This is a genomic window from Streptomyces spinosisporus, assembly GCF_022698145.1.
Lineage (GTDB): Bacteria > Actinomycetota > Actinomycetes > Streptomycetales > Streptomycetaceae > Streptomyces > Streptomyces spinosisporus.
The window spans coordinates 1-55,193 of sequence record NZ_JALDAX010000030.1 but is presented as its reverse complement, the minus strand read 5'-3'; the positions used below and the strand labels follow the sequence as shown (position 1 = coordinate 55,193).

At 70.8% G+C, this 55,193-nt stretch carries 56 protein-coding genes, 2 pseudogenes and 1 riboswitch (1 of these 59 running past the window's edge); of the genes and pseudogenes, 34 read left to right on the top strand and 24 right to left on the bottom strand.

Annotation, left to right across the window (positions count from 1 at the left end):
* On the top strand, positions 1-411 hold the 3' portion of the coding sequence (locus MQN93_RS41630; protein ID WP_078516587.1) for a DNA polymerase IV. Its footprint begins 951 nt before the window's first position; 411 of the gene's 1,362 nt are visible here — the last part of the coding sequence; its start codon lies beyond the left edge, outside the window; its stop codon occupies positions 409-411.
* Between the two features lie 52 nt (positions 412-463).
* Here the strand turns inward: MQN93_RS41630 and MQN93_RS41625 are convergent, their stop codons facing one another.
* Positions 464-871: a PRC-barrel domain-containing protein gene (locus MQN93_RS41625; protein ID WP_242713584.1), complete on the bottom strand. Its 408-nt coding sequence runs from the start codon at positions 869-871 to the stop codon at positions 464-466.
* A gap of 113 nt (positions 872-984) precedes the next feature.
* A riboswitch (glycine riboswitch) is annotated at positions 985-1,080 on the top strand.
* Between the two features lie 175 nt (positions 1,081-1,255).
* Here MQN93_RS41625 and gcvP point away from each other — a divergent pair.
* Complete coding sequence (gene gcvP, locus MQN93_RS41620) at positions 1,256-4,141, top strand: aminomethyl-transferring glycine dehydrogenase (RefSeq protein ID WP_242713583.1); 2,886 nt, start codon at positions 1,256-1,258, stop codon at positions 4,139-4,141.
* A gap of 69 nt (positions 4,142-4,210) precedes the next feature.
* Here gcvP and MQN93_RS41615 read toward each other — a convergent pair whose 3' ends face one another.
* The 3 genes from MQN93_RS41615 to MQN93_RS41605 form a co-directional block, all read right to left on the bottom strand.
* Complete coding sequence (locus tag MQN93_RS41615; RefSeq protein WP_037781590.1) at positions 4,211-4,606, bottom strand: TOBE domain-containing protein; 396 nt, start codon at positions 4,604-4,606, stop codon at positions 4,211-4,213.
* Between the two features lie 159 nt (positions 4,607-4,765).
* Positions 4,766-5,284, bottom strand: coding sequence for a hypothetical protein (locus MQN93_RS41610; protein WP_242713582.1), 519 nt, complete (start codon positions 5,282-5,284; stop codon positions 4,766-4,768).
* Between the two features lie 119 nt (positions 5,285-5,403).
* The gene (locus MQN93_RS41605) at positions 5,404-7,356 is read right to left on the bottom strand and encodes an APC family permease (protein WP_016434107.1); all 1,953 of its coding nucleotides are present in this window, start codon (positions 7,354-7,356) and stop codon (positions 5,404-5,406) included.
* A gap of 551 nt (positions 7,357-7,907) precedes the next feature.
* On the opposite strand from MQN93_RS41605, the gene kdpF reads away from it, so the two are divergent.
* The 5 genes and pseudogenes from kdpF to MQN93_RS41580 all read left to right on the top strand — a co-directional run.
* On the top strand, positions 7,908-7,997 hold the full coding sequence (kdpF, locus tag MQN93_RS41600; protein ID WP_016434100.1) for a K(+)-transporting ATPase subunit F: 90 nt from the start codon (positions 7,908-7,910) through the stop codon (positions 7,995-7,997).
* Between the two features lie 7 nt (positions 7,998-8,004).
* On the top strand, positions 8,005-9,669 hold the full coding sequence (gene kdpA, locus MQN93_RS41595; RefSeq protein WP_242713581.1) for a potassium-transporting ATPase subunit KdpA: 1,665 nt from the start codon (positions 8,005-8,007) through the stop codon (positions 9,667-9,669).
* A complete protein-coding gene (gene kdpB / locus MQN93_RS41590; protein WP_242713580.1) occupies positions 9,666-11,813 on the top strand; it encodes a potassium-transporting ATPase subunit KdpB in 2,148 nt (715 codons plus the stop codon). Before kdpA ends, kdpB begins: the two co-directional genes overlap by 4 nt.
* Before the next feature lie 5 nt (positions 11,814-11,818).
* Positions 11,819-12,487 (top strand): potassium-transporting ATPase subunit C, encoded by a 669-nt coding sequence (locus MQN93_RS41585; RefSeq protein ID WP_242713579.1) that lies wholly within the window; start codon positions 11,819-11,821, stop codon positions 12,485-12,487.
* Positions 12,488-12,571: 84 nt separating this feature from the next.
* A pseudogene (locus MQN93_RS41580) lies at positions 12,572-13,014 on the top strand (response regulator transcription factor); the annotation flags it as partial.
* 29 nt (positions 13,015-13,043) lie between these two features.
* Here MQN93_RS41580 and MQN93_RS41575 read toward each other — a convergent pair.
* On the bottom strand, positions 13,044-13,607 hold the full coding sequence (locus MQN93_RS41575; protein WP_242713578.1) for a universal stress protein: 564 nt from the start codon (positions 13,605-13,607) through the stop codon (positions 13,044-13,046).
* Between the two features lie 403 nt (positions 13,608-14,010).
* On the opposite strand from MQN93_RS41575, the gene MQN93_RS41570 reads away from it, so the two are divergent.
* The 6 genes from MQN93_RS41570 (at position 14,011) to MQN93_RS41545 (ending at position 20,152) form a co-directional block, all read left to right on the top strand.
* Positions 14,011-14,346, top strand: coding sequence for an SAV_915 family protein (locus tag MQN93_RS41570; protein WP_242713577.1), 336 nt, complete (start codon positions 14,011-14,013; stop codon positions 14,344-14,346).
* 16 nt (positions 14,347-14,362) lie between these two features.
* On the top strand, positions 14,363-15,694 hold the full coding sequence (gene lysA / locus MQN93_RS41565) for a diaminopimelate decarboxylase (RefSeq protein ID WP_242713576.1): 1,332 nt from the start codon (positions 14,363-14,365) through the stop codon (positions 15,692-15,694).
* A 217-nt stretch (positions 15,695-15,911) separates the two neighbouring features.
* The gene (locus MQN93_RS41560) at positions 15,912-17,207 is read left to right on the top strand and encodes an extracellular solute-binding protein (protein WP_242713592.1); all 1,296 of its coding nucleotides are present in this window, start codon (positions 15,912-15,914) and stop codon (positions 17,205-17,207) included.
* Between the two features lie 6 nt (positions 17,208-17,213).
* Positions 17,214-18,212, top strand: coding sequence for a carbohydrate ABC transporter permease (locus MQN93_RS41555; RefSeq protein WP_242713575.1), 999 nt, complete (start codon positions 17,214-17,216; stop codon positions 18,210-18,212).
* A gap of 53 nt (positions 18,213-18,265) precedes the next feature.
* Positions 18,266-19,030 (top strand): carbohydrate ABC transporter permease, encoded by a 765-nt coding sequence (locus tag MQN93_RS41550; protein ID WP_242713591.1) that lies wholly within the window; start codon positions 18,266-18,268, stop codon positions 19,028-19,030.
* Positions 19,031-19,081: 51 nt separating this feature from the next.
* Positions 19,082-20,152, top strand: a complete 1,071-nt coding sequence (locus MQN93_RS41545) for an endo-1,4-beta-xylanase (RefSeq protein ID WP_242713574.1) — start codon at positions 19,082-19,084, stop codon at positions 20,150-20,152.
* Between the two features lie 220 nt (positions 20,153-20,372).
* Here MQN93_RS41545 and MQN93_RS41540 read toward each other — a convergent pair whose 3' ends face one another.
* From MQN93_RS41540 to MQN93_RS41530, 3 genes are all read right to left on the bottom strand, one after another.
* A complete protein-coding gene (locus MQN93_RS41540; RefSeq protein ID WP_016434088.1) occupies positions 20,373-20,579 on the bottom strand; it encodes a DUF5999 family protein in 207 nt (68 codons plus the stop codon).
* A 386-nt stretch (positions 20,580-20,965) separates the two neighbouring features.
* Positions 20,966-21,550 carry a hypothetical protein gene (locus MQN93_RS41535; protein ID WP_242713573.1) on the bottom strand — a complete coding sequence of 195 codons (585 nt, stop codon included), beginning with the start codon at positions 21,548-21,550 and terminating at the stop codon, positions 20,966-20,968.
* Between the two features lie 227 nt (positions 21,551-21,777).
* A complete protein-coding gene (locus MQN93_RS41530) occupies positions 21,778-21,954 on the bottom strand; it encodes a hypothetical protein (protein ID WP_016434086.1) in 177 nt (58 codons plus the stop codon).
* Between the two features lie 152 nt (positions 21,955-22,106).
* On the opposite strand from MQN93_RS41530, the gene MQN93_RS41525 reads away from it, so the two are divergent.
* On the top strand, positions 22,107-23,624 hold the full coding sequence (locus MQN93_RS41525; protein WP_242713572.1) for a glutamate-cysteine ligase family protein: 1,518 nt from the start codon (positions 22,107-22,109) through the stop codon (positions 23,622-23,624).
* Positions 23,625-23,675: 51 nt separating this feature from the next.
* On the opposite strand, the gene MQN93_RS41520 is transcribed toward MQN93_RS41525, so the two are convergent.
* Positions 23,676-25,439, bottom strand: coding sequence for a substrate-binding and VWA domain-containing protein (locus MQN93_RS41520; protein ID WP_242713571.1), 1,764 nt, complete (start codon positions 25,437-25,439; stop codon positions 23,676-23,678).
* Between the two features lie 187 nt (positions 25,440-25,626).
* On the opposite strand from MQN93_RS41520, the gene MQN93_RS41515 reads away from it, so the two are divergent.
* Complete coding sequence (locus MQN93_RS41515; protein ID WP_016434083.1) at positions 25,627-26,427, top strand: CPBP family intramembrane glutamic endopeptidase; 801 nt, start codon at positions 25,627-25,629, stop codon at positions 26,425-26,427.
* A gap of 7 nt (positions 26,428-26,434) precedes the next feature.
* Here MQN93_RS41515 and MQN93_RS41510 read toward each other — a convergent pair whose 3' ends face one another.
* Positions 26,435-27,244 carry a PhzF family phenazine biosynthesis protein gene (locus MQN93_RS41510; RefSeq protein WP_242713570.1) on the bottom strand — a complete coding sequence of 270 codons (810 nt, stop codon included), beginning with the start codon at positions 27,242-27,244 and terminating at the stop codon, positions 26,435-26,437.
* A gap of 209 nt (positions 27,245-27,453) precedes the next feature.
* Here MQN93_RS41510 and MQN93_RS41505 point away from each other — a divergent pair, with 209 nt between their 5' ends.
* The 3 genes from MQN93_RS41505 to MQN93_RS41495 all read left to right on the top strand — a co-directional run bounded on the left by MQN93_RS41505 (position 27,454) and on the right by MQN93_RS41495 (position 30,659).
* Complete coding sequence (locus MQN93_RS41505) at positions 27,454-28,239, top strand: cyclase family protein (protein ID WP_016434081.1); 786 nt, start codon at positions 27,454-27,456, stop codon at positions 28,237-28,239.
* The gene (locus MQN93_RS41500) at positions 28,236-29,876 is read left to right on the top strand and encodes a thiamine pyrophosphate-binding protein (protein WP_242713569.1); all 1,641 of its coding nucleotides are present in this window, start codon (positions 28,236-28,238) and stop codon (positions 29,874-29,876) included. Before MQN93_RS41505 ends, MQN93_RS41500 begins: the two co-directional genes overlap by 4 nt.
* 141 nt (positions 29,877-30,017) lie before the next feature.
* Positions 30,018-30,659, top strand: coding sequence for a PadR family transcriptional regulator (locus MQN93_RS41495; protein WP_242713568.1), 642 nt, complete (start codon positions 30,018-30,020; stop codon positions 30,657-30,659).
* A gap of 93 nt (positions 30,660-30,752) precedes the next feature.
* Here MQN93_RS41495 and MQN93_RS41490 read toward each other — a convergent pair whose 3' ends face one another.
* A complete protein-coding gene (locus tag MQN93_RS41490) occupies positions 30,753-31,181 on the bottom strand; it encodes a type II toxin-antitoxin system Rv0910 family toxin (protein WP_242713567.1) in 429 nt (142 codons plus the stop codon).
* A gap of 130 nt (positions 31,182-31,311) precedes the next feature.
* Positions 31,312-31,515, bottom strand: coding sequence for a hypothetical protein (locus tag MQN93_RS41485; RefSeq protein ID WP_242713566.1), 204 nt, complete (start codon positions 31,513-31,515; stop codon positions 31,312-31,314).
* 190 nt (positions 31,516-31,705) lie between these two features.
* On the opposite strand from MQN93_RS41485, the gene MQN93_RS41480 reads away from it, so the two are divergent.
* From MQN93_RS41480 to MQN93_RS41470, 3 genes are all read left to right on the top strand, one after another.
* Entirely contained in the window at positions 31,706-32,248 is a 543-nt protein-coding gene (locus MQN93_RS41480; protein ID WP_242713565.1) for a Clp protease N-terminal domain-containing protein, read from the top strand.
* Positions 32,249-32,294: 46 nt separating this feature from the next.
* Positions 32,295-33,308: an EamA family transporter gene (locus tag MQN93_RS41475; RefSeq protein WP_242713564.1), complete on the top strand. Its 1,014-nt coding sequence runs from the start codon at positions 32,295-32,297 to the stop codon at positions 33,306-33,308.
* Positions 33,309-33,475: 167 nt separating this feature from the next.
* The gene (locus MQN93_RS41470) at positions 33,476-34,420 is read left to right on the top strand and encodes a DMT family transporter (RefSeq protein WP_242713563.1); all 945 of its coding nucleotides are present in this window, start codon (positions 33,476-33,478) and stop codon (positions 34,418-34,420) included.
* Positions 34,421-34,462: 42 nt separating this feature from the next.
* Here MQN93_RS41470 and MQN93_RS41465 read toward each other — a convergent pair whose 3' ends face one another.
* Both MQN93_RS41465 and MQN93_RS41460 read right to left on the bottom strand, forming a co-directional pair.
* Positions 34,463-35,395, bottom strand: a complete 933-nt coding sequence (locus tag MQN93_RS41465; protein WP_242713562.1) for a hypothetical protein — start codon at positions 35,393-35,395, stop codon at positions 34,463-34,465.
* 70 nt (positions 35,396-35,465) lie between these two features.
* Positions 35,466-36,149 carry a pyridoxamine 5'-phosphate oxidase family protein gene (locus MQN93_RS41460; protein ID WP_242713590.1) on the bottom strand — a complete coding sequence of 228 codons (684 nt, stop codon included), beginning with the start codon at positions 36,147-36,149 and terminating at the stop codon, positions 35,466-35,468.
* A 52-nt stretch (positions 36,150-36,201) separates the two neighbouring features.
* Between MQN93_RS41460 and MQN93_RS41455 the strand changes: the two genes are divergently transcribed.
* Entirely contained in the window at positions 36,202-37,533 is a 1,332-nt protein-coding gene (locus MQN93_RS41455; protein WP_242713561.1) for an aminotransferase class I/II-fold pyridoxal phosphate-dependent enzyme, read from the top strand.
* A 53-nt stretch (positions 37,534-37,586) separates the two neighbouring features.
* Here the strand turns inward: MQN93_RS41455 and MQN93_RS41450 are convergent, their stop codons facing one another.
* Complete coding sequence (locus MQN93_RS41450) at positions 37,587-38,543, bottom strand: DMT family transporter (RefSeq protein WP_372504535.1); 957 nt, start codon at positions 38,541-38,543, stop codon at positions 37,587-37,589.
* A 50-nt stretch (positions 38,544-38,593) separates the two neighbouring features.
* Between MQN93_RS41450 and MQN93_RS41445 the strand changes: the two genes are divergently transcribed.
* Entirely contained in the window at positions 38,594-39,496 is a 903-nt protein-coding gene (locus MQN93_RS41445) for a LysR family transcriptional regulator (RefSeq protein ID WP_016434068.1), read from the top strand.
* 1 nt (position 39,497) lies between these two features.
* Here the strand turns inward: MQN93_RS41445 and MQN93_RS41440 are convergent, their stop codons facing one another.
* Entirely contained in the window at positions 39,498-39,965 is a 468-nt protein-coding gene (locus MQN93_RS41440; protein WP_016434067.1) for a pyridoxamine 5'-phosphate oxidase family protein, read from the bottom strand.
* A 157-nt stretch (positions 39,966-40,122) separates the two neighbouring features.
* On the opposite strand from MQN93_RS41440, the gene MQN93_RS41435 reads away from it, so the two are divergent.
* Positions 40,123-40,770: a cysteine hydrolase family protein gene (locus tag MQN93_RS41435; protein WP_016434066.1), complete on the top strand. Its 648-nt coding sequence runs from the start codon at positions 40,123-40,125 to the stop codon at positions 40,768-40,770.
* On the opposite strand, the gene MQN93_RS41430 is transcribed toward MQN93_RS41435, so the two are convergent.
* Positions 40,757-41,254, bottom strand: a complete 498-nt coding sequence (locus MQN93_RS41430; RefSeq protein ID WP_016434065.1) for a Rieske (2Fe-2S) protein — start codon at positions 41,252-41,254, stop codon at positions 40,757-40,759. The two genes, MQN93_RS41435 and MQN93_RS41430, sit on opposite strands and share 14 nt — an antisense overlap.
* Positions 41,255-41,445: 191 nt before the next feature.
* On the opposite strand from MQN93_RS41430, the gene MQN93_RS41425 reads away from it, so the two are divergent.
* The 7 genes from MQN93_RS41425 to MQN93_RS41395 all read left to right on the top strand — a co-directional run bounded on the left by MQN93_RS41425 (position 41,446) and on the right by MQN93_RS41395 (position 47,601).
* Positions 41,446-42,210: a HipA family kinase gene (locus MQN93_RS41425; RefSeq protein ID WP_242713559.1), complete on the top strand. Its 765-nt coding sequence runs from the start codon at positions 41,446-41,448 to the stop codon at positions 42,208-42,210.
* The gene (locus MQN93_RS41420) at positions 42,207-42,656 is read left to right on the top strand and encodes a DUF3037 domain-containing protein (RefSeq protein WP_016434063.1); all 450 of its coding nucleotides are present in this window, start codon (positions 42,207-42,209) and stop codon (positions 42,654-42,656) included. Before MQN93_RS41425 ends, MQN93_RS41420 begins: the two co-directional genes overlap by 4 nt.
* Before the next feature lie 158 nt (positions 42,657-42,814).
* Positions 42,815-43,576: a 3-oxoacyl-ACP reductase FabG gene (fabG, locus tag MQN93_RS41415; protein ID WP_016434062.1), complete on the top strand. Its 762-nt coding sequence runs from the start codon at positions 42,815-42,817 to the stop codon at positions 43,574-43,576.
* Between the two features lie 14 nt (positions 43,577-43,590).
* On the top strand, positions 43,591-44,352 hold the full coding sequence (locus MQN93_RS41410; protein WP_016434061.1) for an SDR family oxidoreductase: 762 nt from the start codon (positions 43,591-43,593) through the stop codon (positions 44,350-44,352).
* Positions 44,353-44,564: 212 nt separating this feature from the next.
* Complete coding sequence (locus tag MQN93_RS41405; RefSeq protein WP_242713558.1) at positions 44,565-46,148, top strand: ABC transporter substrate-binding protein; 1,584 nt, start codon at positions 44,565-44,567, stop codon at positions 46,146-46,148.
* An 89-nt stretch (positions 46,149-46,237) separates the two neighbouring features.
* Complete coding sequence (locus tag MQN93_RS41400) at positions 46,238-46,921, top strand: uracil-DNA glycosylase (RefSeq protein ID WP_016434059.1); 684 nt, start codon at positions 46,238-46,240, stop codon at positions 46,919-46,921.
* Positions 46,922-47,079: 158 nt separating this feature from the next.
* Positions 47,080-47,601: a hypothetical protein gene (locus MQN93_RS41395; protein WP_016434058.1), complete on the top strand. Its 522-nt coding sequence runs from the start codon at positions 47,080-47,082 to the stop codon at positions 47,599-47,601.
* A gap of 38 nt (positions 47,602-47,639) precedes the next feature.
* On the opposite strand, the gene MQN93_RS41390 is transcribed toward MQN93_RS41395, so the two are convergent.
* The 3 genes from MQN93_RS41390 to MQN93_RS41380 form a co-directional block, all read right to left on the bottom strand.
* Positions 47,640-48,098, bottom strand: a complete 459-nt coding sequence (locus tag MQN93_RS41390) for a hypothetical protein (protein ID WP_372504534.1) — start codon at positions 48,096-48,098, stop codon at positions 47,640-47,642.
* A 112-nt stretch (positions 48,099-48,210) separates the two neighbouring features.
* Positions 48,211-48,732: a DinB family protein gene (locus tag MQN93_RS41385; RefSeq protein WP_016434057.1), complete on the bottom strand. Its 522-nt coding sequence runs from the start codon at positions 48,730-48,732 to the stop codon at positions 48,211-48,213.
* A 58-nt stretch (positions 48,733-48,790) separates the two neighbouring features.
* A complete protein-coding gene (locus MQN93_RS41380; RefSeq protein ID WP_242713557.1) occupies positions 48,791-49,393 on the bottom strand; it encodes a TetR/AcrR family transcriptional regulator in 603 nt (200 codons plus the stop codon).
* 128 nt (positions 49,394-49,521) lie between these two features.
* On the opposite strand from MQN93_RS41380, the gene MQN93_RS41375 reads away from it, so the two are divergent.
* Entirely contained in the window at positions 49,522-50,706 is a 1,185-nt protein-coding gene (locus tag MQN93_RS41375) for an FAD-dependent monooxygenase (protein WP_242713556.1), read from the top strand.
* 13 nt (positions 50,707-50,719) lie between these two features.
* Entirely contained in the window at positions 50,720-51,625 is a 906-nt protein-coding gene (locus MQN93_RS41370) for a Gfo/Idh/MocA family protein (RefSeq protein ID WP_242713555.1), read from the top strand.
* Here MQN93_RS41370 and lnt read toward each other — a convergent pair.
* Both lnt and MQN93_RS41360 read right to left on the bottom strand, forming a co-directional pair.
* Positions 51,549-53,123, bottom strand: coding sequence for an apolipoprotein N-acyltransferase (lnt, locus tag MQN93_RS41365; RefSeq protein ID WP_242713554.1), 1,575 nt, complete (start codon positions 53,121-53,123; stop codon positions 51,549-51,551). The two genes, MQN93_RS41370 and lnt, sit on opposite strands and share 77 nt — an antisense overlap.
* 71 nt (positions 53,124-53,194) lie before the next feature.
* Positions 53,195-53,680 carry a nuclear transport factor 2 family protein gene (locus MQN93_RS41360; RefSeq protein ID WP_037781572.1) on the bottom strand — a complete coding sequence of 162 codons (486 nt, stop codon included), beginning with the start codon at positions 53,678-53,680 and terminating at the stop codon, positions 53,195-53,197.
* A 129-nt stretch (positions 53,681-53,809) separates the two neighbouring features.
* Between MQN93_RS41360 and MQN93_RS41355 the strand changes: the two genes are divergently transcribed.
* The gene (locus MQN93_RS41355; protein ID WP_242713553.1) at positions 53,810-54,790 is read left to right on the top strand and encodes an LLM class flavin-dependent oxidoreductase; all 981 of its coding nucleotides are present in this window, start codon (positions 53,810-53,812) and stop codon (positions 54,788-54,790) included.
* On the opposite strand, the gene MQN93_RS41350 is transcribed toward MQN93_RS41355, so the two are convergent.
* Together MQN93_RS41350 and MQN93_RS41345 are read right to left on the bottom strand one after the other, a co-directional pair.
* Positions 54,774-54,959 (bottom strand): hypothetical protein, encoded by a 186-nt coding sequence (locus MQN93_RS41350; RefSeq protein WP_242713552.1) that lies wholly within the window; start codon positions 54,957-54,959, stop codon positions 54,774-54,776. The genes MQN93_RS41355 and MQN93_RS41350 overlap by 17 nt on opposite strands.
* A gap of 134 nt (positions 54,960-55,093) precedes the next feature.
* Positions 55,094-55,193: pseudogene (locus MQN93_RS41345) on the bottom strand (undecaprenyl-diphosphatase); the annotation flags it as partial.

Sequence of the window (55,193 nt, the reverse complement as noted above, 5' to 3'; positions counted from 1 at the left end):
CGCGAGGCCGCGGCCCGGCTGCTGGACACGGTGGACACCACGGGCGGGGTACGGCTGCTGGGCGTCGGGGTCAGCGGTCTCGCCGACTACACCCAGGAGGATCTGTTCGCGCAGGCCGCGGGGGAGCAGGCGGCCGTGCCGGTGGAGGAGCCGTCGCAGGAGACCGCGGAGGTGCCGCAGGAGCCGGTCGAGCGGCGCTGGCCCGCGGGGCACGATGTGCGGCACGCGGAGTTCGGGCACGGGTGGGTGCAGGGCAGCGGCCTGGGCCGGGTCACCGTGCGGTTCGAGACGCCGGACTCGGAGCCGGGGCGGGTGCGGACCTTCCGGACCGACGACGGCGACCTGGAACGGGCGGATCCGTTGCCGCTGGTGGCGCAGGGACCGGGCGCATCCGTGGCCGGGGTGTCCTAGGCGGCTGGGGTGTCCTGGTTGTCGGACGGAGCGGCCCTGACAGGGGACAGGGTCAGGCGTCGGCCGAGGTGTCCTGGGCGTCGGCGTCCTTGGTGTCCTCGGCGTCCGCGAGCTTGCCGAAGGAGCGGTCCGGCATGGGGCCGCTCGCGCCGATGTCGAGGCCGTAGTGGTGATAGAGCTGGAGTTCCTGTTCGGGGGAGAGATGGCGGCCGACACCGAAGTCCGGGGCGTCCTTGATCAGGGTGCGGTCGAAGGGGACGTGCAGGGTGCCCTCGACGAGCTCGCTGGGCGCCAGGGGGACGAAGGCGTCCCGGGAGAACAGGCCGGTGCGTATGGCCGCCCACTCGGGCACGCCGGTCGCGTCGTCGAGATAGACCTCGTCGACGGTGCCGAGCTTGGTGCCGTTGCGGTCGAACGCCCTGCGGCCGATCAGGTTGCGCGGATCGATGTCGGTCTGCACGGTCCCTCCACTTGGTCGCAACTCATCCGTAAGCACTACAAAAGAGCACAACGGGCGAGGCGGCCACTCGAAAATACGCGCATTGCACTCGCTGGTAGGCTGACAGCGGCTGCTGACCCCGTGCGGGAGAGTCCTCCAGACACCATCGGAGGCGCCGAAGGAGCAAATCCTCCCCGGAATCTCTCAGGCACACGTACCGCGCGGACGAGGTCACTCTGGAAAGCAGGGCGGGTGTCGACGGCTTCCGCTCTCACCGACGGTGAAAACCGGGAGCTTTCGGGCGACCCGGTGAAGCTCTCAGGTTGAGATGACAGAGGGGGAGGCCGTCCGGGTACCCGTGCCGTGGTGCCCCTCGAAGGTCGTGTCGACCAGGAGGCCTCCGCAATGACCCCGCATCGCATTCCGCTCACCGAGCTGGAGAAGGGCATTCCCTTCGAACAGCGTCATATCGGCCCCGACCACGAGGCCCGGGCCAAGATGCTCGCGCAGGTCGGCTACGGCTCGCTGGACGAGCTCACGGCCGCCGCCGTCCCGGACGTGATCAAGAACGCGGACTCGCTGGAGCTGCCGGGCGCGCGCACCGAGGCCGAGGTGCTGGCCGAGCTGCGCACGCTCGCCGAGCGCAACGAGGTGCTCGACTCCATGATCGGGCTCGGGTACTACGGCACCTTCACTCCGCCGGTCATCCTGCGCAATGTCATGGAGAACCCGGCCTGGTACACGGCGTACACGCCCTACCAGCCGGAGATCTCGCAGGGCCGGCTCGAGGCGCTGCTGAACTTCCAGACGATGGTCGCCGACCTCACCGGGCTGCCCACCTCCGGTGCCTCGCTGCTCGACGAGGGCACGGCCGCCGCGGAGGCCGTGGCGCTGTCGCGGCGCATGGGCAGGAACAAGAAGGGCCTGTTCCTGGTCGACGCGGATGTGCTGCCGCAGACCATCGCCGTGATCCAGACCCGTGCCGAGCCGGCCGGCGTCGAGGTCGTCGTCGCCGACCTTGCCGACGGCATCCCGGCCGAGGTCGCGGAGCGTGAGATCAACGGAGTGCTGCTGCAGTACCCCGGCGCGTCCGGTGCCGTACGCGACATCAAGCCGCTGATCGACCAGGCGCACGAGCTCGGCGCGCTCGTCACCGTCGCCGCCGACCTGCTCGCGCTGACCCTGCTGAAGTCGCCCGGCGAGCTCGGCGCGGACATCGCCGTCGGCACGACCCAGCGCTTCGGCGTGCCGATGGGCTTCGGCGGGCCGCACGCCGGCTACATGGCCGTGCACGAGAAGTTCGCGCGCAGCCTGCCCGGGCGGCTCGTGGGTGTGTCCGTGGACGCCGACGGACACAAGGCCTACCGGCTCGCGCTGCAGACCCGTGAGCAGCACATCCGGCGCGAGAAGGCCACCAGCAACATCTGCACCGCGCAGGTGCTGCTCGCCGTGATGGCCGGAATGTACGCCGTCTACCACGGGCCCGACGGCCTGCGGGCGATCGCCCAGCGCACCCACCGCTACGCCACGATCCTCGCGGAGGGCCTGCGGGCCGCCGGCGTCGAGGTCGAGCACGGCTCCTACTTCGACACGCTCACCGTGCGCGTGCCGGGCCGCGGCGCGGAGATCGTCGCCGCCGCGCGGAAGAACGGCGTCAACCTCCGCCTCGTCGACACCGACCGTGTCTCGATCGCCTGCGACGAGACGACCAAGCGGGCCCAACTGGCCGCCGTGTGGAACGCGTTCGGCATCGAGGCCGACATCGAGGCGCTGGACGCGGCCGCCGGGGAGGCGCTCCCGCAGGACCTGCTGCGCAACGACGCCGTCCTCACCCACCCCGTCTTCCACCAGCACCGCTCCGAGACCGCGATGCTGCGCTACCTGCGCCGGCTCGCCGACCGGGACTACGCGCTCGACCGCGGCATGATCCCGCTGGGCTCCTGCACCATGAAGCTCAACGCGACCACGGAGATGGAGCCGGTCACCTGGCCCGAGTTCGGGCAGCTGCACCCCTTCGCGCCCGCCGAGCAGGCGGACGGCTACCTCACGCTCATCCGCGAGCTGGAGGAGCGTCTCGCCGAGGTCACCGGGTACGACAAGGTCTCGCTGCAGCCCAATGCCGGGTCGCAGGGCGAGCTGGCCGGACTGCTCGCGGTGCGCGGCTATCACCGTGCCAACGGCGACGAGCAGCGCACGGTCTGCCTGATCCCCTCCTCCGCGCACGGGACCAACGCCGCGAGCGCCGTGATGGCCGGCATGAAGGTGGTCGTCGTGAAGACCGCCGGGGACGGTGAGATCGACGTCGAGGACCTGCGGGCGAAGATCGAGCAGTACCGCGACGAGCTGGCCGTGCTGATGATCACGTACCCCTCGACCCATGGTGTGTTCGAGGAGCATGTCGCCGACATCTGCGCGCAGGTCCACGAGGCCGGCGGGCAGGTGTACGTCGACGGCGCCAACCTCAACGCCCTTGTGGGGCTGGCCAAGCCGGGGCACTTCGGCGGCGACGTCTCGCACCTCAACCTGCACAAGACGTTCTGCATCCCGCACGGCGGCGGCGGTCCGGGCGTCGGTCCGGTCGGCGTACGGGCGCACCTGGCGCCGTATCTGCCGAACCACCCGATGCAGCCCGCGGCCGGTCCCGAGACCGGTGTCGGACCGATCTCGGCCGCCCCGTGGGGCAGCGCGGGCATCCTGCCGATCTCGTGGGCGTACGTCCGGCTCATGGGCGGCGAGGGGCTGAAGCGGGCCACGCAGGTGGCCGTGCTGTCCGCCAACTACATCGCCAAGCGGCTGGAGCCGCACTACCCCGTGCTCTACGCCGGACCCGGCGGGCTGGTCGCGCACGAGTGCATCATCGACCTGCGCCCGCTGACCAAGGCGACCGGCGTGAGCGTCGACGACGTCGCCAAGCGGCTGATCGACTACGGCTTCCACGCGCCGACGATGTCGTTCCCGGTGGCCGGCACGCTGATGATCGAGCCGACCGAGTCGGAGGACCTGACCGAGCTGGACCGGTTCTGCGAGGCGATGATCGCCATTCGGGCGGAGATCGAGAAGGTCGGGGCGGGGGAGTGGCCGGCCGACGACAACCCGCTGCGGGGTGCCCCGCACACGGCTGCCGCGCTGGGCGGTGAGTGGGAGCACGCGTACTCGCGCGAGGAGGCCGTGTTCCCGGCCGGGGTCTCGGCCGCCGACAAGTACTGGCCGCCGGTGCGCCGGATCGACCAGGCCTACGGCGACCGCAACCTGGTCTGCTCCTGCCCGCCGTTGGACGCGTACGAGGACTGACGTCCGCGTATCGGGATGGTGTGAAGGGCCCCGCTTCGGCGGGGTCCTTCTGCGTCGGGCTCTCGGAGGTCAGGCGCGGTCGATGTGTACGTTGGTCGACTTGACGCGGGCGGTGGCCTCCATGCCGACCTCCAGGCCCAGTTCCTCGACGGCCTCGCGGGTCAGCAGGGAGACCAGGCGGTGCGGGCCCGCCTGGATCTCGACCTGGGCCGCGACGTCGCCGAGCTTGATCGCGGTGACGATGCCGGGGAACGCGTTGCGGACCGAGGTGTAGGACGTGTCCTCCTCGGCGCCGCCCGCCTTGGCGAGTTCGACGGAGAACGCGGCCAGATCCCGGCCATCGATGAGCCGGCGGCCGCCCTCGTCGCGATGGGTCGCCACCCGTCCGGCGTCCGCCCAGCGGCGCGCGGTGTCCGGACTCACGCCGAGCAGCCGCGCTGCCTGACCGATCGTGTAGCTCTGCATGCGGTCACCATAGGGCCGGTGATGGGGCAGGGTGGACCGGGGGCGGGGTGTCGGCGTCGAGGCGATGTTCGCGTGATTCCGCGTCATGTCCGCCTGGTGAGTGCGTGTGTCGGGACAGGCCCGATGCCCTGAGTTCAGGACAGGCCCGATGTTCTGAGATCAGGACAGGCCCGATGCTCTGAGTACCGCCTCGGCGGTTTCGTCGTCGATGTGGTGGCCGAGGCGGTGCAGGACGTCCGCGCCGTGGCGGAGGGTGCCGTGGTCGAGGGAGCGGCGGACGCCGGTGTCCAGTTCGTGCCAGAGGAGGGGGTTGGCGGTCAGGACGCGGGGGTCGAGTTCCAGGCGGTGGCCGTGGGTGTCCTGCAGTACGAGGTGTGAGGAGGCGCCGTCGTACTGCCGGACCGAGACCAGGGCGTCGGTGTGGACGGTGCTGCTGTGCAGTGGGCCACGTACCGTCAACCTGCCGGAATCCGCGGTGACGTGGGGCGGGAGGAGGACGGTGAAGACCATGGACGACAGCGCCAGCCACAGCAGACCGCGCGCCGGGGTCAGGGTCCCGGCGTTCCAGTCGACCAGGGTCGTCATGGCGAGGAAGACGACGGCGCAGCAGGCGGCCAGTCGGGCACTGCCACGCCAGTGGCGGTCGACGGCCGGGCGCCGGGGTGTGCTCCGGTCCATGAGGGGACCGTAGGGGTGGTGGGGCGCCGGTGCGGCTGTCGCTGACGGGGTTCTGACGGCGTGACGCCGGGTCTTGACGCCGCTCTGATGCGGACGCCGCTTCGATGTGGGCCGCCGGTTCAGCCGGTGTGGACGCGCGGCCTGCGGTCGCGGTCGGGCTCCGCCTCGCGCAGCACCTCGCGGGTGACCGGGGCGACCTCGCCCTGGCCGAAGAGGAAGAAGCGCAGGAAGTTGGCGAAGGGGCTGCCCTCGGTCCACTCGAAGTAGATGTGCGGGGTGCAGCCCGTGACGTCGCGGACGTGGAGGAGCAGCGCTGCCAGGGCGTTCGGGATGGAGGAGGACTCGAGGGTCAGGATCCGGTAGCGGTTGTGCAGGACCTCGCCGCGCACGGTCAGGCCCGCCTCGAACTCGGACGGGTCGAGGACCGTGACCTCGACGAAGACGAAGTCCTCGCCGGGCAGGTCGTTGTCGGTCTGGATCTGCTCGATCTTCTCGCGGTACTCGGCCTTGTCCCGCTGGTCCGGCTCGTTGGCGATGAACCGGATCTTCCGGCTCGCCATGTCCCTGATGAAACGATCCGCCATCGGGTCCAGGGACACGCTGGTCACACGCAGCTCGAAGGCGCGGGCCAGCCGGGACAGCAGGGAGACCAGGATGATGCCGGCGATGAAGCAGGCACCGATCTTGACGCCGTCGGGGCGCTCGATGACGTTGACGACGGTCGTGTAGAGGAACACCGCCGAGATCACGCCGAAGGCGATGGTCCAGCCGCGCTGGCCTGCCTTGTGGGCGGCGATGGTCACCGCGATCGCGGCGGAGCTGATCAGCACCAGCACGCCGGTGGCGTACGCGCCGCCCTGCGCGTCGACGTTCGCGTCGAAGATCCAGGTGACCAGGAAGGCGATCAGGATGAAGACGATGACCATGGGGCGCACGGCCCGCGCCCAGTGCGGGGCCATGCCGTAGCGCGGGAGATAGCGCGGCATGAGGTTGAGCAGGCCGGCCATCGCGGAGGCGCCGGCGAACCACAGGATGGCGATCGTCGAGATGTCGTAGACCGTGCCGAAGCCGCTGCCCAGGTAGTGGTGGGCCAGGTAGGCGAGCGCACGGCCGTTGGCCTCGCCGCCGGTCTCGAACTCCTTCTCCGGGATCAGAAGTGTGGTGATGAAACTGGTCGTGATCAGGAAGGCGCTCATGATGATGGCGGCCGTGGTGAGCAGCTTCTTGGTGTCCCGGATCCGGCCCGTGGGCCGCTCCTCGGTGTCGTCCGGGTCGCCCTTGACGTGCGGCATGACGGCGACGCCGGTCTCGAAGCCGGAGAGGCCCAGGGCGAGTTTGGGGAAGACGACCAGGGCGACACCGATCATCGCGAAGGCGTTGCCGTGCTCGGCGGTCAGGCCGCTGGACCAGTCGGTGACCACGTGCCCGGCGGTGGCGACGTGCCACAGGCCGACGATCACGACCACCACGTTCAGGCTGAGGTAGACGCCCACCAGGGCGAACGCGACACCGATGGCCTCCAGGAAGCCCTTGAGGAAGACCGCGCCGAGCAGGGCCACCAGGAGCAGGGTGATCAGCATCTGCTTGTCGTGCAGGGCGCTGTTCAGGTGCGGGTTCTCGACCAGGTGGGTCGAGGCGTCCGCCGCCGAGAGCGTGATGGTGATCAGGAAGTCGGTGGCGGCGAAGCCGAGCAGGGTCAGGACGAAGAGCTTGCCCTTCCAGAACGTCAGCAGCCGCTCCAGCATCGCGATCGAGCCCTGCCCGTGCGGACTCTCCTCGGCCACGCGCCGGTACACCGGGAGGGCGCCCGCGAGGGTGACGATCACCAGCACGATGGTCGCCACGGGTGACAGCAGCCCCGCCGCCAAGGCCGCGATGCCCGGCTGGTAACCCAGGGTCGAGAAGTAGTCGACACCGGTGAGGCACATGACCCGGTACCAGGGCTGACCCTTGTGCTCCGGGTCCGACTCGGCCGGCTGTTCCTGCTTGGCGTGGCCCTTGCCCATGTCGGACAGGCCTTCCAGCATCCACGCGCGCAATCGGCTGGGTGGGGGGTGCTCGGTCGTGGCCATCGGCGTGCTCCTGATGTGCGGCTCAGCGTGGTGTCGGGCCATCACGCGGACGGCGGCACCAGCGTAAGCGGAGCGTGACGCCTGGGCCCACGGATCATGGGCCCTTGGGCGTCAAGCTTCCGTTAAGAGTGGCCTGGTCGGCGTAGGCCGCACATCAAGGAGCGGGCGCTGAGTCACACAGGCCGGTGGATCCGCTGTACGGGGGAGGGCGGCTCCGGCGACCGGAGGCGAGCACTCAGCGTCATGACGTACGGCGTCTGCCCCTGATCCGGCTCGCCTGCGAGCACCGCACGCTGCTGTCTGGCGTGACCCGAATCACCCGCCGACCTGCGGTGATCGCCCTTCCGTAAGAGTTCCGTCAAAGGCGCGCAGTGTGCCGTATGGGACCCGTCAACGGCGCTCGATTCCGGCCACGAAGGCTGTTTCCTCGAACCGTCCCCGTCCGATCGAACCTCACTCCAGGAGCTCACGATGGCCGATCTGGCCTTCGTCGTCACCACGATCGCGTGTTTCGTTCTGGTGGCCCTCGTCGCCAAGGGGGTGACCAAGCTGTGACCGCCGAGAACATCGTCGGCCTCGTCGTGGCCGTCGCCCTGCTGGGTTATCTCGTCCTCGCCCTGATCTTCCCGGAGAGGTTCTGAGACAGACATGGGTCCCGTACTCGCAGGCGTCCTCCAGCTGCTCGCCCTCATAGGCGCGCTGGCGGTCGTCCACATCCCGCTCGGCAACTACATGGCCGGGGTCTACTCCTCCGACAAGCACTGGCGTGTCGAGAAGTGGATCTACAAGGGCATCGGTGCCGACCCCGACACGGAGATGCGCTGGCCCGCGTATCTGCGTGGCGTCCTGGCCTTCTCCGTCGTCGGCGTCCTCTTCCTCTACCTGCTGCAGCGGATCCAGGGCGTCCTGCCCGGTTCGCTCGGCTTCTCCTCGATCGACCCGGACCAGGCGTTCAACACCGCCGTTTCCTTCGTGACCAACACCAACTGGCAGTCGTACTACGGCGAACAGACCATGGGCCATGTCGTGCAGACCGCCGGTCTGGCCGTCCAGAACTTCGTCTCGGCCGCCGTCGGCATCGCCGTCGCGGTGGCGCTGGTGCGCGGCTTCGCGCGGTCGCGCACCGGTGAACTCGGCAACTTCTGGTCCGACCTGGTGCGCGGTGTCATCCGCATCCTGGTACCGATGGCCGCGATCGCCGCGGTGGTCCTGGTCGCCTGCGGCGCCATCCAGAACTTCTCCGGCATCCACGAGGTCGGCCAGTTCATGGGCGGCTCGCAGCAGTGGAACGGCGGCGCAGTCGCCTCCCAGGAGGCCATCAAGGAGCTGGGCACCAACGGCGGCGGCTACTTCAACGCCAACAGCGCCCACCCGTTCGAGAACCCCACGCCGTTCACGAACCTCTTCGAGATCTTCCTGATCCTGGTCATCCCGTTCTCGCTGACCCGCACCTTCGGCGTCATGGTGGGCTCGGCCAAGCAGGGCTACGCGATCCTCGCGACCATGGCCACCATCTGGGTCGGCTTCGTCTCGCTGATGATGTGGACCGAGTTCACCCACCACGGCCCGGCCTTCGAACTCGCCCGTGGTGCCATGGAGGGCAAGGAGGTCCGCTTCGGCGTCGGTGCCTCGTCGATCTTCGCGACGTCGACCACGCTCACCTCGACCGGCGCGGTGGACTCCTTCCACTCCTCCTTCACCGGCCTCGGCGGCGGCATCACCATGCTCGGCATGATGCTGGGCGAGATCGCGCCGGGTGGTACCGGCTCCGGTCTCTACGGCATGCTGATCATGGCGGTCATCGCGGTGTTCATCGCCGGTCTGATGGTCGGACGTACACCCGAGTACCTGGGCAAGAAGATCGGCTCACGCGAGATCAAGCTGGCGGCCTGCTACATCCTGATCACGCCGGCACTGGTGCTGGTCTTCACGGCCTTCGCCATGGCGCTGCCCACTCCGGCGAACTCGATGACGAACTCCGGGGCGCACGGCTTCTCCGAGATCCTCTACGCCTATACGTCGGGGGCCAACAACAACGGCTCGGCGTTCGCCGGACTGAACGCGGACACGCAGTGGTTCAACAGCACGATCGGTCTGGCGATGCTGTTCGGCCGCTTCCTGCCGATGGTGTTCGTCCTGGCGCTGGCGGGTTCGCTCGGCGAGCAGAAGCCGGTCCCGGCCACCGCGGGCACCCTGCGCACCGAGAAGCCGCTGTTCACCGGTCTGCTGGTGGGCGCCATCCTGATCATCACCGGTCTGACGTACTTCCCGGCGCTCGCGCTGGGCCCGCTGGCCGAGGGGCTGGCGTCATGACCACCCGTACCGAGAACCAAGAGGACTCGATGTCCACAGCCACTCCGACCCGGGCGCCGCACAGCGACGTACCCACCGGGCACAAGCCCGCCGAAGGACGTGTCGGCGCCGGCCTCTTCGACCCCAGGCAGCTGCTCACGTCGCTGCCGGACGCCTTCCGCAAGCTGGACCCGCGGGTGATGGTCAAGTCCCCCGTGATGTTCGTGGTGTGGGTCGGCTCCCTCCTGACCACCGTCTTCTCCTTCAAGGACCCGGGCGACTGGTTCGGCTGGGCGATCAGCGCCTGGCTGTGGCTGACCGTGATCTTCGCCAACCTGGCGGAGGCCGTCGCCGAGGGCCGTGGCAAGGCGCAGGCCGACACCCTGCGCAAGGCCAAGACCGACACGGTGGCGCGCCGGCTCGTGGACGACCGTCTCGTGGACGACCGTGAGGAGCGGGTGCCCGGCACGGAGCTGAGGATCGGTGACCTGGTCGTCTGCGAGGCCGGCGACATCATCCCCGGTGACGGTGACGTCATCGAGGGCGTCGCCTCCGTCGACGAGTCGGCGATCACCGGTGAGTCGGCCCCGGTCATCCGTGAGTCCGGCGGCGACCGCTCGGCCGTCACCGGCGGCACGAAGGTCCTCTCCGACCGCATCGTCATCAAGATCACGACAAGGCCCGGGGAGACCTTCATCGACCGGATGATCAACCTGGTCGAGGGCGCGGCCCGGCAGAAGACGCCGAACGAGATCGCGCTGAACATCCTGCTGGCCTCGCTGACGATCGTCTTCCTGCTCGCCGTGGCCACCCTGCCGCCGCTCGCGGACTACGCGGGCACGCACCTGACGATGGTCGTGCTGGTCGCACTCCTGGTCTGTCTGATTCCGACCACGATCGGCGCCCTGCTCTCCGCGATCGGCATCGCGGGCATGGACCGGCTCGTCCAGCGCAACGTCCTGGCCATGTCGGGCCGTGCGGTCGAGGCCGCCGGCGACGTCTCCACGCTGCTCCTCGACAAGACCGGCACCATCACCCTCGGCAACCGTCAGGCAGCCGAGTTCGTGCCGGTGAGCGGCACCACCGAGGCCGAGGTCGCGGACGCAGCCCAACTCTCGTCGCTGGCCGACGAGACACCCGAGGGCCGCTCCATCGTCGTCCTGGCGAAGGAGAAGTACGGGCTGCGCGAGCGTCACCAAGGAGAGCTCGCGGGCGCCGACTGGATCGCCTTCACCGCCCAGACCCGTATGTCGGGCGTGGACGTCGACGGGCGCAGGATCCGCAAGGGCGCGGCCGGTTCGGTCATCGCCTGGGTCCAGAACGAGGGCGGCACGGTCGCCGAGGACGCGGACGGCATGGCCGACCGCATCTCCGAGGCCGGCGGTACGCCGCTGCTGGTCGCCGTCAAGGACGGCCGCGGTGCCCGCGTGCTGGGGGTCATCCACCTCAAGGACGTCGTCAAGGACGGCATGCGCGAGCGGTTCGACGAGCTGCGCCGCATGGGCATCAAGACGGTCATGATCACGGGCGACAACCCGCTGACCGCCAAGGCGATCGCCGAGGAGGCGGGCGTCGACGACTTCCTCGCCGAGGCCACGCCCGAGGACAAGATGGCGCTCATCAAGCGGGAGCAGGCGGGCGGCAAGCTCGTCGCCATGACCGGTGACGGCACCAACGACGCACCCGCGCTGGCCCAGGCGGACGTCGGGGTCGCGATGAACACCGGCACGTCGGCCGCCAAGGAGGCCGGCAACATGGTCGACCTCGACTCCAACCCGACCAAGCTCATCGAGATCGTCGAGATCGGCAAGCAACTCCTCATCACCCGGGGCGCGTTGACCACGTTCTCCATCGCCAACGACGTCGCGAAGTACTTCGCGATCATCCCGGCGCTGTTCGCGGCCGTCTACCCGGGCCTCGACAAGCTCAACATCATGGACCTGTCCTCACCCGACTCCGCGATCCTGTCCGCGGTCGTCTTCAACGCGCTGATCATCGTCGCGCTGGTGCCGCTGTCCCTCAGGGGTGTGCAGTACCGGCCGGTCAGTGCGGACAAGTTGCTGCGGCGCAACCTCACGATCTACGGCCTCGGCGGGCTGGTCGCGCCGTTCGTCGGCATCAAGCTCATCGACCTGCTCATCTCCCTCATCCCCGGAATCGGCTGATCGCCATGAACAACTCCGTGACCAACACCGCCCGGTTGCTCGGGGCGGGCCTGCGTGCCCTCCTCGTGCTGACCCTGGTGACGGGCGTCATCTACCCGCTGGTCCTCACCGGCATCGCCCAGGGGCTGTTCACCGGCAAGGCGAACGGTTCCGAGATCAAGGCGGACGGCAGGGTCGTCGGCTCCTCGCTGATCGGCCAGGCGTACAACCTGCCGTTGAAGAAGGGGCAGGAGACGCCGGCACCCGACCTGAAGTGGTTCCAGGGACGGCCGCAGAACGGCCTCGGCACCAACAGCGTCAACACGCAGTACAAGCTGATCCTGTCCGGCGCCACCAACCGTTCCGGCGACAACGCCGACCTGATCAAGTGGGTCAAGGACGCGAAGGCCGCCGTCGTCAAGGACAACTCGGTGCCCGGCTACACGGTCAGGGCGTCCCAGGTGCCCGCCGACGCGGTCACGTCCTCCGGCTCCGGCCTGGACCCGGACATCTCTCCCCAGTACGCCGAGATCCAGGTGCATCGGGTCGCCGAACGCAACGGTCTGTCCGTCGCGCAGGTGAACCGGCTCGTCCAGGACCACACCGAGAGCCGCACGCTCGGCTTCATCGGTGAGCCCCGGGTGAACGTCCTCGAACTCAACATGGCGCTCAAGGCCCTCGTGGCCAAGGGCTGATGGCGTTACGTGAACCCGGCGTGAGCCGGCCACCGGAGCCGTCCGGCCGGCCGGCTCACACGGCTGTGAGGAGGGGCTACACCCATGACCAGGGTGCTGGTGGTGGAGGACGACCCGCAGCTGGTGCGGGCCCTCGTGATCAACATGCAGGTGCGCCGGTACGGCGTGGACGCCGCCCCCGACGGGGCCACGGCCCTGCGGCTCGCCGCCACGCGCCGGCCCGACGTGGTGATACTCGACCTCGGACTGCCGGACATGGACGGCGTCGACGTCCTCAAGGCCCTGCGCGGCTGGAGCCGGGTCCCGGTGCTGGTGCTGTCCGCGCGCCGGGCCTCCGAGGAGAAGGTGGCCGCACTCGACGCGGGCGCCGACGACTACATCACCAAGCCCTTCAGCATGGACGAGCTGATGGCCCGGCTGCGCGCGGCCGTGCGCCGCGTCGAGGAGACCCCGCGATCACCAACCCTGGCCGGCTCGTCACCCAGAAGTACCTGCTCCAGGAGGTCTGGGGGGTCTCCCGGAGCACGCGGCAGGGGACGAGGTGGGCGTCGAGCTCTCACGCCTCCGGTCGTAGCGTCTTCGTCCCCCTGAGCACGTCCCCGGAGTCCAGGCGCCGCCGCCAGGTGTTGCGGCGGTGGACGGCCGCCAGTTCGGACTGGAGCGGGGACGGCGGCACCGCGAGGACCGGGCAGGTGGCGTGGGCCAGGCAGTACCGGCTCGTCGAAGGGGCGAGGGCGCGGTGCAGCGCGCTGCGCCGGCCGGCGCCGACGACCAGCACGTCGCTCTCGCGGTCGGCCGTCGCGACGAGGGCGCGGCCCGGGGCGCCCCGGACGACGAGCGCGGTCATCGGGACCCGCGGGCCGTCGTCGCCGAACACGTCGTCGAGCGCCGCGAGCAGCCGCTCCCGGGCCAGACGCTGCCACTCGCCGACCATCAGCGCGGAGGCGGGGGAGCGGCGTGCGGCGAGTTCTCCGCCCGGCGGCTCCCAGGCCAGTACCGGCCACAGCGAGGCGCCCCGGAGCCGGGCCTCCGCCGCGGCGCGGCACAGCGCGGTGAGGCTGCCCAGCGAACCGCTCACCCCCACCACGACCCGGGTGGGCACAGGGTCGGAATCGGACATGGCTCCACCGCCTCTCCGTACGTCCACCGTGGGCGCCGTACGTTCCTCGTGGGCGCCGCTGCTGCCTTCCATCCCACTCCTCGTCCGCCGCCCGCAGCCACCTCGTCCGCCGTTTTTGGCGCGCTTCTGACGGCACGTTTCCGCCTCCGCAGACCGCCGCGTCAGCGTCCCGTCAGCGTCCGCCCGATCGCCGTCAGCGTCGCGTCATGAGGGGGCCGGAACCCCGGGTGAGCGGGCATAGCGTCGATGACGAGCCCCCCCACCAGGCATCTCCCGGGGCAAGCACCGAGTACCGAGTACCGAGCATCGAGAACCACGAACCAAGAACCGAGAACCAAGAACCGAGAACCAAGAACCGAGAACCAAGAACCGAGAACCGAGAACCGAGAACCAGGAGCCCCTCATGACCGACCCCCTGTGCGGCGAAGACCCCGAGCCCGCCGATCCAACCCCGGCCGGGCCACTGTTCGTTCCGGTCCGGCCGGGACCCTCGGGCTGCGTGGCGCGGCTCTTCCGCACGCCCCTCGGCGAGCGCACAGCCGTCGCCTTCACCTCCGTACGCGCCCTGACCGCGACCCTCGGCCCCGACCAGGCGTGGATCATGCTCGCCGAACCCGCGCTGCGTGCCCTGACCGCACCGCTCGGCGTCACCCGGCTCACGCTGGACCCCCAGTTCTCGGCACCGGCGCCCGCGCCGCTCACACCTGTCGCACCCGCGCCCGCCCTGCGGATCGGTTGAGGGGAGAGCACACACGATGACCACCGTCCACGAACGAGCCGTCACCGCGGTCGCCGACGAGCTGTCGGTCTGGCCCGCCTCCACCACCGAGCCCCGGTCCGGGCATCCGGCCGTGGGCGGAGTGCCGCTCGCCGAGATCGCCGACCGGTTCGGCACGCCCGTCTACGTCCTCGACGAGGGCGAGGTCCGTGAACGCTGCCGCACCTACCGGCACGCCTTCCCGGACGCCGAAGTCCTGTACGCGGCCAAGGCGTTCCTGTGCCGGGCCATGGTCCACTGGATGCAGGAGGAGGGCCTGGGGCTCGACGTCTGCTCGGCCGGCGAACTGGAACTCGCCGTCACCACCGGCTTCCCGCCCGAGCGCATCGTCCTGCACGGCAACGCCAAGAGCCCGCGCGACCTTCAGAGCGCGCTGCGCCTGGGCGTCGGCCGGATCGTCATCGACAGCCCCTCCGAGATCGCGCGACTGGCCGCCGCGGTCGGCCCGGGCGGCCATCAGAGGGTCATGGTCCGGGTGGTGCCCGGTATCAGCGCGGGCGGCCACGCGAAGATCCGTACCGGCACCGACGACCAGAAGTTCGGCCTGTCCATCTCCGACGGCTACGCCCAGCACGCCATCGCGCGGATCCTGGACCAGCCGCAGCTCGAACTCACCGGCCTGCACTGCCACTTGGGGTCGCAGATCACCACGGTCAAGCCCTATCTGGCCGCCGTACGGCGCATGGTGGGCCTGATGGCCCGGCTGCACGAGCAGCACGGCCTGCTGCTGCCCGAACTCGACCTCGGCGGCGGCCACGGCATCGCCTACCGCCCGGGCGACGAGGCCCTGGACCTGACCACGCTGTCCCGCAAGGTCCGCACCGAACTCGCCGAGGCCTGCGCCTCCGCAGGACTGCCCGTGCCGCGTCTGATCATCGAACCCGGCCGTGCCGTCGTGGGACCGGCCGGCGTGGCCCTCTACCACGTCCTGGCCGTCAAGCGCTCCGGCGACCGTACGTTCGTGGCCGTCGACGGCGGCATGAGCGACAACCCGCGGCCCGCGCTCTACGGCGTGCGCTACGCGCCCCGGCTGGTCGGCCGGCACAGCGCGGCGCCGCTCGCCCCGGCGGCCGTGGTCGGCCGGCACTGCGAGGCCGGCGATGTCCTCGCCGAGAGCGAACTCCCCGCCGACGTCCGTCCCGGAGACCTGCTCGCGATCCCCGTCGCCGGGGCCTACCACCTGTCGATGGCCTCGACCTACAACCTCGTCGGCCGCCCGCCGGTCGCCGCCGTGCACGAGGGCCGGGCCCGGCTTTTGGTGCGCCGCGAGTCCCTGGACGACATCCGTAGCCGCGACATAGGCCTCTAGCCGGGAGTCCACGCAACGAGGCGAAACATTCGAATCATTCGGCGAACATTACGGAGTACCGTTTCCTACTCCAGATTTACCGTGCGCAAGGGGTTGCCACCGTTTAGGAGCTGTCTCTAGGGTGCGGCAACAACGCATCTTTCTGGATCTTCTCCGAAACTTTCGGTCACGACGGACGGTCGTGGACGCGCGCCGTCCCTACCCCAAGGAGCGCATGATGGGCGACCGGGCACTGTCCCGCCGCGGCTTCCTGGCGGCCTCCGCCGCGGCCGGTCTGGGCATGACGGCACTGAGCGGCTGCGGCGGCGATTCGGACGGGGGGTCGTCGGACGGGACGACCACGATCGAGTGGTGGAACATCTCCACCACCGAACCCACCAAGACCGTATGGGCCGGCCTCGCCAAGAAGTTCGAGGCCCAGAACCCCAAGGTCAAGCTGAAGATCGTCCAGCTGGAGAACGACGCCTACAAGTCGAAGATGACGGCGCTCATCGCCTCGGGGAAGCTGCCGGACATCTTCCACACCTGGGGCGGCGGAGTGCTCGAGCAGCAGGTTGACGCGGGGCTCGTGGAGGACCTCAGCGACTCCACCAAGCCCTGGTCGGACGGGATGCTGTCGGTCGCCAAGCAGCCGTATCTGATCGACAAGAAGCTCTACGGCATCCCGTTCGACATCGGCATGGTCGGCTTCTGGTACAACAAGGCGCTCTTCGAGCAGGCCGGCATCGGCGAGCCCCCCACCACCTGGGCCGGCTTCCTCGACGCGGTGAAGAAGCTGAAGGCCAAGGGCATCACCCCGCTCGCCCTCGCGGGCAAGGAGAGCTGGACCGGCATGTACTACTGGGCGTATCTCGCCATGCGCACCGCCGGCATCGACGCCCTGGAGAAGGCGAACGAGAACAAGGACTTCACCGGCGACGGGTTCGTCCAGGCCGGCGAGCATCTCAAGGAACTCGTCGACCTGCAGCCGTTCCAGAAGGGCTTCCTCGGCGCCGCCTACTCGACGCCCAACGGCCAGGCCGCCACGGTCGGCAACGGCAAGGCGGCCATGGAGCTGATGGGGCAGTGGGCCCCCGTCGTCGAGGCGGACGCGGGCAAGGGCCTCGGCGCGAACCTCGGGTTCTTCCCCTTCCCCGCCGTCGACGGCGGACAGGGCGCGATCACCGAGGTCTTCGGCGGCGGCGGAGGCCACGCCCTGCGCAGGGGCGCCCCGAAGGAGGCCGTCGACTTCCTGAAGTTCTTCGCCTCCGAGACCACCGACCTGGAACTGGTCAAGAAGACCAACACCCTGCCCGTCGTGCCCGGCGCGGAGAAGGCGCTCGCCGACCCCAACACCAAGGCCGTACAAGCCCAGTTGAAGGGCGCCACCGGCTTCCAGCTCTACCTCGACCAGGCATACGCCCCCGCCGTCGGCCAGGAGGTCAACGACAGCGTCGCCGCACTCATCGCCGGGTCCAAGTCCCCCGGGCAGGTCGCGCAGTCGATCACCAAGGTCGCGAAGGAAGAGCAGTAGCCGGCGATGACCTCGACCTTCCTTCCGGACCAGCGGAAGGGCCCCGACGTCGCCCTCCCGCCCCCGGCCGCGGCATCGGCCCGGGGGCGGGCGCGCCGGCGCCTGCTGAACTGGCTCACCGCCGTCGGCTTCCAGGTGCCCGCACTGGTGCTGTTCATCGGGCTCGTGCTGCTGCCGATGCTGTTCGCGCTGTACGCCGCCTTCTTCCGCTGGGGCGGCTTCGGCATGCCCTCCGACTACATCGGCGCCGACAACTTCACCCACCTCTTCGACGACCCCGTCTTCCTCGGCGACCTGTGGCGCTGTCTGCTCCTGGTCGTGCTCTCGCTCGCCCTGCAACTGCCGTTCGCGCTCGCCATGGCCGTCGCCCTCAACCAGAAGCTGCGCGGCCGGGCCGTCTACCGGATGCTCTTCTTCGCGCCGTACGTCCTGTCCGAGGCCATCACCGGCGTGCTGTTCAGCATGATCTTCGCCCCGGACGACGGGCTCGCCGACCATGTCCTCGGCGCGATCGGCCTGGACACGCTCGGCGGCGAGTGGTTCGCCGACCCCTCCTGGGTCATGGCGAGCCTCTTCCTCGTCATGACCTGGAAGTACTTCGGCTTCCACATGATGCTCTACCTGGCCGGACTCCAGTCCATCCCGGCCGAGTTGACGGAGGCGGCCCTCATCGACGGCGCGAACCCGTGGCAGCGCTTCCGCAATGTCATCCTGCCGCTGCTCGCGCCCACCCTGCGCATCAGCGTGTTCCTCTCCGTCATCGGGGCGATCCAGCTCTTCGACCTGGTCTGGGTGATCACCCAGGGCGGGCCCGACCACCACTCCGAGACGATGGCCGTGACGATGTTCCAGTACGGCTTCAAGCGCTACCAGGTCGGCTACGCCAGCGCGATCAGCGTCGTCATGTTCGGCATCTGTCTCGTCTTCGCCCTCGCCTACCAGCGGTTCGTGCTCCGCCGCGACCTCGAAGGTGCCACCACGACGATGAGGGGGGACGGCACGTGAAGACCGTACGCAATCTGCCGCTGCACGCGGTCCTCGTCGTGGTCGGCGCGGTGATGGTCGTCCCCCTGCTGTACGCCGTCCTGTCCGGCTTCAAGTCGACCGACGAACTCTCCCGCAACGCCTTCGGGTTCCCCGAGCGCTGGCTGACCGGCAACTACACCGACATCCTCGGCTCGGGCGCCTTCTGGCGGCTGCTCGGCAACAGCACGCTGATCGCGGTCGCGACGACCGTGCTCGTGGTCGCCGTCTCCGCGCTCGCCTCCTTCTCCTTCGCGCGGTTCGCCTTCCGCGGCCGGGAGGTGCTGTTCACCCTCTTCACGATGGGGCTGATGTTCCCCTTCGCGGTGGCCGCCCTCCCGCTGTTCCTGCTGCTGCGCTCCCTCGGACTGCTGGACAACCCGCTCGGCGTGATCCTCCCGCAGGCGGCCTTCGGGCTGCCGATGACGATCATCATCCTGCGTGCCTTCTTCCGGCAGATCCCCGGCGAGCTGGAGGAGGCCGCCACCCTCGACGGCTGCAGCGCCTTCGGGTTCTTCTGGCGGGTCCTGCTGCCCATGGCACGGCCGGCGCTCGGCACGGTCTCGGTGCTCGCCGTCGTCACCAGCTGGAACAACTTCATGCTGCCGCTGCTGGTGTTCACCGACTCCAAGTGGTGGACGCTGCCCCTCGGCGTCGCCCAGTTCCAGGGCGAGTACTCGGCGCAGTACGCCCGTGTCTTCGCCTATCTCGTCCTGGCGATGGTCCCCGCCCTCGCCTTCTACTCGGTCGCCGAACGCCAACTCGTCGGCGGCCTGGCCGCCGGTGCCACGAAGGGATGACCCGCTTCGGCGGACGTACGGCCCCGCACCACACACGTGAGGAGTCGCACCATGCGAAGGAACACCCGCCTGAGACTCGTCGGCGCACTGGCTGCCGCCCTGGTCACGGCCGGACTCGCCACCGGGCCCGGCGCCCAGGCGAGTCCGGGCGCCCAGGCGAGTCCGCGGCAGCCGACGCTCGCGGAGCTGGCCCAGCGCCACGGCCGCTACTTCGGCAGCGCCACCGACAACCCCGAACTCACCGACACCGCCTACACGGCCCTGCTCGGCGACGAGTTCGACATGATCACACCCGGCAACGGCATGAAGTGGTACGCCACCGAGCCCCAGCAGGACGTCTTCGACTGGAGATACGGCGACCAGATCGTGGACCTCGCGCGCAGCAACCACCAGCGGGTGCGCGCCCACACCTTGGTCTGGCACAGCCAGCTGCCCGACTGGCTCACCGGCCGCACGTGGACGGCCGACGAGCTCAGGGCCGTACTGAAGAAACACATCCAGACCGAGGTACGGCACTACCGCGGCAAGGTCTACTCCTGGGACGTCGTCAACGAGGCGTTCAACGAAGACGGCAGCTACCGCGAGACGCTCTGGTACCAGACGCTCGGCCCCGGCTACATCGCCGACGCCCTGCGCTGGGCCCACCAGGCCGACCCGCACGCGAAGCTCTACCTCAACGACTACAACATCGAGGCCGTCGGCGCGAAGTCGGACGCCTACTACCGGCTGGCCAAGGACCTCAAGGCACGGCACGTCCCGCTCGACGGCATCGGTCTGCAGGCCCATCTGGCGCTGCAGTACGGATATCCGGCGAGCCTGGAGGACAACCTGCGGCGCTTCTCCCGGCTGGGCCTGGACACCGCGCTCACCGAGGTCGACGTACGGATGCTGCTGCCCGCCACCGAGGAGAAGCTGGCCCAGCAGGCCGACTGGTACCGGGACCTGACGGCGGCCTGTCTCGCGGTGCGGCGCTGCGTGGGGATCACGGTGTGGGACTACACCGACAAGTACTCGTGGATCCCGGCGTTCTTCCCCGGTGAGGGCGCCGCGCTGCCCTGGGACGAGCAACTGCGGCCCAAGCCCGCCTACTTCGCGATCAGGAAGGCGCTGGGCGGAAGGTAGGGGCCGGGCGGCAAGGAAGGGGCTCCGGAACGCCCCGGCGGTGCAGTGGGGAGCGCCGCCGGGGCCCGGCACCCCCGGTCAGGGCGCCGGGGGTGCCGGACTGCGGCGCGGAGAGGGGGGTGCGGAGAGGGGGGTGCAGACATGCGTCGGGGCCGACTCGCAGCGTGTTCTTGCGAGCGGCCCCTCAGATCTCCGGGCGGTGTGCACCGCCCGGCCGCGCTCAGGCGGCCGTCATCACGTGGTCCGCACCCAGCGGGCGGTGCGGGGCGATGATCTGGCCGTCGGGCAGGAGCTCACCGGTGTCCTCGAAGAGCAGAACTCCGTTGCACAGCAGGCTCCATCCCTGTTCCGGGTGGTGCGCCACGAGGCGCGCGGATTCCCGGTCGGCGGAGTCGGCTGTCGGACACGGTGGCTGGTGCTGGCACATTGGTGGGATCTTTCGCTCTGTCGTGGTGGGTGAGATGGATGTCTTGTCTGTCCCGCGGCTTGAAGCTCCGTTCATGGCCGCCCCCCGTAGTGATAAGTCGGTCCAGTCCCAGTGTTGCCCCACGGGCGTCGTTCCGCAGGGATTTAGCAGCACCGCTTCTCACAGGTTGATGACGCATCACCCGTGCGGATGGTTCATCCCAACTGCACTGTCAGTTCGGGTGGTTCTGGGTGACCGGATGGGGCTAGTCCGTACTGGCCAGGGAGGATATTTGGCTCGTACGAGCAGCTATTGGCTCGTACGAGCAGAATGCGGAGCGGAAAAGCGGCGTACCCCGACTCCCGGAATTCCAGGGCGGGGTACGGGGCGCGGTGCGGGGGTCGTGTTCAGGCGGGTGAGCCCAGCAGCGGGGCGGGAGTCACCCGATGGGTGAGGACCGGGAGCAGTTCGGCGACGCGGTGCGGGCGGTGGGGCGCGATGCCGGGCGGGGCCGGCGCCAGCGGGACGAGGATGTCCGTGGCGGCGGGGTGGCCGGTGGCGCCGTCCTCGGTGCAGTCGCCGTGCAGCCACAGCGTGAGCATGTAGAGGCCGGGCACCGAGAGCAGACGCGGCTGGTACGACTGGCTCATCGTCTCGGCCTGGCGCAGCGCGCGCTCGGTGGAGGCGATGTAGGGGCCCTCGAAGAAGCGGGAGAACGCCCAGCCGTCGGGGGTCAGCATCGTGTCGGCCGCGGCCACCGCGCGCTCGCCGCAGCGGATCAGAAAGCGCCACCCGGCCAGCCGGGTGGACGATGCGCCCGCGGGCGTGAACCGGTCCAGGATGTGTACGGGCAGCGGGACTTCGGGGGTCAGCGGGCCCTGGGCGTGGAGCAGGGAGGGCGTTCGGGCCTCGCGTACCGCGGTGGGCGAACCAAGGGCGGTGAGAACGGTGCGTAGGGCAGGCGCGGGAGCCGGGGGGACATGCAGCGGCATGGTGGGTCGCCTCTCATTCGACAGGCACGGTGGCGCGAGGGCGGGGCGGGGGCGGACGGCACTGTCAGCTCACGTGGGGACAGAGAGGCGGGGGCCGGGGCCCGGGAACGAGGAATGTGGGTGAGGCCTGCCGCACGTCACCTCGACGGCAGGTTCCATGACCGCTGACGCCCGCCCTCTGTCTTGTTCGCGGAGTTTATACGACCTGTGTTGAGACGGTGTTTCGTCTAGCCGTTTCCGGTGTACTCGGCAAGGGCGTATACGGTCGGCGATACGTGGGAATCATCCCGATTCCGCTCCGGTGCCGCGGCGGTGACCTCGGGAAATACCCGGGAAGCGGTCGGCCAATTCTCGTCGGCGTTTTTCACGAGGTTGTCGACGGCCCGAAACTGCGACATGTCCATGCCCGGTGAATGTGCCCCGGGTCACATCGGTCAGAGTAGCGGGCGGCGGGGCCGCATGGGGACGTTATCGATCGCCAGGGCTGGGCATCCTCATTCGTGACCCGGCGCCCGCGGCCGGATCTTGGGCCGTACATTCGAGAAGGGACGCTTCGATGGGGGAGAAGGTCGTGGCAGGGCGGTTCGACCTGTCGGATCGGCAGCTCTACCGCGACAAGCTCCGCAGCTGCCTGACGGGCCTGGAGCGACTTCTGGACCAGAAGCGGTTCGACCGCCCGAAGAACCTCATGGGCGTGGAGATCGAACTGAATCTGGCCGGTGGCGACGGCATGCCGAAAATGCTCAATGGGCAGGTCCTCGAACGGATCGCGAGCCGGGATTTCCAAACAGAACTCGCCATGTTCAATCTGGAAGTGAACATAGCCCCACACCGATTGGACGGGCGGGTATTCGACCGGCTTGCGGAAGAACTGCGGACGTCGCTGGCATATGCCGACCGAAAAGCGGGCGAGGTCGACGCGGGAATCGTGATGATCGGCATTCTGCCGACGCTCGACCGGGACGACCTGATCTCCTCCAACCTCTCCGACGTCGACCGCTACGCCCTGCTCAACGAGCAGATCGTGGCCGCCCGCGGTGAGGACTTCGTCCTCGACATCGACGGGGTGGAGCGGCTGACGTGCACCTCGAAATCCATCGCGCCGGAAGCGGCCTGCACCTCCGTGCAGCTGCATCTGCAGGTCACCCCGGGCCGTTTCGCCGACGTCTGGAACGCCGCGCAGGCCGTCGCCGCGGCGCAGATCGCCGTCGGCGCCAACTCGCCGTTCCTGTTCGGGCGTGAGCTGTGGCGGGAGTCCCGGCCGCCGCTGTTCCTGCAGTCCACCGACACCCGGCCGCCCGAGCTGCAGGCCCAGGGCGTGCGCCCCCGTACCTGGTTCGGGGAGCGGTGGATCTCCTCCGCGTACGACCTCTTCGAGGAGAACCTGCGGTACTTCCCGGCGCTGCTGCCGATCTGCGACGAGGAGGACCCGCTGGAGGTGCTCGACGCGGGCGGCGTCCCCAAACTCGCCGAACTCGTCCTGCACAACGGCACCGTGTACCGCTGGAACCGCCCGGTCTACGGCATCGCCGACGGCGTCCCGCACCTGCGCGTCGAGAACCGCGTCCTGCCCGCGGGACCCACCATCACCGACGTCATCGCGAACGCCGCCTTCTACTACGGCCTCGTCCGCGCCCTCGCCGAGGAGTCGCGCCCGGTGTGGACCCGGCTGCCCTTCGAGGCGGCCGAGGCCAACTTCGACGCCGCGTGCAAGCACGGGATCGAGGCCCGACTCGAATGGCCGCGACGCGGCCGCTACGGCGGCACCGCACAGATCGACGCGGTGACCCTGGTGCGCGACGAACTCCTGCCCCTCGCCGAAACGGGCCTGGCCGCGTGGGGCATCGAACGCGCCGACCGCGACCTGTACCTCGGCGTCATCGACGAACGCTGCCGCCGCCGCGTCAACGGCGCCACCTGGCAGGCCGCAACCTTCCACCGCGCCCTGGAAGCCGGCCTCCCCCGAGACGCCGCCCTAGCCGCCACCACCCGCACCTACCGCCGCTTGATGCACCTGGGCGACCCGGTACACACCTGGCCGGTGGGAATCCCGGAACCGGTGCCGGCACCCTGAGCGCCGTCGGTCTCCAAGCTCAGCGCCCGCATCCCGCAGCAGACCGCCGGCCTAGTCGTCCCCCTGAGAACCCGCCGCCACGATCGCCTTCAGGATCACCGACTGGATCTGGGCGGGGTTGCTGACCGACTGGCCCGAGCCGCCGGTTGCCCGGGCGATTTCGTCGGCTTCTTCGCGGTCGGCGTCGGGGCCCACGGCGATCATGATGAGGGGTACCGGGCGCTCGGGGTCGGTGAGTTTCTGGAGCTGGGTGATGAGGGCGTCGCGGGAGATGCTGCCCGGGTCCTGGTTGACGCCGTCGGTGAGGATCACCAGGGCGTTGAACTTCCCCTTGGCGTAGGACGAGGCGGCCGCCTTGTACGCGGCGAGCGTGGTGTCGTAGAGCCCGGTCGCCCCGTTCGGGACCGGCTTGAGCGCGCCGAAGGCCGCCGAGAGCCGGTCGCGCTGGGTGCCGCCGCCCTTCTGGTCGCCGAGCCGCTCGGTCGGCACCAGGATGCGGTAGTCCTTGTCGCCGTCCAGCTTCGTGGAGAACTTCCACAGGCCGATCTCGTCCTCGGGCGTGAACGTGGCGAGGGCCTGCAGCAGCGCCCCCTTCGTGACGTCCATGCGCGACTGGCCGGTCCCCGGCACCGTTTCCGACATCGACGAGGAGGCGTCCACGACCGTGGTGATCCGGGCGCTCTGCACGGTGATCGTCCAGGTACCGAGGGCCTCCTGCAGCGCCGCGGCCGCGGCCGGCTTCAGCGCCGGCTCCTCGTACGGCTGCGGACTGCTGCCGCCGGCCGCGGACACCACCGTCTGCGGCGTCTCGTCGTCGGAGGTGCGGAAACCGTACTTCTGCAGGAGCCGCAGCTGCTCCGGCTGGCGCAGATAGTTCATGAACCGCAGCGCGGCCCGGCTCTGGTCGGTGCTCAGCTCGCCGACCATCGCGTACGGGTAGTCCAGCCGCGGCGAGCCGTCCTTCGGGTAGAACATGTCCAGCCCGCCCGCACTGTCGGCGGAGGAGTTGTACGTGTACGCCGCCTGCTCGGACAGGATCAGCGCCTGGTTCCGCTTCGGATTGCCCAGCTCGGTGCCCGAGGAGTCACGGGGCAGGGTGTCCACGACCTGCCCGTCGCTGTCCGAGGTGCGCTGCGCCAGCGTCTTCATCATGGCCACGGCCTGGGTGTCGCCGCCCTTGATCCTGGTTGCGGCCGTGCTGAGCTGCGTGAGCGCGAGCAGCCCGGTGGCGCTGCGCGCCGGATCGGCCGCGCCGAGCTTGACCGAGTCGCTCTGCATGGCGGCACCGACCAACTCGAGCCAGTCGTACGTCTTCTGCGGCCAGCCCAGGGACTTCGCGGCCGTCGGCACCATCGCCACGCCGATCGGTGTCGAGGCGATCGTGCCCGCCGGGGTCACGTCGACGGCGCTGTTGTTCGCCGTGATCCGGTCGATCCACAGGTCCGAGTCCGGCACCCACAGTTGCGCGTCGGACTTACGGCCCGCGGCGAGCCCGTCCGCGACCTTGTAGGCGTCCCGCGCGGTCACCGTGACCGCGAGACAGCGGCCGTCCGAGGTGATCTTGTCGTCGTGCGCGCGCTGCGCCGCGGCCGTGAGGGCGGGGGTGATGTCCGGCGCGGCGTCCAGCTTGAGGCGCACCGGGTTGTCCTGGCACGAGGAACCGAACGACAGCAGCCCGCTTCTGGCGGCGGCCGCGGTGCCGCCCGCGACGGTGAGGACGAGCACCGTCGCGATGGCCACCGTGCGGCGGCGCGCGCGTGGACGGGGGTCGCTGCGGCCCGCCCCATACTGATCGGGCAAGCTGTGACGTCCCATGACGGTCGTGCCCCTCCCTTGTTGACCTCGCGGCGGATTTCGGCCGTAAGGCAGGCAAGGGGGAGGTACGCCCCGTACGGCGCCCGTCCCCCCAGACGGCCTGTCGCGCACGATCTTCGTAACTTCTTTCGTGACCCTAGCGGTGCGACGGTGGGGATGAGGCTGGATTACTCAACTGGAGGCAGGTGTGCAGGCAGAGGCGGGCCCGGTGGCCGATTCTGTTCCGCCGGAGCGGCCCTCGCGACGGATCTTCCGTGACGAGACGCTCCTCGTTCTGGGGCTTTCGCTCGGTGCGAGTGGTGTGTCCGCCCTGATCAGCTTTGTCGGCTCGGTCACCAAACCGGGGGGTCTGAAGGACCAGGCGGCGACCCTCAACGCGTCGGCCGCGCCGGGCCGCCCGTGGCTCGATCTCGCCTGGCAGCTGTTCGGGATCGCGAGCGCTCTGGTGCCGGTCGCCCTCGTCGCGCATCTGCTGCTGCGCGAGGGCGCGGGCATGCGCACGATCGGCTTCGACCGCACCCGGCCCTGGCCGGACCTCGGCCGCGGCGCGGCGATCGCGGCGGTGATCGGCAGTACCGGGATCGCCTTCTACCTGGCGGCGCGCGGGCTCGGCTTCAACCTCACGGTGGTCCCGGAGGCGCTGCCCGACGTGTGGTGGAAGTACCCGGTGCTGGTGCTGTCGGCGATGCAGAACGCGATCCTCGAAGAGGTCGTCGTCGTCGGCTATCTGCTGCGCCGGCTGGGGCAGTTGGGCTGGACGCCGGGGGCCGCCCTGGTGGCCAGTGCCGTGCTGCGCGGCTCGTACCACCTCTACCAGGGCATCGGCGGCTTCCTCGGCAACATGGTGATGGGCGTGGTGTTCGTGTACCTGTACCGCCGGTGGGGCCGGGTGGGCCCCCTGGTGGTGGCGCATTCCCTGCTCGACATCGGGGCGTTCGTCGGATACGCGCTGCTGGCCGGGAAGGTGGGCTGGCTGCCGACGGCCTGACGGCCCGCTAGACCAGCAGCTCGCCCTCGATCGTGGTGACCGCGCGGCCGGTCAGCAGAGTGCGGTCGCCGCGCAGTTCGGTGCGGACCCGCCCGGAGCGGGGCGAGGCCTGCAGCCCGGTCAGGACGGTGCGGCCCAGGCGCTCGGACCAGAAGGGGGCGAGCGCGGTGTGGGCGCTGCCGGTGACCGGGTCCTCGTCGATGCCGACGTTCGGGAAGAAGCAGCGGGAGACGAAGTCGTAGCCGCGCGAGGGGTCCTCGGCACGGGCGGTGGCGATGATGCCGCGCTCCGAGTACCGGCCGAGCGCCCTGAGGTCCGGGGTGAGGGCGTGCACCGTCTTCTCGTCGGCGAACTCCACCACGAGGTCGCCCACGTTCGGCCCGGTGTCGCAGGCGGCTCGCGGAGCGGCGCCCAGTGCCTCGGCGACCCCGGCCGAGACCTCGACCGGCGTGAGCGGCGCGGTCGGGAAGTCCAGCGTGATCGAACCGTCCTCGCCCGGCGTCGCCACGAGCACGCCGCTGCGGGTGGCGAAGCGCACGGCGCCCTCGTGGGCGCCGGTGGTGTGCAGGACGTGCGCCGTCGCCAGCGTGGCGTGCCCGCACATGTTCACCTCGGTCGCCGGGGTGAACCAGCGCAGCGCCCAGTCGGCCTCGCCGCCCGCGTCCAGGCGGTGCGCGAACGCGGTCTCGGCGTGATTGACCTCCAGGGCGATCTGCTGCAGCCGCTCGTCGGACGGAAACGAGTCGAGCAGCAGTACACCGGCGGGGTTGCCGGTGAAGGGGCGGTCGGTGAAGGCGTCGACGATTCGAATGCGCATGAGTCGACGCTAGGGCGGGCCGGAGCACGGCCGCCAAGGCCAATTCGGGGATGCTGGACTGAAATCTCGGGGATGCTGGACCGACATCGCGGACGCCGCACCGAATCCGGGCGCAGTATTCGGGCGCAGTGGTCTCGGCGCGGACGGGTCCCGGCTGACACGCTGTACAGAAAGGCGTTGGCAGTTCAGCCCCGTCCCTGGAGGCCGTCATGTCCCAGCCGTCCGTGCTCGCCGCTCTGCTGTCCGGGTTGCGAGGTGGGTCGATCGAAGTGGTCGACCTGACGTCGCCGTTGTCGGCGTCCACACCGGTGATCCAGTTGCCGCCGCAGTTCGGGCAGACCCAGGTCTTCGAGCTGGAGGAGATCAGCCGGTACGACGACCGGGGGCCCGCCTGGTACTGGAACAACTTCCGCAGCGGTGAGCACACCGGCACACACTTCGACGCGCCGGTGCACTGGGTCACCGGCAAGGACCTCGCCGACGTCGCGTCGGTCCCGGCGGGCCGGCTGATCGCCCCGGCGGCCGTCCTCGACTTCTCCGCGGCGGCTGCGAAGGACCCCGACTTCCTGGTCGAGGTGGACCACATCAAGGCCTGGGAGGCCGACAACGGGCCGTTGCCGGAAGGGGGTTGGCTGCTTCTGCGCACCGGCTGGGACGCCCGCGCGCAGTCGCAGGAGGAGTTCCTGAACGCGGACGAGAACGGCCCGCACACCCCCGGCCTGTCACCGGAGTGCGCCCGCTGGGTGGCCGAGGAGGCCCCGGTGATCGGCCTCGGCGTGGAGACCGTGGGCACCGACGCCGGTCGCGCGCACTCCTTCGACCCGCCCTTCCCCTGCCACTCCCACCTCCTGGGCAGCGACAAGTACGGGCTCACCCAGCTGCAGAACCTCGGCTCCCTGCCCCCGACCGGCGCCCTCGTCGTCGCCGGTCCGCTGCCCATCGTCTCGGGCTCCGGCGCCCCCGCCCGCGTACTCGCCCTGGTGGAGCGGTCGTGAAGGTCGCCGAAGCCGTCGGACGGGCCCTGACCGCCTCCGGGATCGACCATGTCTTCGGCGTGGTCGGCTCCGGCAACTTCCATCTGACCAACGCCATGGTCGCGGCGGGCGCGCGGTTCGTCGCCGCACGGCACGAGGGCGGCGCGGCGACCATGGCGGACGCCTACGTCCGCACGAGCGGCGCACCGGCCGCGCTCAGCGTCCACCAGGGGCCCGGTCTGACCAACGCCCTGACCGGCATCACCGAGGCGGCCAAGAGCCGTACGCCACTGCTCGTACTGGCCGCCGAGGCGACGCAGCCGCGGTCCAACTTCCGTATCGACCAGGCGGTCGCGGCACACGCCGTGGGTGCCGTCACCGCACGCGTGACGACCGCGCACGACGCCGTCGAGCAGGCCCTGGCGGCGCTGCGCCGGGCGCGCCACGAACGGCGCACCGTGGTCCTCAACCTCCCCCTGGAGGTGCAGGCCCTCGACGTGCCCGACGGCGTGTCCCTCTCGGGCGAGCCGATGCCCGCACCCCGGCCCGTCGAGCCGTCGCAGGCGGCCGTCGCCGATCTCGTCCGTACGCTCGAAGCGTCCCGGCGCCCCGTCTTCGTGGCGGGCCGCGGCGCGCGCACCCCCGCCGCTCGCGATGCCCTCGCCGCACTCGCCGAGCGGCACGGCGCCCTGCTCGCCACCTCGGCCGTCGCCCGCGGTCTGTTCCGGGGCAACCCCTGGTCGCTCGATGTGTCCGGCGGCTTCGCGGCGCCGCTGGTGGCCGAACTGATGCAGGGCGCCGACCTGGTCGTGGGCTGGGGCTGCGCGCTGAACATGTGGACCATGCGGCACGGCCGGCTGATCGGCGCCGGGGCGAACGTCGTCCAGGTCGACAACGACCCGGAGGCCCTCGGCGCCCACCGGGAGATCGGCCTCGGGGTCACCGGCGACGTGCAACGCACGGCACGGCTCGCGCTGGAGGCGGGCGGCGCGGGCCGCGAGGGCTACCGGACGTCCGAGGTCGCCGACGCGCTCGCCACGCGGGCGCGGTGGCGGGACGTGCCGTACGAGGACGAGTCCACCCGCGAGCGCATCGACCCGCGCACGCTCAGCATCGGACTCGACGACATCCTCCCCGCGGAGCGGATCGTCGGCGTGGACTCGGGCAACTTCATGGGCTACCCGAGCGCGTATCTGTCGGTGCCGGACCACAACGGGTTCTGTTTCACCCAGGCCTTCCAGTCGATCGGCCTCGGCCTCGCGACCACGATCGGCGCGGCCCTGGCGCAGCCGGACCGCCTGCCCGTGGCCGCGCTCGGCGACGGCGGCGCGCTGATGAGCGCCGTGGAGCTGGACACCGTGCGCCGGCTCGGCCTGCCGATGGTGGTCGTCGTCTACAACGACGAGGCCTACGGCGCCGAGGTGCACCACTTCGGCCCCGACGGGTTCCCGCTCGACACGGTCACCTTCCCGGAGACGGACATCGCGGCCGTGGCCCGCGGCTACGGCTTCGAGGCGGTGACCGTGCGGACGGCGGCCGATCTCAAGGCCGTACAGGACTGGGTGGAGGGGCCGCGCTCGGCGCCCCTGCTCATCGACGCCAAGGTGACCCGCGACCACGGGTCCTGGTGGCTGGAGGAGGCGTTCCGCGGCCACTGAGCGGAGGGGGCGCCTGCGGGCCCGGCCCTGACCTGGGGCCGGGCCCTTCCGCTGTCGTTTTCCGCCGAGCCTTGCTCTGCGAAGCATTCCGATATATCGTTGACGCATCGCGACAGATCAACGATAGAAGGAGTGATGGCGATGCGTTCCCATGGATTCGAACGTGGACACGGTGGACACGGCCCGCGCGGCGGGGGTGGTTTCGAGGGGCGCCGTGGCGCCTTCGGGCCCTTCGGTCCGGGTGGGCCCGGTGGTGGTCCGGGCTTCGGTTTCGGTGGTCCCGGCGGTCCCGGCTTCGGCCCGGGCCCCTGGGGGCCACGAGGGCGTGGCGGACCGCGGGGCAGGGCACGGCGAGGCGACGTGAGGGCGTCGATCCTGGCCCTGCTGAAGGACCGGCCCATGCACGGTTACGAGATGATCCAGGAGATCGCCGAGCGCAGTGGCGGGGCGTGGAAGCCCAGCCCGGGTTCGGTGTACCCCACCCTCCAGCTGTTGGAGGACGAGGGCCTGATCACCAGTGAGACCGAGGGCGGCAAGAAGCTGTTCTCGCTGACCGAGTCCGGCCGCGCCGCGGCCGACGAGGGCCCGGACGCGCCCTGGGAGGAAGCCTCCCGCGGCATCGACTTCGAGGCGCTCGGTGAGATCCGGCAGGCCGGCTTCGGTCTGATGGAGGCCTTCGGGCAGGTCTGGAAGACCGGCAGCAAGGAGCAGCGCGACAAGGCGCTGACCGTCATCAACGAAGCCCGCAAGAAGCTGTATCTGATCCTCGCCGACGAGGACTGACGGCCTCCCCGCCGTGAGGAGGGCGCCCCGCGGAACGCTCCGCGGGGCGCCCTCATGCCTGTGCCCGTCCGCCTCGTATCGGCGCCCGGTCCTTCAGGTCACCAGTCCGGCCAGCTTGCGCAGCGACTCGTTGAGCGCCGCCGTCGCCGAGTCCTTGAGCTTGCCCGCCATCAGCGACACCGCCGCGCCCGTGAACTCGCTGTCGATGCGGACCGTCGTGGCGTCGCCGTCGGGGGTCAGTGTGTAGCGGTTGACCAGGCTCACCGCCATCGGGCCCTTGCCGCGGGTGGCGAACACCCGGGCCGGCTCCAGCTCGTCGATGGTCCACTCGACCTCCGCCGGGAAGCCCATGAGCTTCATGTTCTCCTGGTAGGTCCCGCCCGTTTCGAGGCTCTGGGGACCGCCCTCGGGGAAGCTGGTGTGGGTCGCGTTCCACTCGCCGTACGCGGACCAGTCCGTGAGCTGCGCCCACACCTTCTCGGCGGGTGCCTCGATACGGGCCTCCGCGCTGACCTCGGCCATGCGACCACCTCTTCTGTCGGGCTACGGTGTCGCGGAAAGTAGCCGCACGGCCCGGAACATTCAATACTTATGAACCGTCAGAAGATGTGAGCGTCTCCCGGGTGCTCGGGGCGACTCGCTCGCGCGGCGCTCACGCGACCTGCCATATCACCGCCGCGTCGAAGACGTCCCACGCTCGCGGGAGTGCGCTCTCGTCGTGGCAGTGCCAGGCGTCCCAGAACAGGTCGGCGGGCAGTGCGTCCTCCGGGGCGTACACCCGGTACACGTACTGCTTGCCGTCGACGGCCGGCAGCGACACCAGCCAGGACCTGGTCTCCGTCTCCATGCATCCCATGGGACGTGCGACGGGGCACCCTGGTTGCGTTCGAGGCGCGAGGCAAGGCGGCGCACGCCCCTGCGGGTAAAACGGCCTGATCTCATCCGTAAGGAGGAGATTTGGGCCCGCCGGGTCCACTCTGTGTGGGACGCGAAGATGCTTCCCGTCGGGGATGACCGCAGGCGAAGTGGTTGATGGGGTAGGGGATGTGCAACCCCGTATCCCCCGGCAGGCGGTCGGCGAGCAGGCCCTCGGCCCTCGCGCGGACGGCGATGCCGGGCTCACCGACGAGCTGGCGGCCGTGGTCCTGGGTGCCCGCCGCCGGGCCGTCCGGGACGGGGACCGGCAGATCGACACGGCCCATCTGCTGCACTCCCTGCTGGAGCACGACCCCGAGGTGCGTTCCGTCTTCGACGACGGCCCCGAGATCGCCCGGCTGCTCGGCTATCTCGTGCAGCGCAGCATCGGCTACGGCCTGCGCTGGCAGGGCTCGGTCGAGGACTCCGGCGCGGTACCCGTGATGGCGGAGTCCGACGGCTTCTCCCCGCTGGCCGCCGCGGCCATGGACCACACCACCGAACGCGCCGCCACTCGCGGCACCGGACCCGCCCGCGGCATCGACCTTTTGGCCTGCCTCGTCGCCGATCCGCAGGCCCGTGCTGTGGAGGTGCTCGGTCGGGCGGGTATTGCGATCGAGGTGGTGGTCGCGCGCGTCGAGGAGCGGGTGGCGCGGCGGTGGTCCAGTCGTTGAGACAGGTGTCAACGGGGATGACGCTCCTGTCGTTGGCTGTCATCATGTGCCGGTGCATACGTCTGAGAGCCGGCAGGTAGGCAGGGCCGGGAGTGGCAGAGGGGTCGGGCTGGGGCTCGCCCTCGGGTCCGCGGTGGCCTTCGGCGGGTCCGGGGTCGCGGCGAAGCCACTGATCGAAGCGGGCCTCGACCCGCTCCACGTGGTGTGGCTGCGGGTGGCGGGCGCGGCCCTGGTGATGCTGCCGGTCGCCGTACGCCACCGTGCGCTGCTGCTGCGCCGCCCGGCGCTGCTCGCCGGCTTCGGACTGCTGGCCGTGGCCGGGGTGCAGGCCTGCTACTTCGCCGCGATCTCCCGCATCCCCGTCGGTGTCGCGCTGCTCGTCGAGTACCTCGCGCCCGCCCTCGTCCTCGGCTGGGTCCGGTTCGTGCAGCGGCGTCCGGTGACCCGCGCGGCCGCGCTCGGCGTGGTCCTCGCGGCCGGCGGCCTCGCCTGCGTCGTCGAGGTCTGGTCGGGGCTGAGCTTCGACGCCCTCGGCCTGCTGCTCGCTCTCGGCGCGGCCTGCTGCCAGGTCGGCTACTTCGTCCTGTCCGACCAGGGCAGCGACGCCGGCGACGCGGCGCCCGACCCGCTCGGCGTCATCGCCTACGGGCTGCTGATCGGCGCCGTCGTACTGACCGCGGTGGCCCGCCCCTGGACCATGGACTGGTCGGTGCTGACGGGCACCGCCCGCATGAACGGCACCCCCGTCGCCGCCGTCCTGCTGCTGGCCTGGATCGTGCTCGTCGCCACCGTCCTCGCCTACGTCACCGGCGTGGTCTCGGTGCGCCGGCTCTCACCGCAGGTCGCGGGCGTCGTCGCCTGCCTCGAAGCGGTCATCGCGACCGTCCTGGCCTGGGTGCTGCTCGGCGAACACCTGTCGGCGCCGCAGATCGTCGGCGGGTTCGTCGTCCTGGTGGGCGCGTTCATCGCCCAGTCGTCGGCGCCCGCCAAGGGCTCCGCGGAGCCGGTGGCGAGCGGCGGCCCGGAAACGCAGTTGTCGTCCCGTGAGAGGGCTGCCTAGAGTGCCGTTCATGCCGTCGACGCTCGTTCTTCCGCCCCCCGCCGCCTGAGGCGGGCGCCCTCCGGAACGACGCCCGGCCACCGGCCGGGCTGAACGGTGCTGCCCGCAGAAGCAGTCCACGGCCCGGTCGATCCCGGGCCCACTTCCGAACTTCTGCGGAGACATTCGTGTCGCAAGCTGCTTTCGGCCTGCCCGTCGGGCGAGGCCTGCTCTTTCTGATCATCGCCGGTGCCGCCTGGGGCACCGCGGGCGCGGCCGCCTCCCTGGTCTACCGGACCAGTGACATGGGCGCCGTCACCCTCTCCTTCTGGCGCTGCGCGGCAGGCCTCGTCCTGCTGCTCGCCGCCCGTCTGCTGCGCAGGCGCCCCCGAGCCGCCGTGTCCGAACCGCTGCGGCGCCGCGCGCTGCGGGTCCTCGCCACGGGTGTGGGGCTCGCCGTCTTCCAGACGGCCTACTTCGCGGCCGTCGCCGCCACCGGGCTCGCCGTGGCCACCGTGGTCACCCTCGGCGCCGGTCCCGTGCTCATCGCGCTCGGCGCCCGTATGACGCTGGGGGAGCGGCTCGGCCGGGGCGGCATCGCCGCCGTCGTCGGAGCGCTGGCCGGTCTTGCCGTACTCGTGCTGGGCGGCGGAGGGGCGTCCGTACGCCCGTGGGGCGTGCTGCTGGGGCTGCTGTCCGCGGCCGGGTACTGCGTGATGACGCTGCTGACCCGCTGGTGGGGGCGTAACGGCGAAGCGGACGCGGGGGGTACGTCGGTGGGCGCGTTCGCGGTCACCAGCCTGTGCCTGTTCCCGTTCGCCCTGTCCGACGGGCTCGTTCCGCACACGGCCCAGCCCGTCCATGTGCTCTGGCTGATGGCCTACATCGCGGCCATCCCCACGGCCCTGGCCTACGCCCTGTACTTCGCGGGCGCGGCCGTCGTCCGCTCCGCCACCGTCTCCGTGATCATGCTCCTGGAGCCGGTCGGCGCGGCGGTCCTCGCGATCGTCCTCCTGGGCGAACGGCTCACCACGACAACCCTCGTGGGCACTCTCCTGATGCTGGGCTCGGTCGCGGGCCTGACGCTGACGGAAGCCCGCGGCACGACAACAGAGAAACCGGTCCTGGCGTGAACCGGGGGGCGGGGCCCTTGCCCCGCCCCGGATCGGCCGCCGTCAGGCCTCGATGCGGAGCCACGTGTCGCCGGTGCGAAGCCAAAGGACACCGTCGCGACCCTGACCGCAGCGCATGACCACCCGTCCGGGGACTCGGATCGTGCGCCGCTCGGTCACACTCCAGGTGTCACCGTCCAACTCGGCTCGCACCACTTCGGTCGCCCTCTGGTTGTGGACGCGCTTGGTCAGGACCGCTCGACGGTCGCGTACGGCGAACCCGTCCGGGTTGGGTACGGGGCTCGGCCAACTCGTCACCTCACCGGTCGACGGGGTGATCCGCGTCAAGAACGTGCCTGCCCGGCCACCGCCGGAATACCAGATCAGCCAGACCTGGTCCCCCTCGGTGGCGGCGGTGCATCCCTGCAAAGGCGCGTCAGGAAGGCCGGCTCCCGGAGCCCAGGTCGCCCGACCCTCGGCACTCCAGCCGGCGAGACCGGCCGCAGACTCCGGATGCCCTCCGTAGATGCCTTCGTCTCCGTAAGCCGTCCAGATCGAACCCCCGGAATCGGTCACCAACGCAGGGATGTCGTCGCCGATGCAGAAAGCGGCCTCCTGGTCACCGCTTTCCAGAGAGATCACCACGGCGTTCGGGCTCCACACCCCCGACTCCTCCTTGCGCGTTCGACCGCTCGCGATGAGAAGTCGGGCCTCCGGGAGAAGCGCGATGTGGCTCGGCCTGACCGGGACGTCCCTGATCGGACGACGTCGCAGCGACCCGTCCGCCAGGCGCGTCACGAGCACCGCATCGAAGGGGATCTGCGGCCCCCATCCCACCCAGCCCTTCACGGAGCGGCTTCGGCGGAGGTACCGCCGATGGACCAGCAGGACGGCCAGCTCGCCCGCCGGGCCGACGGTCCACCACAGAGAGCGGCGCCCGGCCCAACGGTCCGTCACGGACGGCTTCCAGACCCGCTGCACATCGACCGTCGACATCACATCCCACGTGCTTCGGGTCGCAGCACCCGAACGTCAGCGCTGAGGACAGGCTCCTCGCCGTCGCCCGTCACGGCACCGCCAGATACTCGGGAAGCCGGGTGCCGGGGGTCAGGTCGGTGTCGGGTACCGGGGCTTCGTAGCCCTTGCGCAGGGGGACGAGGCCCGCCCAGTGCGGCAGGGCGAGGTCCTCGGGCTCGTCGTTCACGCCGCCCGTGCGGAGCTTGGCGGAGATCTCGTTCAGGTCGAGGCGGATCACGGCGGTGGCCGCGAGTTCCTTCTTGTTCGGGGGGCGGCTGTCGGCCGCGCGGCCCGGCACGACATGGTCGACCAGCGCGTCCAGGGCGGCGCGCTTCTCCTCAGGGTCCGTCACGTCGTGGGCGATGCCGTGCACCACCACGGAGCGGTAGTTGATCGAGTGGTGGAAGGCCGAGCGGGCCAGGACCAGCGCGTCGATGTGCGTCACCGTCAGGCACACCGGAAGACCGGGGTCTGCCCCGCCGGTCATCCGCAGCGGGCGTGACCCCGTCGAGCCGTGCACATAGAGCCGCTCACCGACCCGGCCGTACAGCGTGGGCAGCACCACCGGCCGTCCGTCGCGGACGAAGCCGAGATGGCAGACGTAGCCCTCGTCGAGTATCGAGTGCACCAGTTCCCTGTCGTACGACGCCCTCTCCGGGGAGCGGGTGGGAACGGTGCGGTCGGTCGGCGTGTAGGCGGCGGGCGGCGTGGGCTGCTGCGCGGTCCCCTGCATGACGATCTCCATCGCGTTGCGGTCCATATTGCACTAGTGCATAATCTGCTTTGTGCTAGGAGGATATCGGATCGAGGGCCGGCGCGCTGCGGACATCGCGGGCAGCGTCGAGCGCGCGGTGGGCTCGGGCGAGCTGGAACCGGGCCAACTGCTGCCCCCCATGCGCGAGTTGGCCGCCGAGCTGGGCGTGAATGCCAACACGGTCGCGTCCGCGTACCGGATCCTGCGGGAGCGCGGGGTCATCGAGACGTCCGGGCGGCGGGGGAGCAGGGTGCGGCCCAAGCCGGCCACCACGGGGCGCGAGTACGTCCGGATGGACGTGCCGGAGGGCGTGCGGGACGTGGCGAACGGCAACCCCGACCCGGCACTGCTGCCCTCGCTGGCGAAGGTGTTCGCGGCCGCGGGCGAGCAGGCCGACCAGGAGCCCGTGCTGTACGGAGACGCCCTGGTGGAGCCGGAGTTGGCGAGGACGGCGCGCGCGGCACTGGACGCCGACGGGGTGCCGGACGGCCCCCTGACCGTCGCGTCCGGCTCGCTGGACGCCATCGAGCGCGTGCTCGCCGCGCATCTCAAGCCGGGGGACACCGTCGCCGTGGAGGACCCCGGCTGGGGCAGCCTGCTCGACCTCGTCCCGGCGCTCGGACTGCGCACCGCCCCGGTGGGCGTGGACGACGAGGGGCCGCTCCCCGACGACGTACGACGAGCCCTCGCGCGCGGCGCCCGCGCCCTGATCGTCACCGACCGCGCCCAGAACCCGACCGGAGCCGCCGTGACCGCCACGCGCGCGCGTGCCCTGCGCGCCGTGCTCCACGAGCACCCGGAGATCCTCCTGATCGAGGACGACCACGGCCACGGCATCGTCGACCTGCCCCTGCACCCCCTGGCCGGCGGCACCCGCCACTGGGCCTTCGTCCGCTCGGTCGCCAAGGCCTACGGCCCCGATCTGCGCCTCGCCGTCCTCACGGGCGACACCACCACCGTCGACCGGGTGACGGGCCGGCACCGCCTCGGCCCCGGCTGGGTCAGCCGCATCATCCAGCGGGCCGTGGTGCGTCTGTGGGCCGATGACGCCCTGGACACCCAGGAGGTGGCGGCCGCCTACCGCGAGCGCCGTGACCTTCTGATCGCCGCGCTCGCGCAGCGCGGCATCGAGGCCCACGGCCGTACTGGCCTGAACGTCTGGATCCCGGTCCCCGACGAGACGGGCGCCGTCTCCCGCCTCCTGCACGCCGGCTGGGCGGTGGCCCCCGGCGCCCGCTTCCGCCACAGCGCACGCCCGGGCATCCGCATCACGGTCGCGACCCTCGCGCCGGACGAGGTGCCCCCCTTGGCGGACGCGATCGCGGGTGCCATGAGGCCCACGCCCAACAGGAGTTACGCCTAACCGTCGGCGAACAGCAGTTACGTGTAGCCCCGGACCTGCCCCCCCGCCACCCGCTACGCACGACCTCCCCGCCGCACCTGCGTCAGCGCCGCCCCCGCCAGAACGACCACTGCCCCGACAGGGGTCGACCACCGCAGCGTCTCCCCGAGAATGGCCACCCCCGCCGCCGTGGCGATGACGGGGATGAAGTACGTGACCATCTGCGCGGTGGTCGGACCGACTTCGGCGACCAGGCCGTACTGGAGGAGCACCGCCAGGCCGGTGCCCAGGGCTCCCAGTGCGGCGATCGCGAGCAGCGGCACGACGGAGAAGTGGGTCGGGAAAGAGGTGAACAACGGGGTCACGACGGCCAGTTGCACGGTGGCGAGCAGCAACTGCGCCCCGGTCATGGACAGATGGGAGTACCCGCTGCCCGCCAGGGTCCTGCGGACGTAGATCCAGCCGACGGGATAGCTCAGGGAGGCGAGCAGCGCCATCGTCGTGCCCCTGGCGTCCAGACCGCTGAAGCCCTCCCACGCGCCGAGCACGGTCAGCACGCCGAGGAACCCGATCCCCAGCCCCGCGACCCGGACCCGGGTCGGCCGGTCCTCCGACAGCGCGACCAGCGACAGTGCCATGCCCCACAGGGGCGAGGTGGCGTTGCAGATGCCCGCCAGCGTCGACGGGATCGTCAGCTCGGAGTAGGCGAACAGCGAGAACGGCAGCGCGTTCAGCAGGAACGCCGCCACCGTCAGATGCCCCCACAGCCGCACTCCGCGCGGCAGCCGCTCCCGCTTGACCAGCATCGCCGCGGCCAGCACGGCCGTGCCGAACGCCAGGCGCCCCAGGGTGACCTGGAAGGGCGCGTACCCGTGCGTGCCGACCTTGATGAGCAGGAAGCTGAAGCCCCAGATCAGCGAGAGGGCGCCGAAGCGCAGACGCCAGTCGAGGGCGGCGCGGCGCGCGGGGACGCGTACAGGGGTCCGGGGTGTGGTCGCAGTGGTCACGTCGACAAGAATGCTTCGGCTCATCGCGTAGCACAATCGAGAATTTTCTATGGGTACCTCGTAGGATTGCTTACATGTTGAATCTGGAGCGGCTGCGCACCCTCGACGCCCTGGCCCGGCACGGCTCGGTCAGCGGTGCCGCCGAGGGGCTGCATGTCACGACGTCGGCGGTCTCCCAGCAGATGGCCAAGCTGGAGCGGGAGGTCGGCCAGCAGCTGCTGGCCAAGAACGGTCGGGGGGTGCGGCTCACGGACGCGGGCCGGCTGCTCGCCGAGCACGCGACCCGCATCCTCTCGCAGGTCGAGCTCGCGCAGTCCGACCTGGAGGCGCACCGCGGCCAGGTGGTCGGCGAGCTCAGGCTCTCGGCGTTCCCGACCGCCGCACGTGGCCTGTTCCCCACCGCGCTCGCCGACCTGCGCGCCGAGCACCCGGCGCTGCGGGTGCGCTCCAGCGAGCTGGAACCCGCGGCCGGCATCGCCGGAGTGGTCCGCGGCGACCTCGACCTCGCGGTGGTGCTCGACTGGTACAACAAGCCGATGCCGCTGCCCGAGGGGCTGGTGAAGGCCGCGCTCCTGGACGACCCCGCGGACGTGGCGATGCCGTCCCGGCACCGGCTCGCCGGACGCGATGAGGTGGACCTCGGGGAGTTCGCCGAGGACGAGTGGATCACCTGGGGCGAGGGCGAGTTCTGCCACGAGTGGCTGATGTTCACGCTCCGCTCGCGCGGCGTCGAGCCCATCGTCGGCCACCGCGCCGCCGAGACCCACACCCAAATGGGCCTGGTCGCAGCCGGGTTGGGCGTCTGCATCGCACCCCTGCTGGGCCGTCACCCCATGCCCGCGGGCGTCGTCACCGTCCCCCTCGTCCAGCGCGTACGCCGGCATGTGTACGTCGTCTGGCGCGCGGACGCCGACCGCCGCCCGTCGATCAGGGCGGCGGTCCGGGCGCTGCAGGACGCGGCGCGCAAGGTGGGCTGAGTCAGACGCCGCCCAGCTTGCGGAAGTCCCAGGACACGATCTTCTCCGGGGTGAGCCGTATCCAGGCGTGCCGGCCGTCGTAGGGCATCTCGTCCAGGCCGAAGTTCTTGCGGGCGAACAGCGTCTCGGGGAAGTCGAGTTCGGCGCACAGCTCCCCGGTGCGCGGGAACTCGCCCACGAACTCCACGGATCCGGACAGCTCGACACCGCGCAGCTCGCCGTACTCCTCGCCCGTGTCGACCACGATCGCGACCCGGGGATCGCGGCGCAGGTCGGCCCAGCGCTTGCTGCGCATCACGGAGTACAGCCAGATCGACTTGCCGTCCCAGGCGAACCACAGCGTGCTCACGTGCGGCGCACCGTTCGCCGACACGGTCGCCACCCGGCAGGTGCGCTGCGTGGCGAGGAAATCGTCCAGCTCACCGGGCGTCATCATGATCTTCCGGCCCCGTCGCTGCGTTGCGGTCATGCGGCCCCCTCTTCTCTCACGTCGTGCCAGAGGAGAGATCCTCTGACATCACGTCAGAAAAGGATGAGTCGTCTTGCGTCCGTACGCAATGACCTTCCGTCCGTACGCGATGACCGTTACCCTCGCCCGCCCGGACCACCGCCGACGAGGGGGACCCGTGCCGTCGTACGAACAGCTCAGCGCACTCCTCGATCCCGACTCCACCGTGCTGTTGACCGTCGAGTGCCAGCAGGGCGTGGTCGGCCCGGACAGCGCGCTGCCCGAACTGGCCGAGGAGGCACGCTCCTCGGGCGCCCTCGCCAACGTCGCGCGGCTGGTCGCCGCCGCGCACGAGGGCGGGATCCAGGTCGTCCACGCGATCGCCGAGCGCCGTCCCGACGGCCGCGGCGCGAACCGCAACGCACGCCTGTTCCGCGCCGCCGAACGCCTCCCGGTCCAGCAGCTGTCGGGCACCTCGGCGGTACGGGTCGCCGCTCCGATCGAGGTCACCGAGGAGGACTTCGTCGTACGGCGACTGCACGGGCTGTCGCCGATCCAGGGCACCGACGTCGACGCGCTGCTGCGCAACCTGGGCTGCCGCACGCTCGTCGTGACCGGTGTCTCGGCCAACGTGGCGATCCCCAACGCCGTCTTCGACGCCGTGAACCGCGGCTACACCGCCGTCGTGCCCTCGGACGCCGTCGCGGGGGTGCCCTCCGACTACACCCCCGCGATGATCCGCAACACCCTCGCATTGGTCGCCACGGTCGCGACCACGGACGAGGTGCTCGGCTGCTTCGAGCGGCCCCGGGTCACGCCAGGGTGATCGAGTCCCCGCTGACGGTCACGTTCTGGGCGGTGAGGCCGGTGGTCGCCGGACCCTTCTTCACACTGCCGTCCTCGACCGAGAACTGGCTGCCGTGGCAGGGGCAGACGATGGCGCCGTTCGCGATGCTGGACACCGCGCAGCCCTGGTGGGGGCACTTCGTCGAGAAGGCCTTGAAGGTCCCCGCGGCGGGCTGGGTGACCACCACGGCCGGGTCCTTGAAGATCTTCCCGCCGCCCTCGGGGATGTCGGAGGTCTTGGCGAGCGCGCTGCCCCCGCCCGAGCCGGAGGAGGCGCTGCTGCCCGATCCGGTGTCGCCGCCGGTCGACGCGTTGTCGCCGGCCTGGGTGTCGGAACTGCCCGACGAGCTGTCGTCGGAGGATCCGCACGCGGTCAGCGCGACGGCGAGTCCCGCCGCGCCCACCGCCGCCACGACCGTGCGGCGGGCGGGTGCCGGGGTGGGGGGAATTGATTCGCTGGTCATGCTGACGTTCCCTTCCTTGCAAGCGTCGTTGATCTGTACAGGGGTACGGCCGGTTGCCACGGGTTGTTCAGCCGACGTCGAGAGCTTGTCAAGGTCGCGTCCACAGGTGGGTAAAGCCGCGCTGTCGCTTTGCTGTCGATGTCGGCGCACCGCACGTCCGGCGACCGCCGGTGCCCCAGTAACCTGGGGCGATGCTCAAGGAAGTGATCGCGACCCGCTACATCGCGCCGCTGCGCGAGGGCGGATCGCTGCCGGGGCTCGTCGAGGCCGACGACCTCGGGACGTACGTCATGAAGTTCACCGGCGCCGGACAGGGCCGCAAGACGCTGGTCGCCGAGGTGATCTGCGCTGAGCTCGCCCGCCGGCTGGGCCTCAGGGTGCCGGGACTCGTGACGATCGGCCTGGACGCGGTGCTGGGCCTCGGCGAGCCGGAGCAGCAGGTGCAGGACCTGCTGCGGTCCAGCGGCGGCACCAACCTCGGCATGGACTTCCTCTCGGGCGCCCTCGGCTTCGACCCGCTCGCCTTCGAGGTGAGCGGTGAGGAGGCCGGCCGGATCGTCTGGTTCGACGCGCTGGTGAACAACGTCGACCGCTCCTGGCGCAACCCCAACCTCCTGATGAGCCAGGGCGACCTGTGGCTCATCGACCACGGCGCCACCATGATCTGGCACCACAACTGGCCCGGCGCCGACGCCTCCGCGACCCGTTCCTACGACGCCTCCGACCACGCCCTCGCCCGCTTCCGCCCCGACGTCGCGGGCGCCGCGGCGGATCTCGCGCCCCGGGTCACCGAGGAACTGCTGGCCGAGGTCACCGCCCAGGTCCCGGACGCCTGGCTCGTGGGCGAACCCGGATTCGACACCCCGGACGACCTCAGACGGGCCTACGCCCGGCCGCTGCTCGCCCGGGCCGCCGCCGTCCACGAGCGCGTCACCGGAATCGAGGAGGGCACATGAGCGAGCGCCACATCCACATGGCCGGTTCCGTGGTGGAGCGGCACATCATCCGCGGCGGCCAGGGCGGCGACCGGGACGTGTACGAGTACGCCCTGCTGCGGGTCGTGCCCCGCGTGGAGCGCGGCGAGTGCATCAACGCCGGCGTGCTCGTCTACTGCCGTGCGCAGGCCTACGTCGGCGCCCGCACCCATCTCGACGAGGCCCGGCTGCTCGCCCTCGACCCGGCCGCGGACGTCGCCGGCATCCGCGCCGCCCTGGGGGCCGTCGAGCGGGTCTGCGGCGGCGGAGAGGCGGCCGGCCAGGCCGCGGGCGACGACGCCGGACGGCGCTTTCGCTGGCTGATCGCGCCGCGCTCCACGGTCGTACAGCCCGGACCGGTGCACACTGGGCTCACCGCCGATCCGGCGGCCGAGACGCAGCGGTTGCTCGACCTGCTGGTGAGGTAATGGATCACACCCGCACCATGTGCCGTTGACACCGAGTGCCAGGCCTTCTAGCGTCACGTCTGCCGAAGGTACTAAGCGGTCGCTCACCCAAGCGGGTGCGGTGCGTACGGACGTACTTTCCGGCGGGCGTACTTTCTCGAGGGCGAGGAGAAGCAGCAATGTCCACCACTGAGCAGCGGGTCGCGGTCGTCACCGGCGGAGCGCGCGGCATCGGCGCCGCCACCGCCGTACGGCTGGCCGCCGAGGGCCACGCGGTCGCCGTGATCGACCTCGACGAGGGAGCCTGCAAGGACACCGTGGAGAAGATCACCGCGGCGGGCGGCAGGGCCCTCGCGGTCGGCGCCGACGTGTCCGACGAGGCGCAGGTCGAGGCCGCCGTCGCACGCGTGGCCGACGAGCTCGGCGCACCGACCATCCTGGTCAACAACGCGGGCGTGCTGCGCGACAACCTGCTGTTCAAGATGAGTGCCTCCGACTGGGACACCGTCATGAACGTGCACCTGCGCGGCGCCTTCCTGATGACCAGGGCCTGCCAGAAGCACATGGTCGACGCCGGCTTCGGCCGCATCGTCAACCTGTCCTCCTCCTCGGCGCTCGGCAACCGCGGCCAGGTCAACTACTCGGCCGCCAAGGCCGGTCTGCAGGGCTTCACCAAGACCCTCGCCAAGGAGCTCGGCAAGTTCGGCATCACCGCCAATGCCGTCGCGCCCGGCTTCATCGCCACCGAGATGACCAAGGCCACCGCCGAGCGCGTCGGCATGGGCTTCGAGGACTTCAAGGCCGCGGCCGCCACCCAGATCCCGGTGGCGCGGGTCGGCGAGCCGGACGACATCGCCAACGCCATCGCCTTCTTCACCGGCGAGGCGGCCGGCTTCGTCTCCGGCCAGGTGCTGTACGTCGCCGGCGGACCGCTCGACTAGGAGAACTCCCAGCCATGACTGAACTGCCCGCACTCTCCGGCAAGGCCGCCCTCGTCACGGGCGCCAGCCGCGGCATCGGCTACGGCGTCGCCGAGGCGCTCGTCGCCCGCGGCGACCGCGTGGCCATCACCGGCCGCAACGAGGACGCACTGAAGGAGGCCGTCGACAAGCTCGGCGCCGAGCGCGTCATCGCCATCCCCGGCAAGGCACACGACCTGGACCACCAGAGCGAGGCCGTCGAGCGCACCATGGAGGCCTTCGGCCGCCTCGACTTCCTGGTCAACAACGCCGGTACCAACCCGGTGTTCGGCCCGATCGCCGACCTCGACCTGAACGTGGCGCGCAAGGTCTTCGAGACCAATGTGATCTCCGCGCTCGGCTTCGCCCAGAAGACCTGGCACGCCTGGCAGAAGGACAACGGCGGGGCGATCGTCAACATCGCCTCGGTGGCGGGCATCGCGCCCTCGCCGTTCATCGCCGCCTACGGCGTCAGCAAGGCCGCGCTGATCAACCTGACCCAGCAGCTCGCGCACGAGTTCGCGCCCAAGGTGCGGGTCAACGCGATCGCGCCGGCCGTCGTGAAGACCAAGTTCGCGCAGGCGTTGTACGAGGGCCGCGAGGAGGAGGCGGCCGCCGCCTACCCGCTCGCGCGGCTCGGCGTCCCGTCCGACATCGGCGGCGCCGCCGCGTTCCTCACCTCCGAGCAGGCCGACTGGGTCACCGGTCAGACGCTCGTCGTCGACGGCGGGATCTTCCTGAACGCCGGCGTTGGCTGAAACCAGCCGTCGCAGCCGTAACGATCAGATACCCGAGAGCGCCGTTTCCTTGACGGAAACGGCGCTCTTGTCATGCCACAGAGGCGGCACAGGCGGATGACAACGTCGTCATGAATGACCTGATCAAGGGCCTTGTACAAAGCGGGTTCAACTACCGGTTCGCTGCGGTATCGTCTGCCGACCCTTGGTACGGCAGATCGAGGAGCGAGCGCGTGTTCAACCGGAACCGAGGCCTGTGGCAACTGGCTGCCATGGCGTCCGTCTCGTCGCTGGTGGCCGGATGCGGCATCCTCTCGTCGGACTCGTCCGACGACAAGGGACCCATCGTGGTGGGCACGACCAGCGCCCCCAGCACGCTGGACCCCGCCGCCTCCTGGGACCAGTCCTGGGAACTCTTCCGCAACATCTACCAGACGCTCCTCAGCTACCCCTCGGGGGCGACCACGCCCCAGCCGGACGCGGCCGACACCTGCCGCTTCTCCGACAGCTCCAACACGACGTACACCTGTCAGCTGCGTTCGGGCCTGAAGTTCTCCGACGGGCACACGCTGGACGCCAGAGCCGTCAAGTACTCGATCGACCGGATCCGGAAGATCAACGTCAACGGCGGGCCCGCCGGACTGCTCGGCAGCCTCGACCGGGTGCAGGTGACCGGCGACAGGGAGGTCGTCTTCCACCTCAACAAGCCCGACGCGACGTTCCCGTTCGTGCTCGCGACACCGGCGATGTCGATCGTCGACCCCGAGGAGTACCCGGCCGACTCCCTGCGCAAGGACGACAAGGTCTATGGCTCCGGGCCGTACACGCTCCAGGCCTACGAGGAGGGCAAGAAGGCCGAGCTCGCCAAGAACGGCAACTACAAGGGCTACGCCCGGCGCGAGAACAACGCGGTGACCATCCGCTACTTCCAGGACTCGTCCACCATGGTGTCCGCGCTGAAGCGCCAGGACATCGACGTCGCCTTCCGCGGTCTGAACGCCGACGACATCGTCAACCTGCAGAAGCACAACTCCGACGGCGCCCTCCAGATCAACGAGGGAGCCGGCGTCGAGATCAACTACCTGGTGTTCAACCCGAAGGACTCCTGGGCCTCGAAGCCCGCCGTCCGCAAGGCGGTCGCGCAGATCATCGACCGCGGGGCGATCGCGCACAAGGTCTACAAGGACACCGTCGAGCCGCTGTACTCCATGGTCCCCAAGGGGCTGACCGGGCACACGACCGACTTCTTCGACGACTTCGGCAGCCCGAGCACCGACAAGGCGCGCAGGATCCTCACCGAGGCCGGCATCACCGAGCGCGTCCCGCTCACCCTCTGGTACACCACCGACCGCTACGGATCCTCCACGAAGCTGGAGTTCGAGGAGATCAAGCGTCAGCTGGAGGCATCGGGGCTGTTCACGATCACGCTCAAGAGCCGCCCCTGGAAGACGTATGTGACGGGCTACCAGAAGGGCGAGTACCCGGTGTTCGGGCGTGGCTGGTTCCCCGACTTCCCGGACCCCGACAACTTCATCGCGCCGTTCGTCGGCAAGCAGAACGCGCTGGGCACGCCGTATCCCGCGCCCGAGATCACCGGTGTGCTGCTGCCCCGCTCGCGCGGCGAGAGCGACCGCGCCAACGTGGTCTCCGACTTCGAGCAGGCCCAGCAGATCCTCGTCAACGACGCCCGGCTGCTGCCGCTCTGGCAGGGCAAGCAGTACGTGGCGGCGAGCGACGACATCTCCGGCGCGCAGCAGGCGCTGGACCCGTCGACGATCATGCTGATGTGGGAGCTGTACCGCAAGACCAGCTGGTAGGTGGCGTGGTTCGCGGAGCCGGGGCCGTTGTCAGTGGTCGCCTGTAGGTTCTGAGACCTGAAGTGACCGCACGACATAAGGACGTTGACGTGACCGACATCGCCATGCTGCCCGAGTCCTGGCGCGGGGTCCTGGGCGACGAGCTGCAGCAGCCCTACTTCAAGGAGCTCACGGACTTCGTGGAGGAGGAGCGGGCGAAGGGTCCCGTCTACCCTCCGCGTGAGGAGGTCTTCGCCGCGCTGGACGCCACGCCGTACGACGGGGTGAAGGTCCTGATCCTCGGCCAGGACCCGTACCACGGCGAGGGCCAGGGCCACGGTCTGTGCTTCTCCGTCCGTCCCGGCGTGAAGACCCCGCCCTCGCTGCGCAACATCTACAAGGAGATGCGGGAGGAGCTGGGCACCCCGATCCCGGACAACGGCTATCTGATGCCGTGGGCCCGGCAGGGCGTGCTGCTGCTCAACGCGGTCCTGACGGTCCGCTCGGGCGAGGCCAACTCGCACAAGGGCAAGGGGTGGGAGAAGTTCACCGACGCGGTGATCCGGGCTGTCGCCGAGCGCCCCGACCCGGCCGTCTTCGTGCTGTGGGGCAACTACGCACAGAAGAAGCTCCCCCTGATCGACGAGACCCGGCACGCGGTGGTCAAGGGCGCACACCCCTCCCCCCTGTCCGCGAAGAGGTTCTTCGGCTCCCGCCCCTTCACCCAGATCAACGAGGCGGTCGCGCGCCAGGGCCACCAGCCGATCGACTGGACGATCCCGAACCTGGGGTGAGGCTGCCGACCGGTCGGATGATTCCGAACGTGGGGTGAGGCTGCCGCCGGGCCGGTCCTCGGGTGCACCGGCCCGGTGCCGCCTGACCGGGATTGACGCGGGCTGCGGTTAGCGTCGACCGGGACAGGCGAGCAGCCGGTGAGTGTGCGGAGGACGCGGTGGCCCAGGGACAGGAGCAGACGGCGCCGGATGCCGTGATGACGCGGATCGGGCAGGTGGTCATGCTCCATCACGCCGGTGACCGTGAGGAGGCCCGGCACCGCTTCCTGCAGCTCTGGGCGGAGATCGGGGAGGACGGCGATCCACTGCACCGCTGCACCCTTGCCCACTACATGGCCGACACCCAGGACGACCCGGCGGACGAACTCGCCTGGGACCTGCGGGCGTTGACGGCCGCGGAGGAGCTCACCGGCGACCGCCTCACCGAGCACGACGGCGCACTCGCGGTACGTGCGCTCTACCCCTCGCTCCATCTGAACCTGGCAGCCGACTACGTCAGACTCGGCCACCGCACCGCCGCCCGCACCCACGCGCACCGGGCCCGCAGCGCAGTCGACGCCCTGGCGGACGACAGCTACGGCGACGGGGTACGGGCGGCCATCACCCGCATGGAACTGCGTCTCGCCGCGGACGGCCCGGCGGGGGAGGGCGACTGGGGGCCGCCACGACAGGGGCGTTAGCTCCTTCGGCTGCGCCGGCCCCGACGCCTGTGCCCGCCTCAACGCCCGTACGTCTGCTCGCAGATGGCCGCCTCCGGGCTGTCGGCCCGCCAGCCGCCGTACTGTCTGCCGAGGGCGCAGAGGTCCGTCCCCTTGGTCAGATCCGGGATGTCGACGCGCGGCTGCCGCTGCGGCTCCGCCGCCGGAGGCGTCGCTCGTGGGTGGGGGCGCTCGCTCGGTCGAGGTGCGGGTCTCCGTTCGGCAGGGGCCGCTGTCGCTGTCGGCGTCCGGTGCTGGTGATTACGTGGTTTCGGCTCCGCGCGGCGGGACGGGCCGATCATCTCCAGTGCCTCGCGGGCCGGTGCCTGGACGATCTGTGGGCCGGCGTCGCCGTCCGGGTGTGCAGAGGAGGGGCGGGGCGGCACGGATGCCGGTGGACGCTGGATGGTCACGCAGCCGGTGAGGGCCGAGACGGCCACGGTGACCAGGAGTGTTGCGGTGGTCGTCGTTCGATGCACGCGCGCCACGATGACGGGTCCGGTGGCCCGGGGGACAGCGGACGGGCGGAGGATGCCCCGCACGGGTGATCTCCCGCCCCGTACGGAGGCCGTGCGGGTGGCGCGGGTGACGTCAGTCGCCGGTGGCGCCGTCGATGCGTTCGCGCAGCAGGTCGGCGTGGCCGTTGTGGCGCGCGTACTCCTCGATCATGTGGGTGTAGATCCACCGCAGGTTGAAGCGCTCACCGGTGCGCCGGTGCTTGCCCGCGGACAGGTCGTCCAGGGCGAAGCGGGCGGCATGGCCGCGCGCGGCCTCGATCTCGGCCTGCCAGGTGGCGTACGCCTGCGCCCAGGTGTCCGCCTCGGTGAGACGGAACTCGCCGTCCGGGTCGTCGTCGCCGTAGTAGATGGGCCCGGCCTGCTCGTCCGGCTCGTTCGCCAGGACCCGGCGGAACCAGCTTCGCTCCACCTCGGCCATGTGCCGCACCAGGCCCATGAGCGAGAGGGTGGAGGGTGCCACGGAGGGGGTCCGCAGCTGTTCGTCGCTCAGGCCCTCGCATTTCCAGGCCAGGGTCTGCCGGTGGTAGTCGAGCCAGCCCTCCAGCATGGTGCGTTCGTCGGCGGTGGTGGCGGGTTCACGGCGCTCGGTGGTCATCCCCGCATCCTGTCCCGCCCGCCCTGCCCGCACCAGTCGATTTCACAGCCAGGGTCCCTCACCTTCCGAGCATCCCGTCCAGCAGCTCCTGCAACCCGGCCCGTACCTCGCCCAGCCCCGGCACCTCCGCGCTGAAGGACCCCGCCACGCAGGAGAACATCAGGCCGTCCGCCCAGGCCACGAGCGACAGGGCGTGCCGGGCAGGATCGGTCGAGCCCATCGCGGTGACCATGCCGGCGAGCTGATCGCGGAAGCGGGCGCCTGCCGCGTCGAAGTACGTGCGCAGCTCGGGTCGGCGGGTCGCCTCCAGGGCCAGTTCGTAGCGGGCGAGCGTCAGTTCGCGGTTGCGGGTCAGGGCGCGGTGGGTGGCGAGGGCCAGCGCGTCCACCAGTCCGGCGAGCCCGGCCGCCGGGTCCGGCATCTCGTGCAGCGCCAGCACCCGCGCCTCACGGTCGGCCAGCCGGCGCACCGCCAGCTCCAGAAGCGCCTGCCGCGTTCGCGCGAGGTTCGACGTGGAGCCCTGGGGGAGCCCGGCCGCCTCGTCGACCGCCCGGTGCGTGAGCCCGCGCATACCGCGCTCGGCGAGCAGGGCGAGCGCGGTGTCCGCGACGAGGTCGGCGCGGGAGGCGCTCGGGGGTCCCACGGGGGAGGAGGTCGACATACGGACCAACCTACCTGGGGCACTACGCCTGTAGTACAGTCGACGCAGGCGCACACTACATCTGTAGTGACCGACTGCCCGAGCCGGCCGGAACCCCGACTCGTGCGGGCCGTACCGAAGGAGGACCCATGGCACACCCCAAGCGGGCCGTCGTGATCGGCGGCGGCATAGGCGGCCTGACCGCGGCCGCGGCCCTGCACCAGCGCGGCCTGCGGGTCACCGTGCTGGAGCGGGCGGACTCCCTGCAGCCGGTCGGCGCCGGGATCTCGCTCGCGCCCAACGCCCTGCGCGCGCTGGACGTCATCGGCGTCGGCGAGGAGATCCGGGACCTCGCCGCCTGGCAGGGCGACGCGGGGCTGCGCACCCCGCGCGGGCGCTGGCTCTCCCGCTCCACCGCGGACGCGTCCGCCGAGCGCTTCGGCGGACCGCTCGTGCTGCTGCACCGGTCAACCCTCGTCACCAGCCTCGCCGCCCGGATCCCGCCAGACGCCGTCCACACCTCGGCCGCCGCCACGATCACCGACCCCGGCGACGCCGACCGGCCGGCCCGGGTGAGCACCCCCGACGGCGAGTGGGAGGCCGAACTCGTCGTGGCCGCGGACGGCATCCATTCCGCCGTACGCCGCTCCCTCTTCCCGCGGCACCCCGGCCCCGTCCACTCGGGCTTCACCACCTGGCGGGTCGTCGTCCCGCTGCCCGGCGTCGAGTTCGCCCCGCACGAGACCTGGGGCCGCGGCTGCCTCTGGGGCACGCAGCCGCTCAAGGACGGCCGGATCTACGCCTACGCGGCCGCCCTCGCCCCGGCCGGTGAACGGGCGCCGGACGACGAGAAGGCGGAACTGCTGCGCCGCTTCGGCGACTGGCACGACCCGGTCCCCGCCATCCTCGCCGCCACCCGCCCCGAGGACGTCCTGCGGCACGACGTCCACCATCTCGACGAGCCACTGCCCGCCCTCCACAGCGGCCGGGTGGCCCTGCTCGGGGACGCCGCGCACGCCATGCCGCCGATGCTCGGACAGGGCGGCTGCCAGGCCGTCGAGGACGCGGTCGTGCTCGCCCACCACCACGACGATCTCGCCGCCTACAGCGCGGCCCGGCTGCCCCGTACGACCGCGATCGCACGGCAGTCGGTCCGGGCCGCCCGCCTCAACCTGATGTCGGGTCGCGCCGGGATCGCCGTCCGGAACACCGCGATCGCCGTGCTGTCCCAGGCGGTTCCCGAACTCCTCCTGCGCAGCTTCGACTCCGTCGCCGGCTGGCGTCCGCCGCAGCAGCCGTATGCTTCCGGCAGCACACCGGCAGGCAAGCGCTGAAGGAGACCACCCCGTGAAGGTCGGCTGCATCGGACTCGGCGACATCGCGCAGAAGGCCTATCTCCCGGTGCTCGGCGGCCTGCCCGGAATCGAACTGCATCTGCAGACCCGGACACCGGCGACCCTCGACCGGGTCGGCGACGGCCTGCACCTCCCGGTCGACCACCGGCACGCCACCCTGGACGCGCTGCTCGCCCAGGACCTGGACGCCGCCTTCGTGCACGCGCCCACCGCGGTGCACCCGGAGATCGTGACCCGGCTCCTGGAAGCGGGCGTGCCGACCTACGTCGACAAGCCGCTCGCCTACGAACTCGCCGACTCCGAGCGGCTGGTGACCCTCGCCGAGGAGCGCGGCATCTCGCTCGCCGTCGGCTTCAACCGGCGCCACGCACCCGGCTACGCCCAGTGCGCCGACCACCCGCGCGAGCTGATCCTCATGCAGAAGAACCGGATCGGGCTGCCGGAGGAGCCGCGCACCATGGTCCTCGACGACTTCATCCACGTCGTGGACACCCTGCGCTTCCTGGTGCCCGGGCCGGTCGACGACGTGACCGTGCGCGCCCGCGTCGAGGACGGGCTGCTGCACCACATCGTGCTGCAGCTGTCCGGCGACGGGTTCACCGCACTGGGCGTGATGAACCGGCTCAGCGGCTCGACGGAGGAGATCCTGGAGGTGTCGGGGCAGGACACCAAGCGTCAGGTGCTCAACCTCGCCGAGGTGATCGACCACAAGGGCCAGCCCACCGTGCGGCGGCGCGGCGACTGGGTGCCCGTGGCCCGCCAGCGCGGCATCGAGCAGGCCGTGCTGGCCTTCCTCGACGCCGTGGGCGCGGGCAAGGTGCTCAGCGCCCGGGACGCACTGGCGACTCATGAGCTGTGCGAGCGGGTGGTACGCGCGGTGCTGGACCGGGCCGCCTGAGCCGCACGGCCCGCACGCCTTCACTGACGCACCACCCGGCGAGGACGAGCAGCGAGAGCTGCACCGGCCAGTCGCCGTAGCGGACGTACGGCGTGGTGCCGTGCGCCAGCGGGATGTCGTACAGCCGCGAGCTGCTCGCGTCCGTGCCGAGCCAGGAGCCGATCCGCTGCCCGCTCGGCCCGTACACCGCCGAGACGCCGGTCAACGTCCCGTGCACCATGGGCCGGCCGGTCTCGGCGGCGCGCAGCGCGGCGAGCGAGGCGTGCTGCTCGGGCGCCCAGCTGTGCTGGAACGTCGACGTCGCCGACTGCGCTATGAGGACGTCCGCGCCGTCCTCGGCGAGATGGCGGCTCATGTCCGGGAATGCCGACTCGAAGCACACCATCGGCCCGATGCTCAGCCCGTGCCCCACGTCCATCACGACCTGCTCGGTGCCGCGCCGGCGGTCCTCGCCCGCCGCCTTGCCGACCGAGGTCGCCCAGCCGAGCACCGAGCGGAAGGGGACGTACTCGCCGAACGGCACCAGCCGCATCTTGTCGTAGCGGTCGCCGGTCGGGCCGCCGGGGCCGACCAGCACCGAACTCTTGTAGATACCGGGCTTGTCGGAGCGCCGGGCGTCCACGTTGACCAGGATGTCGGCCCCCGTCGCGCGGGAGAGCGCCGCGATCCGCCGCGCCAGGTCCGGGCGGTCGCCGAGGTCGAAACCGACGCTGCTCTCACCCCAGACGATCAGATCGACGTCCCGGCCCACGAGTTGCCGGGTCAGCCGCTCCTCGCGGTCGAAGCGCCGGTCACCGCTCGCGGCACCGTCGACGACGCCCGGCTGCACCACGGCGATCCGCGTCCGGCCGTCGACGTCGGGGCGCGGCGACCACACCCAGGCCGCCGAGGTCGCGGCGGCCGTCGCGACGAGGCCCGCCACCGCCGGAACCCTCGACTCGCGCACCGACACCAGCACGGCGACCGAGACGTTGACGGCCACCACCAGGAAGCTCAGCAGCCACACCCCGCCGACCGAGGCGAGCCGCAGCGCGGGCTCCACCTGCCACTGACTGGAGCCGAGCATGCCCCAGGGGCCGCCAAGGCCCTGCCAGGAGCGCACCAGCTCGACCATCAGCCAGCCCGACGGCAGGACGGCGAGGGCGGCGAGACCGCGCCCCGGCCCGGGCATCCCGCCCAGAAAGCGCCGTACGAGCCAGCCCCACGGGGCCCACAGCGCGCCCAGGAGCACGGCTATGAGGAAGATGAACACGTGCAGGCTCGGCAGCAGCCAGTGGTGCACCGCCAGCAGATAGCCGAAACCGCCGCTCCAGCCGTCGTAGGCGGCCCGTTTCCCGGTCGGTGCCGTCCGGATCAGCACGATCCAGGGGACCAGCGCGACATAGGCGAACCACCACAGCGAGGGCGCGGGAAAGGCGAACACGGGCAGGGCGCCGGCCAGCGCGGCGAGCGCGGAGCGGCGCCACGGCGAGGCGAGCCAGTGACCCAAGGTCTTCATGGAGAGCCTCCCTACCCGCCAGAAGCTCCAGTGTGCGTGTTTTCGCTGATCGTGGACAGAGCCACCGGTGATCAGTCGGTCACACGCGCGGCGTCCGGCTCGGGCAGGCGCCGCCACTTCTCCTGTACGACGACCTCGGTGAGCCGCCAGCCGTCGTAGGTCCGCAGCAGCCCGAAGGCGTAGCGGCCGCCGCACACGAAGTCGGGAGCGGCGGCTCCGGCGCCGTCGGCGGTGAACCGCATCGGGTTGACGTAGTCGGCCCGCACGCGCGCGGTGTCGCCGGTGTCCTGGTCCAGGGTCTCGAACCGCACCCGGCGGTTGACGATCAGATGCTGGCGCATCGGGAAGAGGCGCAGGTTCTCGGCGAGCCAGGCGGCGATCTCGCGGGCGCTTCCCTCGACGCCGCCGGCCGAGCGGTAGTCCGCCCGTCCGTCGGGCGTGAACAGCCGCTGGTATGCCTCCCAGTCGCCGTCGTCCACGGCCGCCGCGTAGTCGGTGACGACTTCGTCGACGGCCAGCCGGTCCATCACGGTCGCGAGCTGCACGCGCTGGGTCATCGGCCAAGTGTTGGGCATGGGGCGTGCGGGGCCAAGAGGTGTACGGCAACAACCCAACTTCCGTGTCCGCGGCCGTCGTTCGCAGGCCTCACCACCGGGACGCGGGTGAGCGCTTCCTATACTGGCCGAATGATCACCACCCCGCTCAGCGCGCTCGAAGTGGCCATGGTCCAGTCGGGCGCCCCGGCCGTGGACACGCTACGGGACACCATTGAGTTCGCCCGGCGCATCGAGGACCTCGGTCACCGGCGGCTCTGGTACGCCGAGCACCACCACTCGCCGGCCATCGGGGCGTTTCCCCCGGTGGTCCTGTGCGCGCACGCGGCGGCGTCGACGTCCTCTCTGCGGGTGGGGTCCGGTGGCGTACTCGCCCCCAACCACGCGCCGATCATGCTGGCGGAGCAGTTCGGCACCCTGGCCGCACTGCACCCGGACCGGATCGACCTGGGCATCGGACGGGGCCCGGGCACCTTCGACGAGCCGACGGCACGGGCCCTTCGCCGGGGTGCCGGACCGACGACCGACGAGGAGTACCGCGGGGACGTGTCGGCGATCCTGCGCTTCCTGGTGGACGAGGTCGCGCTCGGCACGCTCCCCGAGCCGTGGCTGCTGGCGTCGAGCACGGCCGGTGCGGGGCTCGCCGCGGAGCTCGGCCTGCCGCTCGCCTTCGCGCATCACATCCGTCCCGACAACACCCTCGCCGGACTCGCGCACTACCGCGAGCACTTCGTCCCCTCGCGCTGGTGCGAGCGCCCGCGTGTGCTGGTCTGCGTGGAGACGGTGTGCGCCGAGACGCAGAAGGAGGCGGCCTGGCTCGCGGGTCCGATGGACGTGGTCAAGGCCGGGCTGCTGAAAGGGCGGGGCGACTTTCCCTTTCCCACTCCGCGGGAGGCGGCGACCCACACGTTCACCCCGGAGGAGGCGCAGGCGCTGACGGCCTTCCGCGCGCAGCAGGCACACGGCACACCCGACACGGTCGCCGGGCGGCTGGCGGATCTGGTCGAGACGACCGGGGCGGACGAACTGATGCTGGTGACGCCGGTCTACGCCCTGGCCGACCGTCTGCGCTCGTACGAACTCGTGCGGGACGCGGTCACGCCGCCTCGATGACGTCGGCGCGGATCGCGGCCGCCCACTCGACCACCAACAGCTCGTACTCCGCGCGCTCTTGGGCCGACAGGGTGCCGCCCGCGCGCATCCACAGGGCGCGGATCTGCTCGTTCACCTCGGCGGCCGACCGTAAGCGTACGGAACCAGGGGGCATGGAGTCGGGGGACATGGCACAAGCCTAGGGGGAAGGGCTGACAGTGCGCTACCGGACGGCTACCCAGACCGTATGTGATGGGTCACGGATTTCACCGGCCGTGGCCACCAGGACCCTGAACTCGCGCCTCCCGCAAGGGCGTTGAGCGCTCAGCTCGCGGACTCCGCCGCGTGCGGGCTCAGTGCGCCCGCCGTGACCAGGGCGATGATGACGATGCCGAGCGCGATGCGGTACCAGACGAACGGCATG

Bases quoted from the DNA above. Each gene is read 5' to 3' on its own strand.
- MQN93_RS41555 (WP_242713575.1), top strand. From the start codon at position 17,214: ATGACCTCGACCTTCCTTCCGGACCAGCGGAAGGGCCCCGACGTCGCC.
- MQN93_RS41360 (WP_037781572.1), bottom strand. From the start codon at position 53,680: ATGACCCAGCGCGTGCAGCTCGCGACCGTGATGGACCGGCTGGCCGTC.
- MQN93_RS41460 (WP_242713590.1), bottom strand. From the start codon at position 36,149: ATGCAGGGGACCGCGCAGCAGCCCACGCCGCCCGCCGCCTACACGCCG.
- MQN93_RS41410 (WP_016434061.1), top strand. From the start codon at position 43,591: ATGACTGAACTGCCCGCACTCTCCGGCAAGGCCGCCCTCGTCACGGGC.
- MQN93_RS41440 (WP_016434067.1), bottom strand. From the start codon at position 39,965: ATGACCGCAACGCAGCGACGGGGCCGGAAGATCATGATGACGCCCGGT.
- lnt (WP_242713554.1), bottom strand. From the start codon at position 53,123: ATGAAGACCTTGGGTCACTGGCTCGCCTCGCCGTGGCGCCGCTCCGCG.
- MQN93_RS41610 (WP_242713582.1), bottom strand. From the start codon at position 5,284: ATGGACCGGAGCACACCCCGGCGCCCGGCCGTCGACCGCCACTGGCGT.
- MQN93_RS41545 (WP_242713574.1), top strand. From the start codon at position 19,082: ATGCGAAGGAACACCCGCCTGAGACTCGTCGGCGCACTGGCTGCCGCC.
- MQN93_RS41530 (WP_016434086.1), bottom strand. From the start codon at position 21,954: ATGGACATGTCGCAGTTTCGGGCCGTCGACAACCTCGTGAAAAACGCC.
- MQN93_RS41485 (WP_242713566.1), bottom strand. From the start codon at position 31,515: ATGGGATGCATGGAGACGGAGACCAGGTCCTGGCTGGTGTCGCTGCCG.
- MQN93_RS41605 (WP_016434107.1), bottom strand. From the start codon at position 7,356: ATGGCCACGACCGAGCACCCCCCACCCAGCCGATTGCGCGCGTGGATG.
- MQN93_RS41375 (WP_242713556.1), top strand. From the start codon at position 49,522: ATGGCACACCCCAAGCGGGCCGTCGTGATCGGCGGCGGCATAGGCGGC.
- MQN93_RS41535 (WP_242713573.1), bottom strand. From the start codon at position 21,550: ATGCCGCTGCATGTCCCCCCGGCTCCCGCGCCTGCCCTACGCACCGTT.
- gcvP (WP_242713583.1), top strand. From the start codon at position 1,256: ATGACCCCGCATCGCATTCCGCTCACCGAGCTGGAGAAGGGCATTCCC.
- MQN93_RS41540 (WP_016434088.1), bottom strand. From the start codon at position 20,579: ATGTGCCAGCACCAGCCACCGTGTCCGACAGCCGACTCCGCCGACCGG.
- kdpA (WP_242713581.1), top strand. From the start codon at position 8,005: ATGGGTCCCGTACTCGCAGGCGTCCTCCAGCTGCTCGCCCTCATAGGC.
- MQN93_RS41510 (WP_242713570.1), bottom strand. From the start codon at position 27,244: ATGCGCATTCGAATCGTCGACGCCTTCACCGACCGCCCCTTCACCGGC.
- MQN93_RS41445 (WP_016434068.1), top strand. From the start codon at position 38,594: ATGTTGAATCTGGAGCGGCTGCGCACCCTCGACGCCCTGGCCCGGCAC.
- MQN93_RS41350 (WP_242713552.1), bottom strand. From the start codon at position 54,959: ATGTCCCCCGACTCCATGCCCCCTGGTTCCGTACGCTTACGGTCGGCC.
- MQN93_RS41520 (WP_242713571.1), bottom strand. From the start codon at position 25,439: ATGGGACGTCACAGCTTGCCCGATCAGTATGGGGCGGGCCGCAGCGAC.
- MQN93_RS41550 (WP_242713591.1), top strand. From the start codon at position 18,266: ATGGTCGTCCCCCTGCTGTACGCCGTCCTGTCCGGCTTCAAGTCGACC.
- MQN93_RS41465 (WP_242713562.1), bottom strand. From the start codon at position 35,395: ATGTCGACGGTCGATGTGCAGCGGGTCTGGAAGCCGTCCGTGACGGAC.
- MQN93_RS41425 (WP_242713559.1), top strand. From the start codon at position 41,446: ATGCTCAAGGAAGTGATCGCGACCCGCTACATCGCGCCGCTGCGCGAG.
- MQN93_RS41430 (WP_016434065.1), bottom strand. From the start codon at position 41,254: ATGACCAGCGAATCAATTCCCCCCACCCCGGCACCCGCCCGCCGCACG.
- MQN93_RS41585 (WP_242713579.1), top strand. From the start codon at position 11,819: ATGAACAACTCCGTGACCAACACCGCCCGGTTGCTCGGGGCGGGCCTG.
- MQN93_RS41560 (WP_242713592.1), top strand. From the start codon at position 15,912: ATGGGCGACCGGGCACTGTCCCGCCGCGGCTTCCTGGCGGCCTCCGCC.
- MQN93_RS41570 (WP_242713577.1), top strand. From the start codon at position 14,011: ATGACCGACCCCCTGTGCGGCGAAGACCCCGAGCCCGCCGATCCAACC.
- kdpB (WP_242713580.1), top strand. From the start codon at position 9,666: ATGACCACCCGTACCGAGAACCAAGAGGACTCGATGTCCACAGCCACT.
- MQN93_RS41615 (WP_037781590.1), bottom strand. From the start codon at position 4,606: ATGCAGAGCTACACGATCGGTCAGGCAGCGCGGCTGCTCGGCGTGAGT.
- MQN93_RS41505 (WP_016434081.1), top strand. From the start codon at position 27,454: ATGTCCCAGCCGTCCGTGCTCGCCGCTCTGCTGTCCGGGTTGCGAGGT.
- fabG (WP_016434062.1), top strand. From the start codon at position 42,815: ATGTCCACCACTGAGCAGCGGGTCGCGGTCGTCACCGGCGGAGCGCGC.
- MQN93_RS41355 (WP_242713553.1), top strand. From the start codon at position 53,810: ATGATCACCACCCCGCTCAGCGCGCTCGAAGTGGCCATGGTCCAGTCG.
- MQN93_RS41385 (WP_016434057.1), bottom strand. From the start codon at position 48,732: ATGACCACCGAGCGCCGTGAACCCGCCACCACCGCCGACGAACGCACC.
- MQN93_RS41575 (WP_242713578.1), bottom strand. From the start codon at position 13,607: ATGTCCGATTCCGACCCTGTGCCCACCCGGGTCGTGGTGGGGGTGAGC.
- lysA (WP_242713576.1), top strand. From the start codon at position 14,363: ATGACCACCGTCCACGAACGAGCCGTCACCGCGGTCGCCGACGAGCTG.
- MQN93_RS41495 (WP_242713568.1), top strand. From the start codon at position 30,018: ATGCGTTCCCATGGATTCGAACGTGGACACGGTGGACACGGCCCGCGC.
- MQN93_RS41490 (WP_242713567.1), bottom strand. From the start codon at position 31,181: ATGGCCGAGGTCAGCGCGGAGGCCCGTATCGAGGCACCCGCCGAGAAG.
- MQN93_RS41420 (WP_016434063.1), top strand. From the start codon at position 42,207: ATGAGCGAGCGCCACATCCACATGGCCGGTTCCGTGGTGGAGCGGCAC.
- MQN93_RS41450 (WP_372504535.1), bottom strand. From the start codon at position 38,543: ATGAGCCGAAGCATTCTTGTCGACGTGACCACTGCGACCACACCCCGG.
- MQN93_RS41525 (WP_242713572.1), top strand. From the start codon at position 22,107: ATGGGGGAGAAGGTCGTGGCAGGGCGGTTCGACCTGTCGGATCGGCAG.
- MQN93_RS41380 (WP_242713557.1), bottom strand. From the start codon at position 49,393: ATGTCGACCTCCTCCCCCGTGGGACCCCCGAGCGCCTCCCGCGCCGAC.